We start from the raw sequence: 55,009 nt of genomic DNA, 5'->3' as shown, positions 1-55,009 counted from the left end.
TAGATCGGGTTGAAGGAGCACACCGCGTCGCCGGCGACCAGCAGGCCCGCGGGGAACGCGTCCAGGCGCTCGTAGTAGCGGCGACGGTTCGCGGGGAACCGGTAGTTCGCCGCCTCGTCCAACGCCTCGCCCTCGCGGATGGCCTCCCCGATGTCGCCGATCGGCAGGTCGCGCGCGAACTGCTCGAAGCCCGCGACGTCGGTGGGGACGCGCTCGCCGGCCATCGTGAACAGCGTGAGGATCCAGCTGCCGTCCTCCACGTGGGTCATCGCCGCGCCGCGGGGCCCGTCGGCCATCGGGCCGACGAGCACGTGCTGATCGCCGTCGAGTGCACCCTCGGGGAGCCGAAAGCGCCGGGTCACGTACCGCAGCTCGATAGGGAGCTCGCCCACCTCCGGCTCGGCGTAGCCGTGAGCGGCCAGCCAGTCCGGCACGGGGGAGCGCCGTCCGGAACAGTCCACGACGAGCTCGGCGCGCAGCAACTCCGGATCGTCCCCGCCGGGGGTGCCGATGTGCACGCCGACCACACGCGCGCTCGCATCATCGAGGGCCAGGTCGACGACCCGGCAACCCTCCCGGAGGGTGACCGTCGGTACCTCGCGCACACGCCGACGCACGTGCGCCTCGACGAACGGTCGGCTGGCGAACAGCGCGCGGTGGCCGGTCCGAGCCGGCGCCAACCGGTGACCGTTGAGGCACATCCGGATCCGGTCGGTCTCCCCGGTCGCGGCCCCGTCGTCGACCAGCTCGTCGCCGAGAGCCGGGAAGAGGCTCTCGAGCGCGGCCGCCCCCGAGGGCAGCAGCAGATGCAGGTGCCGATCCTGGGGCACGCCCTTGCGGTGGGCGACGTCCGGGGGGATCCGGTCACGGTCGAGGACGGTCACCCGTCCGAACCGTTCGGCGAGCGCCTTAGCGATCGCCAGCCCGGCCATGCCCGCGCCGATCACGAGCGCGTGCCCGGCCCCAGTATCCGGGGCTTGCGGCCCCGCTGCTCCTGGACGCTGCCGCGCGGCCTCCTCGCTCATGACGCCCGACTCCCTCCCGCGGAGTGACGGCCTCCGATGCCTGCCGCCCGCCGATCCCGCCGGTCCGGTCGCTCCCTCGAGGCCGCGGGACGCTACGCGTCGCCGTCGGACGAGACCAGCCCGAATCTCCACCGGATGTGCCGGTACGCCGGTGCGGTCCGCACCGGTCACCCGCGCAGGGCGTCGAGGGCTTCGGCCAACCCTGCGGGACCCCGGCAGGGACGGCCGTCCGAATCGGTGATCGCATTGCGCACCCAGGCGGTCGCGAGCGTCCGGGCCCCACGCGAGATGGTCTGTTCCCAGCGAGCCGAGGCGGCCCGCAGTTCGGTGAGCACGGAGGTCACCGTCAGTCGATCGCCCAGGACCGCCGGCTGCTCGAAGCGTACGAGCACCTCGACGATGGGGACGTGAAAGCCGTCGCGCTGCATCCGATCGAGCGGCATGCCGACCGCTTCGAGCGCGGCGACGCGACCGATCTCACAGTAGGTGAGGTACACCGCGTGGTTGACGTGCCCGTACGGGTCGAGGTCCGAGAACCGGACATCCAGTTCGGTCGCATGCATTGGCTTCCTCGGAGGACGGACCGGGGGGCGGGGCGGGCGGCAACGCCCAGGCCAGCAGGTGACCGATCGAGGCCGCGATGATGACCGTGGCAAGCCCCGCGGGACCTCCGGCGAGCCATCCCACCGCGCTCGCGGTCGCCTCGAGCCCGGTGCGCGCCCACCGCATCGGCACCCCGCGTGCGCGCAGGCCCTGGGTCAGCACCTCCACGGCGCCTCCCCCCAATCGCGCACTGACGATGAGCGAAACCGCCGCGACGATCGCGACCAGCGCAAGAGCGAGCATCGCGGTGCCCGCGAAGGCGTTGGCAGCAGCCGGCACCACGGCGCGGGCCGCGTCGACGGTGGGCCCCACGACCGCGACGGTGACCAGCGTCCCGGGTCCGACGGCCCGGCGTCCGCCCATCGCGACCCCGAGACCGATCGCGAGCGCCCCGGCAGCCACCGCCGCGGCCCCGTGACTGGCACCGAGTTGTGCCGCGATGCCGCCGATCAGCACGTCCCAGGGGCCGGCACCCAGTTCGGCCTGCAACAGCAGCGCGATCGCGAAGCCCAGCAGGGTGGAGCCCGCGAGCAGGGCGCCGCCACGAGCGACCGTCGGCGCGGCACCGACCCGGCCGAGTGCGTGGTGAGTGCGCGTGTGCACGGCCTGCTCGACGCGGCGGGCGGCCGCAGCGTCCCGCTCGGCGTGTTCGCACAACACGGTCAGCGGCCGACGCCGGGGGACCGACGGCAGTTCGGCTCCGAGCTCGGCGAGGCGCAGGGTGGCGGGGCTGGCGGCGGGGTGGATGGTCGGGATGGCAGGCAAGGGAGCGCTTCTTCTCGTGGAGGGTCGGGACGTGCGGCGGCGTGCGGGCCCACGGCCCCCATCGGCGCGCACTTCCGCCGGTAAACGCCCACGCAGGGTGGGACGCACTGCGATGGGTGACCGTCGGGGAGCCGCTTTGCCCCTCCCGGGGCCGTCCGGACAGGTGCGCACCGCAGGCCCGCACGCCGCCGTGTGGGCCAACGCGTCCGCGCCGGACGGCATTCCCGAGCCCGGCTTGTCTTTCAGCGGGGGGTGGCCGCGCGAGCGACCGAGGGCAGGTCGACGTGCACCCGCACGACGGTGCGGTGCGCGTGGCTGCGGATCTGGACCAGGTCGGCGAGCTGGCGGGTGCGCCACAGCCCTCCGCCGGGACGCTCGGCGGTCGGCGGGGTGTATCCGGTCAGGGGGTCCAGGGAGCCGTCGGCATCGATCGGGCCGTAGTCGCTCACCTCGCAGACCAGCCGTGCCTCACCCCACCAGAAGCGGCCCCGGTCGGGAAGGGCGTGCACCCATGCGTTGGTGGCGACCTCCCCGACCGCCTCCACGAAGGCCTCGAGGCGGTGATCGGGCAGTCCCGCGCCCCGACCCAGCTCACGCGCGGCTGAGCACGCCTCGTCGGGCGCGGGGCAGATCAGCTCCTGCACCGCCCCCGAGGGCCAGGGCAGGGGCCCGAGGTGCTCGTCGGCCAAAAGCTCCCGAGGTCCGACGTAGGCCTCGCTGGGCCGGCGTCCGTCCCGTTCGACCAACTCGGCATGGCTCCGGCGCGCTTGCGCGATCCACCGCGAGGGGACCGCCTCGAGGTCGTAGAGACAGACCGCCGCCACACCCGCCAGGCCGGCGACCTCGTTGAACGCGGCATCGATCAGGGACAGTTCCCGGGCGTCCTCGTGCGAGGCCGAGGCCAGCGGCGGCTCGCTCAACAGGCGCACCCGCTGCCCCCGAGCGAGCTCGGCCTCGCACCATCGCAGCGTCTCGCCCAGGAGCGGCGACGGACGGGCGTAGCGCTCGTCGTTGCGCTGCCATTGCACGGCCTCGATCTCGGCCTCCTGCAGCCCCGCACGGATCGCAGCCAGCTTCGCCGGCGTGGCGCCGACCAGGACGGCCTCACCCTCGCGCACCCCCTCGCGCACGAAGGGCACAACCGAGTCGACGAGGCCATCGTGACCGGCGTGAAACAGCGCCTCGTGACGCAATTCGTTAGTGGGCTGCTGCAGCAGGGCCCTCACCTTCTTCCACACGCAGACGCCCCGACCACCCCCCGCCGTGGCGGCACCCTTGGGACGGCAGGGGTCACTGGCGGGCGCACGACTCCGCACCGTCGCGGTAGTCCGCCCACGAGGCGGAGTGCCAACCGGCGCCCGAGCTTCCGACACCGCTGACGCTTAGCGCGCTCCACTGTGACCAGGCTGCCGAACTCGAAACCTCCGCTACCGACCCGCGGGCTGCCACGCGGACGGCCGCGCCCCTGCGGTCATCTGCCCACCAGCGCATGCATGAGTCCGCGCCGCGCCTGCAAGACTGCTCGCATGAGCGCACACGACATCGACGTCCAACCCACGGGCACACCCGACACGTTCGACGTGACGGTGAGCAGCGACAGCGGCACGACCCGTCACCGGGTGACCGTGCCCGATCGCGCGCAGGCCGGCCTCCCCCAGGGGGTCGAGGCCGACCGGCTCGTCCGCACGTCGTTCGTCTTCCTGCTCGAGCGCGAGCCCGCCAGCGCCATCCTGCCGGAGTTCTCGCTCGACACGATCACCCGGTACTTCCACGAGTACCCCGATGAGATGACCAAGCGCCACCCCTGATCCGCCCCCGCGGCTCGGTCCCCGGCGTGGGTGAATCCACCCATCCGCCCGCAAGCCATGTTGCGCATTCCGCCCGATGAGGCGCGCGGCACCACGCCCGTAGTGTCCTCCCGTAGCGGCCTGACCGACGGCCGCCGGGAGAAAGGGGAGGCGATGACCACCGACCTCGAACACCGCGGGAGCACAGCCGAGCCCTCACCCGACCCCGCCGCCGTGGAAGCCTTCGCGGAGCGGGTGTTCGGCTACTACACCGGCGGCATGGTCACCTACATGATCGATGTCGGCCATCGCACGGGCCTGCTGGACCGGCTCGCGGAGGCCCCAGCCTCGAGCGACGAGCTCGCCGCTCGTGGCGGAGCGAGCGAACGCTACGTCCGGGAGTGGCTCGCGGCCCTGACCGCTGCCGGCGTCGTCAGCTACGACCCACGGACCGTCCGCTACGAGCTGCCAACCGAGCACGCGGTCTGCCTCACCGGCGGCGGTGCCCTCAACCTCGCGCCGCAGAGCCAGATCACCTCGCTGCTGGCCACCTACGTCCCCGACGTCGCCCGAGCGTTCACCGAGGGCGGCGGGGTCCCGTTCGAGGCCTATCGACCCGCCTTCACCAATGTCATGGACGGCCTCTCACGCGGCGTCCTGGACAGCACCCTCATGGAGGGCATCCTGCCGTGCGCGAGCCCGTTGCCCGAGCGCATGCTTCACGGCATCCGTGTCGCCGACGTGGGCTGTGGCACCGGACACTCCACCAACCTCATGGCCCGCCACTACCCGGCCTCGAGGTTCGTGGGCTACGACATCGCCACCCACGCGCTCGATCGGGCGCGCGAGGAAGCGGCCGGCTGGGCGCTGGGCAACGTCTCGTTCGACGCGCGCGACGCGCGCGAACTGCCCGTGGACCCCCCGTTCGACGCCGTGTTCGCGTTCGATGTCATCCACGATCTGGTGGATCCCGCGGGCGTGCTCCGACGGATCCACGACGCCCTGGCACCCGGCGGCGTGTTCGTGATGTACGACGTCGACGCGGCCAGCTCCCTGGAGGACAACCTCGACCATCCGCTGGCCCCGTTCATCTACTCGGTGAGCACCCTGCACTGCCTGACCGTCTCGCTGTCCGAGGACGGCGCGGGTCTGGGAACCGCGTGGGGGCGCGACCGGGCCACCGGCCTGTTGGGCGACGCCGGCTTCGCCGAGATCGGGGTGCACGACCTGCCCGACGACCCGCTGAACTGCCTCTACGTCGCGTCCAAGGCGACGCGCTGACCGAGCGCGCGCAGCCCGTCGGCCGTCCTCGCACACCGTCAGTTCAACGTGGTGCGCACGAGCGCGTCGCCCTCGGCGTCGAGGTACGGATGCGCGGTGATCGTCAACGCGTCGTAGTCCTCCAGCGCGCCGCCGCAGGTCAGCGACGCGTCGACCTCGCCGTCCTCGTCGGGCAGCACGGTGCCGGCGCTGACCCGGTCCCCGGAGGGCAGCTCCAGCCAGACGTGGTAGTAGGCCACGTCCGGGTCCGGCTGCAGGCCCCGCGCCTCGAGCTGCAGCTGCACGCCGGAGGGGGAGTCGCGCAGCCGCGCCTCGCCGTCGATGGCCCTCTCGAGGCCCTCGTCCGGTCCGCTGTCGCCGAGTGCCACCACATCGTCCGCGGGGGGATCGCCGGCCACCGTCGCGACGGTCGCGGCCGCTCCGAGCGCGACCCCGATCAGCACGGCGGCCGCGACGGTGAGCACGAGCCGAGCCCAGGAGGATGGCCGGTCGGGCTCGGCAGGCTCCAGCGCAGCGCTGGTGACCACGCGGTCGCGCAGGTCCGGCGGCACGCGGGGCGGGGTCTCCGCGGCCAGTTCCAACAGGTCCGGCAGACCGGACAGCTCGTCGAGCTCGGCGCGGCACGCCGGGCAGCTGGCGAGGTGCACGTCGACGACGGCGACCTCGCGCTCCTCGAGGCCCCCGAGCACGTACCCGCCGAGCTCCTCGCGGATGCCCTCGCAGGCTTCGTCGCCGTGTCGATCGTCCCGGGTGCTCACGGTGCCTCCCCCAGCTCCTCGAGAGCCAGCCGGAACGCCTTGAGCGCGTAGTAGGTGCGTGACTTGACGGTGCCCAACGGCAGGCCCAGCTGCTCGGCGGCCTCGGCCTGACTGCACCCGCGGAAGTAGACGAGCTCCAGCACACGACGGTGCTCGTGGGACAGCCGCTCCAGCGCCGCTCGGACCATCTCTGCCTGCAGCAGGTGCTCCAGCTCGTCGTTCTCATCGGGCACGGCGCGGTCCGGCAGCGGCCACGTGGGCCGGTCGGCGGGCCGGCGCCGGTGCAGGTCGACGGTGGCGTTCCGCGCGATCGCCATGATCCAGGTCCGCACCGAGCCCCGCTGGGGGTCGTAGCGGCCCGCGTGCCGCCACACCTGCAGGAGCACCTGTTGCACGAGTTCCTCCGCTAGGGCCGCGTCGCCGAGGCGCCGCAGCGCGAAGCCGTACAGCGGGCCCGCATAGGCGTCGTAGAGCGCGGCGAGAGCCCCCCGGTCGCCCTCGGCCACGCCCGCGACCAGACGCGCCTGCTCGGACCGCTCGCGCTGGACGGCGTCCACCTCCCCGGCCTCAGTAGCCGGTGTCCATCTCGCCCTCGCCGTCCCCGTCGTCCTCGTCGGCGTCATCGGCGGAGCCGGTGATCTCCTCGCCGTCGGGGCTCACGAGGTACCAGACATCCTCGACGCCTTGGCCGTCGGTGTCACCCGGTTCCTCGTCCGCGATCCAGTAGTACAGGGGCCAGTCGCCGTAGGTCACCTGCTCCTCGCCGTCGTCGCGGGTCGTCGTGCTGACGAGGTCCTCGTCGACCCCCTCGCCCGCCTCGACGTCGTCGTCGACGAGCAACGGTGGCCAGTTCTCCGCGCACTCGTCGTAGCAGACACTCTCGCCGCCCTCGTCCTGGGTGAACAGGTAGAGCGTCATGCCCTCCCCGTCGACGAGGAACTCGCCGAGGTCGCCGTCCTCGATCCGGAGCCCCACGTCGGCCTCCGCGGCGTCGTCTTCCTCGGCCGGTTCGTCGTCGGGCTCGTCGACGTCGGGTTCGTCGTCGGCCGGTTCGTCGGGCTCGTCGTCGTCCGGATCGCCGTCGGGTTCCTCGTCAGCGGGGTCGCCATCGGTGTCGGCCGCCGGCTCGTCGACGTCGTCCGCGCACCCCGCCACCAGCAGCAACGCCCCCAGCACGATCAGCAGTCTGCGCAACGGTCCCAGTACCATCACGAGCCTCCGTGTCGACGGGTTCCTCGCGAGGGGATACGCAGCGCACGTCGCGGAAGTTCACCGGCGCGGCCACGGTCCGAACCGGGGGCCACGGCGCGGATGCCCGGTGCGTCGCGAGCGGGCGTCCACGCTGTCACCGGTCACGGCCTAATGCCCGTTCCGTTGAGGACGACGCGGAGGACGTGGCGTTCTCATCCCGGCATCGCATTGCCCGAAAGGGAGTGGATGGTCGTCACCGGAAGGTCACCGAACCCGCTAGTATCAACGCTTCCACAGACGGGAGGTACGTGATGAGGTTGCTTGTCTTCGCATTTACCGCGGGCTTGATGCTACTACTCACGGCATGCGGGTCAGGCGCGCAGGAGGATCCTCGGGGGGCGCTGGACGAGGCGCTAGAGAATTTGGCGGGCAGCGGCGGGACAACCATCGACACGTCAGTACTGGCCGATCAGGACTCGCTGATTGCCCTCTTCCAGGATGACGGACTCGAACCCGAGCATGCCGAGACGTGGCTCAACTCCTCGCTGCGCACGTCGTTCGGGTTCGACGACGACGCGTTCGAGTTCGCTGCGGTCGTGGATGGCGGGGACGCGTTCGAGATGCGTGCCGAGGGTCAGGACGAGATCTTCGTGCGCGTGGACGTCGACCACCTGGTCGAGGTGTTCGACGGCAGCGAGTCCGAGGTCCAGGAGATGGAGATGGCCCTGGGCATGTTCGGCGGGATGTTGCAGTTCCCCACGAGCGCGCTCTTCGACGGCGAGTGGATCGCGATCGTGGGCGTGGAGGAGGCCCTCGAACAGCTCGAGGAGCTCGACGACGGCCAGATGGGCGACGAGTCCTTCTCCGATCTCGAGGAGGCCTTCGAGGAGGCCGAGGAGGAGATCCTCGAGGACCTCGAGCGGCTCTACGAGGAGGACGTCGCGGTCGAGTACGTCGACTCCGACGACGTCGGGGAGCACCTCGCGGTCAGCGCGCCCCTGCCCGCGGTGGCCCGGTTCGTCGAGGACACCGGGAACCTCGTCTTCGACGCACCGGCCGGCCCCGGTGCCGAGGACCTCGACATGGGCGACGTCCCCGACGAGGAGTTCACGACCGACGTCTGGGTCGACGGCGGTGAGCTGACCCGCATCGAGGCGGACTTCACCCAGTTCGCGGACTGGGACGTGGCCGACGCCGACGAGATGCCCGACGACGTCGAGTCGTTCGGTGTGCGGCTCGACTTCGAGGAGTTCAGCGGTGCCATCGACGTGCCCGAGGACGCGGCCGAGTGGGACGTGGTCGGCGTCGTCGAGGGCTTCCAGAGCATGTTCGGCGACATGCTCGATCCCGCCGACGACCCCCTTCTGAACGACGAGGAGCTCTTCGACGACGAGCTCGAACTCGACGAGGACGACCTGTTCGATGACGAGTTCGACGACGAGTTCGACGACGAGTTCAGCGGGCCGGAGGGCGGCTACGCCGTAATGTTCGCCGAGGGCCTGGCCTACCAGCAGGCGCCCGGCAGCGTGCACGAACCGGACTTCGGCTTCGACGAGGGCGACGCGGTCGACGACGTCGACGCGTGGGAGGACCTCGCCGAGCAGGCGCCGGAGCTCGACCCCGACGTGAGCGTGGAGCTGTTCACCGAGGGCGGTGGCGTCACGGCCGTCGGTGTGCACGACCAGTTCGACGACTCCGAGGCCTGCGTGCTGGTGGAGGGCGCGAACGACTTCGACGAGCTCACGGTCGAACCCGAACCCTGCCCCTGAGCCGGACATCCGTGCGAGTCGCGTCATGTCGGCCGCGCTCATTGTTGAAGGTCGTGCCCCAACCGGCCGATGCCCTCACCAATGGGCGCGGGGCAGCGGACACGAGGCCTGACCGGCCGCGAGATCGGCGGCCTGGTCCTGCTCGTGGTCTCGCTCGGGGTCGCGGCGGCGCTCCTGCCCGTCGACGACCCCGAGCCCCCGTCGGCAGCCGAGTCCCGCGACATCGGGTGGCAGGACCCCGCCGACGCGGACGAGCTCGCGCACGACATCCTCGAACGGGTCAACGACGAGCGTGCCGAACGCGGGGGGACCCCCCTCGACTGGGATCCGGACCTCGCGGAGCTGGCGCGCGGGTGGTCCGAGGAGATGATCGCGTTCGGCCGGTTCGAGCACTCCCCCGACGACTACCGTGAGCACCACCGCTTCGTCGCCACCGGCGAGAACATCGCCATCGACTCTCGGACCACCGCGGAGGCCCACGTGGGGCTGATGCGCTCGGAGGGGCACCGCCACGCGATCCTCGAGCACCGGTTCGACGCGGTCGGCATCGGTGTCGTCTGCCGCGACGACGGGGTGCTGTGGGTCACCCAGATCTTCGGGCAGCAGCGGTCGGAGCGGCCGGGACCCGCGATGGACCGCGCCGAGGACCCGATCGACCGCGACGACCGAGGTGTCGCCTGCCCGTCCTCGGACGCGTTGCCCACCGATCCCTGAGCCACGGTTCCGTGCTCGCGCCCAGAGGTCAGCCGGGTGGTTCCGCGCCCCGCTCGGGGGGTTCGGATCCCGGCACGAGGCGTTCGGCACCGACGACGTCGGCGACGAGGTCGGGGTCGAGCTGCTCGTCGTCGCGGGAGTGCAACACCGAGACCTCCCCGGTGGTCTCCAGGATGACCGCCCGCACGTCCTCGTACCGGAAGACGTTCGCCTCTCGCAGCTTGTAGCGCACGTCGTCCTTGGTCAGTTGGCTGCGGCGCAGGTGCTCCTCGACGAACTCCGGTCCGGCCATCAGCAGCAGCGACCGATTGTTGACCCAATCCGTCCCGAACCCGTAGCGCCGGATCTTCGCGATCAGGACTTGCACCACGAACAGCACCGCCACTGCCACCGCCCCATCGGCCAGGCTCACGTCCGCGTTCACCGCGGTGGCGGCGATCATCGAACCCAGGGCGATGTTCACGGCGAAATCGAAGCCCGACATCTGGCTGAACGAGCGCAGTCCCACGATCCGCGTCGAAACGAGCACCACGAGATAGACGCCGACGGTGGACGCCACGACCGTGGCCAGGACCGGCCAACTGCTTGCGAACCACTCCATGGGCGCACACTCCTCAGGGGACAGGGCCACAGCGTGCCCGGGTGCCCGGTCGGCCCACACGGCACACGGCCAACACGCCCCCCGGTCACCGCGGGCCCTTCCCCTACGCCCTCGCGCGCCAGCGGAACGCACGGCTGGCGCCTCGGGTTGTACACCTGCCCGTGGGGCTACCGCGACGCCGTGCACTTGGCCGAGGCCCCGACGAACAGCCGTTGAGTGGCGTGTTCCGATCCAGGAGGTGCCGATGTCGACCACGACGCTGACCATCCCGTCCCGGTTCAACGGTCCGCCCGACTCGGGACACGGCGGGTACTCCTGCGGCACCATCGCCGCGCTGCTCGACACCCCCGCGGCGGTGGACCTGCACGCGCCACCACCGCTCGACACGCCCCTGACCGCGGTGGCGACGGCCGAGGGCCTCGAGGTGTGGGATCGCGACGTGCTCGTGGCCCGCGCCCGGCCGTCGACGCCCCCCGACGTGGTTCCTCCCACGTCCCTCACTCCCGAGGAGGCAAGTGCTGCCGAAGCCAACTTCGTCGGCTTCGAGCACCACGCGTTCCCGACCTGTTTCGTCTGCGGCCCCCAGCGGGAACCGGGGGACGGATTGCGGATCTTCCCTGGCCGCATGGATCCGTCGGAACCGGCTGACACCGCGACGGTCGCCTCCCGGTGGACGCCGGACGCGACGCTCGCGGGTGACGACGGCGCGGTCGCTCCCGTGTTCGTGTGGTCCGCGCTCGACTGCCCCTCGGGCTACATGGTGTTCGAGGGCCGCCGAACGGTGCTCGCCAGCCTGCGCATCCGCCAGGACGCGCCCGTGCCCACGGGAGAGGAGCTCATCGTGCTCGGCTGGGGGCGGGGCTCCGAGCGGCGCAAGTTCTACGCCGCGTCGGCACTGCAGGACGCCCGCGGCGAGGTCCTCGCGGTGGCGGACACGCTGTGGATCGAACTCCAAGCCCGCGTAGGAGCGTGATCGCTGCACCGCCGACTGACGGATGTCACGCGCGGAGTGTGGCGATGGCGGGTCGACGCCCGCCTCGAGACGGGCACCCAGGAACCGGCCGATCGGGTCGGCGAGCACCTCACACGCGCGTGTGTTCGTGGAGGAAGCTGCGGACCTCCTCGTTGAACACGTCCGGCGCCTCGAGGTTGCTGACGTGTCCGATGTCGGGAATGACGACGAGGCGCGACGTCGGGATGCGGGCGTGGAGGTCCTCGGCGACGCTCAGCGGGGACCGCTGGTCCTCGGCGCCGTACAACAGCAGGGTCGGCACGTCGATCGTGGGAAGCACGTCGCGCAGGTCCGCCTCGGCGAACCCCTGCAGCATCGCCCGGATGCCGGCGAGACGGGCGTCCAGCATCATCGTGCGGTATTCCTCGACAGCCCCCGGCGGTGCACCGGCGGCGAACATCCCGGGCAGGTACCCGTCGGCCCACTGCTCGGGAGGCAGCTCGGCCTCCCGCAACGCGCGAGCCAACCGCTGCTCCACGACGTCGGGCGGCAGCGACCCCGCCCAGCCGGCGTAGGCCGCCGCCAGCACCAGCGTGCGCACGATGGCCGGGTGACGGCGATAGACCTCCAGCGCGAGTCCGCCGCCGAAGGACAGGCCCAGCATGTGGGGGCGAGCCAGCCCGAGTGCGTCCACGAGCCCGGCGACACAGTCCGCGTAGTCGGGCAGGCGGAAGTCCGCCGGCGGATCCGCGGAGCGACCGCATCCTGGTGCGGCCCACGCGATCACGGTGAACTCGTCCGCCAGTTCCTCGAGCTGGGGGCGCCAGGCACGGTGGTCGCTCCATCCCCCGTGGAGCAGGAGCAGGGGAGGCCCGGTCCCGGCCCGCTCGAACGCGATCTCGAGCCCCGCAACCGTGACCCTTGCCATCTCCCCACCGAGCTGGCCCTCGCGGACGAGCGCCGTCGCCGAGCACCGTCGTGCGGATGGGAGGAGGTTGCCCTCCGCCCCGGCCCCGCGTCCAGACCCGACCGGCTGCCCGGCATGGCGACCACCTGCCCGCCACGGGCGATCACCTGCGCGCCACGGGCGATCACGGCTCGCTGGGCCGATGACCGACCCTCGCCCCGTATCTCCACAAGCCGCCGAGCGTGACGTGTGCTCATCGGCCCGACCAGCCCGCACACTGCGTCCATGACACGCACACGCGCCAGCCAGGACCCCGACACGCTGCTCGACGCGGCCGCGTGGTGGTGGTCGGTCGACCGCGAACACCACGACGAGTTGCTCGCCCAGCTCGCGCGAGGCGGCACCCGCGCCCGGACGGTCGTCCACGCTCGCCTCGCCGCCGAGGTGGGCGCGCTGTGGTCGCGGGGCTGGAACCCGGCCGCGCTGGTCCACGTGACACAGCGCGAGCTCACCGAGCGGCACGCCGCCGTGGTGGCGCGGCACGCGATCCGGGACGGTCGAGCGCACACGGAAGCCGGCCGCACGCTCGACCCACGGTGGGCGGCCGAGCTGGAGGTACTCGGGCCACGAGCGGACCTGAGCCCCGACGAACCCGGCGAGCTGATCACGCTCGGGGCCGCCGCCTGGTGTGTACTGACCCGGCTCCCCGAGGTGCCGCGGACACTCCCCCCTCCCGGCGCGGCCAACGCGTCGACCACCGCCACCGGCCGCATCGACGACCGGGTGCTCGCGCGCGTGCGCGGCCTGCTCGCCAAGGCCGAGTCCACCGAGTTCGACGAGGAGGCCGAGGCGCTGACGGCCAAGGCCCAGGAGCTGCTCGCCCGGCACGCGATCGATCACGCCCTCCTCGACGCCCAGGCGCGGGAGGCGGGGGCTCCATCGCTGCGGCGGCACCTGGTCGACGACCCGTACGCCAGCGCGAAGTGCCACCTCGTCGCCGCCGTCGCCGAGGCGAACCGCTGCCGGGCGGTGATGACGCCGGGGTTCGGGTGGGTGACGATCGCCGGCGATGATCGCGACCTCGACGCGGTCGAGCTGCTGGCGACGTCGCTGCTCACGCAGGCCACGAGCGCGATGCACCGGCAGGGCACGCGCCGCGACGCGGCGGGACGGTCGCGCACCCGGTCGTTCCGGCGCTCGTTCCTGCTCGGGTTCGCCCACCGCATCGGCCAGCGGCTGCGCGAGGCCGACGAGGCCGAGGTCGCGGCCGCGGCCGCGAGCGACGAGCGCGTCCTGCCGGTCCTGGCCGCCCGCAGCGAGCGCGTCGAGGAGGCGATCCACGACGCCTTCCCCCACCTGCAGCGGCGGTCGACGGAGGTCAGCAACGCCGGTGGCTGGCGCGCCGGTCAGGCCGCCGCCGACCTCGCCGAGCTCGACGCCGCCGCACGCCGCCTGCCGGACACGTGATTCGGACCCGGGCGACGTCGGACGCCTATCGTTGGCGCTGATGGAGTCCACGGCGCCGACCGACGAACCGACCCCTGAGACCGAACCCGATTCGGGGCTCGGGGACCACCTGCGCATCCCACTGGGCATCATCGCCGTCGGCGCCGTGCTGCTCGGCGTCGCGCTGTTCGCCCAAACGCCCGAGGCCGAGGTGGAGATCACCCGGGTGGCGGGCCAGGACCGCTTCGACACCGCGGCTCGCCTGGCCCTGGCCGCCTACCCCGACGGCAGCGACGAGGTGGTCGTGGCCGCCGGCCACGGCTTCGCGGACGCCCTGCCCGCCTCCGGTCTCGCGGGCCGGCAGAACGCTCCCGTGCTCCTCGTCGACGACGAGGCCGACGAGGTCCCCGACGTCGTGGCCGACGCGATCGAGGAACTCGCCCCGACCCGGATCCACCTCATCGGCGGGCAGGGCGTGATCAGCGCCGAGGCCGCAGAGGATCTGACCGGACCCACCGACGCCGACCTCGAGCGGTACGCAGGCGACGACCGGTTCGAGACGGCCGCGCTCGTCGCCGAGGGGTTCGCTGCCGAGGAGGTCGGCTCGTTCGGCGGCGCCACGACCGTGCTGCTCGTCAGCGGGCGCGACTTCGCCGACGCGCTGGCCGCGGGACCGCTGGCCTCCGCCGGCCCGCACCCGGTTCTGCTGACCGAGCCCGACAGCTTGCCGACCGCCGCGGCGGAGGCGATCGACGAACTCCGCGCCGAACGCGTCGTGCTGATCGGCGGGCAGGCCGCCATCGACAACCCGGTCAGCGGGGCGCTCGCCGGCCTCGACGGCGTCGAGCACCTCGAGCGCATCTCGGGCGACGACCGGTTCGAGACGGCCGCGTCGGTGGCCCGTGTGCTCGACGGCGTGCCGCCCTACCGCGACGCCGAGCGGCTGATCCTCACGTCGGGCACCGACTTCGCGGATGCGCTGGCGACCGGACCGTTCGCGGCGGACGCCGGCGCACCGCTCGTGACGGTGCCCGGCGAGCTGGGCAACGCGGCGCGCGACGTGCTCGTGGCGCGTGCCGACCGACTGGAGGAGGTCGTGCTCGTCGGTGGCACGGCCTCGGTGCCCCACGAGCTCGAGGACGAGATCGAGGCGCTGATCCTGGGCGCGCGCGAGTGACTCGCGCCTCCGACCGCGCGCGCCGCCACCGAGCGCGCCGTCACTGAGCGCGCCGTCACATCGGTTGGTCGCCGCCGCCGCTGGAGCCGCGGGCCATGTTCGCGAAGCGGGAGTGGTTGCCGATGAAGGTCAACCGGATCGTGCGCAGTGGCCCGTTGCGGTTCTTCGCGACGATCAGTTCGGCCTCGCCCTTCGCGGCCGTGTCCGGGTCGTAGACCTCGTCGCGGTAGATGAACGCGACGAGGTCGGCGTCCTGCTCGATCGAGCCGGACTCGCGCAGGTCGGCCAGTTGCGGTCGGCGGTCGTGGCGGTCCTCGGGACGGCGCGAGAGCTGCGACAGCGCCACCACGGGGATGTCGAGCTCCTTGGCGAGGATCTTCATCCCGCGGCTGAGCTCGCTGACCTCCTGCACGCGGCTCTCGGTCCGCTTGTGCGGCTGCATGAGCTGCAGGTAGTCGAGGACCACCAGGTCGAGGCCGTGCTGCTGCTTCAGCCGCCGACACTTCGACCGCAGCTCCATCATGTTCACGCCGGGCGTGTCGTCGATGTAGATCGGGGCCTCGGCCAGCCGCCCCATCGCCTGGCTGAGCTTGGGCCAGTCGGACTCGGCGAGCCGCCCCGTGCGCAGACGCTCGCTGTCGACGCGGGCTTCCGCGGCGAGCACGCGCTGCACGAGCTCCATCTTCGACATCTCGAGGCTGAAGATCACGACCGGCCGGCGCTGCTCGACCGCCACGTTGGTCGCGAGGTTGGTCACGAGCGTCGACTTCCCCATGCCGGGACGGGCGGCGAGGATGATGAGGTTCTGGTCCTGTAACCCGGCGGTGAGGTCGTCGAGGTCGTAGAAGCCGGTCGACAGGCCCGTGAGCGAGGAGTCGTTCTCGTGCAGCTGCTCGATCAGCTCGAAGGACTCGGCGAGGAGATCCTTCATGGGCGCGAACTCGCTGTGGCGGTCGCGTTGGCTGACCGCGTACATCAGCGCCTCGGCCTTGTCGATCGTCTCCTCGGCGCCGTCCTCGCCCTGGTAGCCGAGCTGGGCGATCTGCGTGCCGGTGTCGATCAGGCGGCGCCGCAGCGCCTGCTCGGCCACGATGCGCGCGTAGTAGCCGGCGTTCGCGGCGGTCGGCACGCGGCTGATGAGGTCGCTGATCGCGACGACGCCGCCGACGCTCTCGAGCAGCCCCCGACGGTCGAGCTCGTCGCCGAGCACGACGGAGTCGACCGGCTCGCCGCGGTCGTAGAGGTCGACGATCGTCTCGTAGATCGTCCGGTGCGCGCCGCGGTAGAAGTCCTCGGCGCGCAGGATCTCGTTGACTTCGGCGATCGCGTCCTTGGACAGCAGCATGCTGCCGAGGACGCTGACCTCGGCCTCGAGGTTGTGCGGGGGGACGCGGTCGTGCGCGTTGCCGCCGCGACCGGGGGAAGGGGTCCCGAGCTCACGCGGCTCGGTGGCCAATTGCCGGATCCTTCCTAGGCCGGGGCGATCTCCACTCGCACGGTCGCCACGACGTCGGCATGCAGCTGCACGGGGACGTCGTGGACGCCGGTCTCCTTGATCGGCCGGTCGAGGCGGATGCGCTTCTTCTCGACCTTCGCGCCGAGCTGCTCCGAGATGCCCTTGGCGACCTGGGTCACCCCGACCGACCCGTAGAGGGTGCCCTCGTCGTCCGCGTTGGCGGTCAGAACGACCGGGGCGCGCTCGAGCTCGGCCTGCTGCTCCTCGGCAGCCGCGCGCGAGCGTTCGGCACGTCGCTGGCGCGAGCGCTGCATCGCCTCGGCATCGGCGAGCGCGCCCTTGGTCGCGCGCATCGCGAGGCCCCGTGGCACGAGGTAGTTGTTGCCGTACCCGTTGGCGACGTCCACGACGTCCCCGGCCTCGCCGAGGTTGTCCACGTCGCGCTTCAAGATCACCTTCATCGTCTGCGTGCTCCTCCCGGGCTGCTCCGCGAGCGGGCGGGGGACGGACGCGCCGTCCCTAGCGGTAGTGGTACGGCAGCAGCGCCATCTCGCGGGCGTTCTTGATCGCCTCGGCGAGCAGCTTCTGGTACTGCGGGCTCGTGCCCGTCACCCGCGCCGACCGGATCTTGCCGCGGTCGCTGACGAACTTCTTCAGCAGCGCGACGTCCTTGTAGTCGATGTAGCTGATCTTGTGCTTGGTGAAGTAGCACTCCTTGGGCTTGCCACCACCACGCGGTCCTGTTTGCTGCGCCATCGTGTCGCTCCTCCTGGACTGGCTCCTAGAACGGGACGTCGTCGGTGTCCGGCGCCTCGGGCGGCGGCGCGCTCGCTTGCTGCCCGTCGCCGTCGCCGCTGCGGGCAGCGCCGCCCCCGCGCGGGTTGCGGGTCACCTGGGCCCGCGCGAAGCGCAGGGACGGGCAGATCTCGTCGGCCTCGATCTCGGTGACCCAGCGGGTCTGGCCTTCCTTGTCCTCGAACGACCGGCTGCGCAGCCGCCCGATCACGACGACCCGCGAGCCCTTCTCGAGGCTGTCGGCGATGTTCTCGGCCATGTCGCGCCACACGTTGCACGTGAAGAACCCGTCGAGGCGCTCGTCCCACTCGCCGGTCTCCGAGTTGCGGATCCGGCGGTTCACCGCGACGCGCACGTTCGCCACCGCGACCCCGTTCGGCGTGAAACGCAGTTCGGGGTCGTCGGCGAGGTTGCCGATGATGCTGATCTGGTTCTCGACCGCCACGGATGCTCCTGTCGTCGGTCCGGGCCGCGAGCTGCGGCGTCGGGTCAGCCGACCTTCTTCGTCCGGAGGTCCGGGCGGATGGCCTTGTGGCGCACGACTTCGTCGGCGATGTGCAGCTGGCGCTCGAGCTCGGCGAGCTGGTCGCCGGGGAGCTGGATGTCGAGGACGGTGTAGTAGCCCTCGCGCATGTGGTCGATCTCGTAGGCGAACTCGCGTTTGCCCCAGTGATCGACCCGATCGACGCTCCCGCCGAGGTCGCCGACCAGCTTCTGGAAGCGATCGATGACGCTCTGCACGGTGTCCTCGGCGAGGCTGCCGTGCGAGATGATCATGAGCTCATAGGTGTGCATCAGCCCATCCTGTGGTCGGAGTGGCCCCCGGACCGTTGGCGCGGCGCGCCGCCGGGAGCAGGACGGTCAACCCGTGTAGCGTAGCGCCGTCCCAGCCCGGCAGCACCCGCCGCCGGCCCTGCAGGGAACCTCCGCGCACCGGGCCCCGGACGGTGACCCGATGGCGGCAGCCTACGGGCTGGCTGCGACATGCGAAGCGATCGATTCCTCGAGTCTGCGGAAAACGCCCGCTCCTCGGGCTGTTAGCTCGGGGCGTCGGGCCACTAGCTCGGGGCGTCGGGCCACCGGCCCGGGGCATCGGGCTACCGGCTCGGGGCATCGGGCAGGGGCGGCAGCGTGAGCTCGACACCCGGGTACACGAGGTCGGGGTTGCCCGGATCCGGAAGGGCCGAGCGGTTCTCCTCGAGCAGGCACTGCCAGTACGCGTGGACGTCCCCGTCCGACGGCGGGCTGTCCCAGGCATCGGCGAGCGCGGCCTCGGCGATGGCCCACAGGTGCTCGCCGGGCTCCACCCGCCAGACCGCGTCCCCCTCCTCGCCGCCGTCGGTTCCGGGTTGCCCGCCCGGCTCGCCATCTCCGCCTTCTCGGTCGTTACCGTCGTTCGACTCGTCGGCCTCACCCGCCTCCGGCCGCTCGCCCACCTCACCCGCCTCCGGCCGCTCATCCCCGTCCTCCGAGGCCTTGCCCCCGTTGCCCGAGCCCGGGCTGCCCGTGGCCTCGTGCTCGCCCGACTCGACCTCGAAGGTCCCGCCGGTCCCCGCCTCGGGCAGGACACCGGGGTCTTCCCCGGGAAGGGGTGGTGACCCGATATCCGAGCTGGTGCCGGGAGCCGAGCCGGGGCCGGGAGCCGAGCCGGCATCGGGGTCCTCGTCCGCGGCATCATCACGCGGGCCGTCCACCACCACGCCGGCGACGTCCTGCGCGGCGACGAGCACCGCCGCCTCACCACGCTCCTGAGGCGCCGGGGAGGCTCCCGGCACGGTGACACCTGCCACCGCGGCCGTGGCGAGTCCCAGCCCGAGGGCGCCCTGCAGGAGCCGTCGAACGGGCGGCACCGTCAGCGCGTCCGCGCAGCGCACCAGCCGCACCATCCGTGCGAGCCGTGCGACCACGCCGACGGTCGTGACGCCGAGCAAGTACCACGCGAGCGCGAGCACGAGCAGCCGCAGTACCGCCATGAGCGCTTCGGCCGGACCACGCGTCGCGAACCACTGGGCGAGCCCCTCAGGATCCGCCAGCGGCGGCGCCCCCAAGGGTCCACGTCCCAGGCCGTGGAACAGGAGCAGGGCACCGAGGAGCACTGCGACCCAGATACCCAGGGCCAAGAGCCCACGAGCCCGTTCGGTGGACACCCGATGCCCCGCGCCGGCGCCGCCCGTCATTCCCCGGCTCCGCTGGCCACCGTGCACATCGTCGCCCCCTACGTCAGTCGAACTCAGTCGAATCGCATCGTAGAGTCTTACGTATCGGGACAACCGCGTCCATCGGGTGTCCCCAACAGGCCACGGGCGGCGATCCGAGGCGGCGATGAACGAGCAACCCCCCGAGCGGACCTCGAGCGGCGATGGCCCGACCGACTGTTCCCACGGCCCACGGGCTAACCAGCAACGGCCCGACGTCCCGGGCTACGAGCTGCTGGATCGACTCGGGAACGGCGACGCCGGCAGCGTCTGGCGAGCCCGCCGGCACGACGCGTCGGGGCCGTTCGTCGGCATCAAGTACGTGCCCGGCCCGAGCGAGGAGCTCCACCGCGAGACGGCCCTTCTCAGAGGGCTGGACCACCCGCACATCATCGGCATCCTCGACACCGCCGATACAGGGAACGGCGTCGCGCTCGTCATGCGGTTCGCGGAGGGTGGGAGCCTCGCGGACCGGCTCGGATCGCACGGACCGCTCTCGTGGCCGGAGGCGATCGAGGTCATCGCCCCGGTCGCTGAGGCGCTCTCCGCAGCTCACCGCCGTGGGGTCCTGCACGGGCACGTGAAACCGGCCAACGTCCTGCTGACCGAGCGCGATGAGCCCCTGCTGGCCGACTTCGGGAGGGCGGGCACGGATGAGGCCGCCGACTCGGCCGGAACTCCCGGTCCCTCCGACCCGGCGGTGGAGGCCGGTACGGCGCCGAGCCGTGCCAGCGACGTCCGGTCCCTCGGGGCCCTGGCGTACGAGACGATCGCTGGCCAACGTCCGCTGCCGGGGCCCGGCGGCGTTCCCCGGCTGGACATGGTGGTCCAGGACGTCCCACCGGCGATCGCCGACACGATCGACGAAGCCCTGACGGTCGGCCCCGACGACTGCCTCGACCCTGCCGCTCTCGCCGCACGCCTGCGGGCAGCCCGTCCGGGCGCGACGGCCGTCGGACGCGTACCGACAGCCCCCACGACGGAGGGGCCCGGCACCACGGCTGCACCCCCGCTACGTCGCGGGTCGGCCGCAGCGGTCGTACGCGACGCTCGCGCCCCCGGCCCGGGCGCCCTCGACCGCGCCCGTGCGTTCCGCCCGCGGCCGCTCGTCGCGCGGGGGCGCGCCCGTCGGGGGCCGCGGGTCCGGTGGTCCGTCGTGATCGCCCTGGCCGCGGCCCTGCTCGTCGGGCCCGTCGCGGTCGCGGTCTCCTGGCCGACCGACGAGCGAGCGCCCACGGGCGTCGAGGGCGGCGGCGCGGACGAGCGCGAGGGGAGCGTCGAGCCCGACGAGCCCGCTGACGAGGCGGGGAGCCTCGAGCCCGACGCCGCTGGCGGGATCGACGAGGATCCGGGCCCCGCGGGTCCGGGCGCCGGGCACGGGACATGCCCACGGCCACCCACGGGCGAGGCGTCGACGTCGCTCGCCGCCGACGTCACCGGCGACGGCTGTGACGAACGCGTGCTGTGGGACGGCGAACGCCTCGAGGTCCGCAGCGCCGAGGACGCATGGACCTTCGAGCTCTCCGCTCCCGACCAGGATCTCCTGGTGGGCGACTGGAACTGCGACGGCTCCGCCACCCCGGGGCTCTACGCACCTGCGACCGGCCGGATCCTGCTGTTCGACCGTTGGCCGGCGGCGGACGAGCAGGCGCAACCCGCGCGGACCCGCGAGGCGGGCGTGATCCACGGCGCGCCGCGAGTGAGCACCGATTCACAGGGGTGCGACCGCATCGAGGTCAGCCGACGTCGCCCCTCGTGACCGCTCACCGGCCGCAGGTCGCGCTGAACGGCCCGAGGTCGGAGGGATCGGCCACCGCGGTGCTCGACGCGTGGGTCTCGTGGGTCGGCCGCTCGCCGAGCGCGGGCGTGAAGACGAGTTCGACGGTTCCGGCGACCTCCACCGTCACGGCGATGCGGTCGTCCACCACACCCTCGGTGCACCCCGTCCCCTCGTCCACGAGGACGGCTTCGACCGGCCCTGCGTCGCCGACCGCCTGTGCAGCGATCGCACGAACGTCCTCGTCGTCGATGCGCAACGTCCCGTCCTCGCGGTAGAACGCCTCGGACTGCAGCGCCGCGATGACGGCCTCGTTCGCCGCCCCACTCGCGATGGAGGCCACCTCCCGACGCGCCATGTACGCGATGGCAGCGTCGACCGCGAGGCCCGCCAGCACGACCAGGATGAGCAGCCCCGCCGGAACGAGCAGCAACGCGCTGCCCGTGTCGGGAACGAGCGCCCCGCGCAGCGGCCATCTCATGAGCACAACGACCCGCCCTCACCGGGTGCCGGCAGCTCAGGGCCCTCGAGCCCTCCGCGCAGCGGGTTGACGAGCTCGGTGTGGCGGCCCGTGGCCGTGAAGCCGTCCGTCCAGCCGACCTGCGGCAGCAGGATCGGGTCCACCCGCAGCGTGACGGTCGCGGTGGCCTCCGCGCAACGTTCATGGCGTCGGGGCAGGGACGAGGCCCCGGCCACGAGGGTCTCCCGGGCCCATCCCTGGCTCTCGAGTGTGCGCTCGCGCGCCGCGTTCGCCGCTGCGAGCGCCTCGCCCGAGTCCGCCGTGGCGAATGCGCGCGCCGCCTCCCGTGCCGCGGCCGTCGCCGCCAGCCGAGCATCCACGACCGCCCACACGTTCACGACCAGCAGGGCGCCAACGACGAACAGGAGCACGGCGAACGGCAGGACCTCCGCACCGGCAAGCCCGTCCTCCCGGCCCCACCACCGCGCCGGCCCTCGACACCGACCCCGCGAAGACGAGACGGCGCAGACCGGACCGCGCGATCGCGTCGGGTCAGGCGTCACTGCGGGCCCTCGAGGCGCATCCGCACCTCCCGCTCGAACGAGGTGAGGAACCCTTGCGAGGTCGCGGCCGGGGCGAGCCCGAGCGCCTCGGCCTCGACCCGCACGACCACTTCCCCCGACTCGACGCGGGGGGGGTCGAGCTCGACCCGGTCGGCGTAGCCCCCCAGGGCTCCTTCCGCGTCGGCGTACACCGGCCCGTACACCGTGGGGTCGGTGGGGTCACCGCCCAACTCACCACCGGTTCGGACTGCCGCGGAGAGCTGAAGCGCCACTTCGTACGTCACCCCCTCGACGACACTCTGCGCGTAGAGGTAGGTCAGCGTGTGAACCGCGGTGAACAGCAGGACCAGGAACACCAGCACGCCGATGCTCATCCCGAGAAGGCCGGACCCGCGGTCGCCGTGCGCCGTCCGCCGTGCATCCGGGATCAGTCGCCGATCTCCTCGATCTGGGTCTCGATGTCGTCGCCGACGTCGTCGACGAGCGCGTCGAAGATCAACCACAGCGCCACGCCGAGGAACGCGATGATCAGCACCGCGATGGCGACCGATACGACGCCCTCCCCGCGCTCCTCGTGCCGACGTGCCGCCACCTTCCCGACCGCGCCGACCCGTCCTCGGGATCGTGTGATCATACATACCACCGCCACCGGCTCCGCCGATTCAGAACCTTCTCGCTGATAAGACGAAATCGTGTCGCATGTGGATGCTCTCCGCAAGGGTCGTTTCCGCAGTCGTTCATCCCGCGAACAGCTCGACCGCTGCCAGGAACGGGATGAGCATGAAGATCATCCCGGGTACGAGGGTCGCGACCGTCACCGGGATCCACACCTGTTGACCCTTGCGCTCCATGCGTTCGATGCTCTCCCGCTGCACGGCTTTGCGGATGGCCCGGGCCTCGTCGGCGAGCAGGCGCCCCAGGTCGCTGGCCTCCCGGTTCATCGCGAGGACCGGCATGAGGCGGTCGACGGCCTCGACCTGCGCGATCGCCGCCCACTCCCGCAGGGCCTCGACCTCGGAGAGGCCTTGCCGCATGCGCGCCGCGACCCGTCGAAGGTCGGTCGCGACGGCCCCGTTGCCACGCACCGCGACGCGGTGGACGGCGGCGCCGAGCGAGTACCCGCTCGACAACAGCATCGCCAGCTGTTCGGCAACGACGGGTAGTTCGAGGTAGATCCGGCGCTGCCAACGCGAGCTCGCCGTCGCCACCCGCTGCTCCATCACCAGGAAGGCCAGTAGGGGGCCGGCGAGCAATGGGACCCCCGCCAACGGCCCCCGAAGGGGCTCGAGCGCGATGACGAGCAGGACCGCCACACCGACGGCGGCCACGGCCGCCCCGATCTGCCGGACCCGAAAGGCGGTCGGATCGAGCGGCGAGTGGATGCGTTGCAGGCGCAGCGCCAGGTCCTCGGTGACGCCCATCACGCGCGCGAGGCGTTCACCAACGGTCCGCGACAGCGGGGCGATGATCTCGCGGAACGACTCGAAGGACAGGAGGCCCGCCCTGGGTTCCCTTCCCGCGCCGAGAGCCGAATAGGGACGGAGACGCGCGTCCAGGGGCGACCGCGCGAACCACCGACAGTGGCTGAGTAGGAGCGTCGCGCCCGCCCACATGGCGAGACCCGCGGCGACCAGGAGCTCGATCATGCGTGGAACACCCGCCCTTCCGCCGGGAGGCGCATGATCCGGCCCGCCCACAGCCAGCACACCGCGATGAGCGCGATCCCCGCCAGGACCCACAGCTGACCGGTCGGGGTTGCGTAGGCCTCGCGACCCTCCCCGATCGACAAACCCGCGAGGGCCATGCCGACCGGCACGACCAGCACGAACCAACGCGCGAACCGTGCACCCGCCTGCTTGGCCCGTGCGTCCTTGCGTCCCTGGAGGTCCTGCGTGCGATCCTCGGCGAGGGCGGTGAGCCGCGCATCCAGATCGGTCCCGCCGACCTCGTGCGCGACGAGCAGCGTCTCGCAGACGACGTCCGCCGTGGGATCGGCGAGCCGCGCCTTCAGGACCGCGACGGTGCGCGGGAAGTCCGTGGAGATCAGCCACTCCCGGTGGGCCGCCTCGAACGAGGGCCGCAGCTGCTCGGGACCGGAGAGGCCCACGGTGAGCAGGGCGTTCGGGATCGACTTGCCCATCGTGGTGGCCTGCAGGCGGATCTCCTCGATCAGCCGCGGCCACGCGTCCCGGGCCGCCTCGAGCCGCGCCTCCCGTCGTGCCCGCGCGGACAGCACCGGCACGACGCTGGCGAGAAGGGCAACGGCGACGGGGACCAGGTAGCCGGGGAACAGCAGGAAGCCGATCAGTCCTCCGAGGACCGCCAGAACGGCCATGACGGCGCCGAGCTCGATCGGTCGCACCCCCTCCAGCCCGGCCTGCACCAGGTAGTCGTGCACGTGTCGCCGGCGTGGAACGCGGGTGGCCACGCCCGGGCCGAGTCCGACGCCCCGCCACCCGAACGCGACGGCGGTGAAGAGCAGGAACACCCCGTAGGCCCCCAGCAGAGCAAGCCCAAGACCGATCATGGCGCGGGTCCCCGGCCTGCCACCCGTGCGCCGTGTTCGAGCAGCTCACGAGGGTCGTGACCGGCCTCCTCGAGCGCGAACACCGCCCGCGACGGCAGTTCGCCGCTCCACACGAGCGCCCCGTCCCATCGTTCGCGTGTGAAGAGCGGCGTCACGGTGAAGTTCGTCGCCTGGGCTCCCGCCTGCAGGTCCTCCACGGCCAGGATCTCGGTCACCTTCACCTCCCCGCGACGCCGGGCGGAATGGACGACGATGTCGATCGCCTCGCTCACGAGGCTGTTCAATGCGGAGAGCGGCAGCTCGCTCGAGGTGTCGGCGAGCTGGGCGATGAACCGCAGCCGCGTGAGCGCCTGTCGAGCCGAGCCCGCGTGGATGGTCGTGAAGCCCTTGACCCCCGACGACAGCGTGAGCAGCAGGGGCAGTGCCTCCCGATCCCTCACCTCCCCGACGATCGCGACATCGGGGGCCATGCGGAGGAACCCGGCAACGAGACGCCGCAGGTCGACCTCGGCCCGGTCCGGACGCGCCGCGCGCGTCTGCATGGAGGCCACGTTGGGCAGGGGAACGTCGGCTTCGAAGACCTCCTCGGCGACCACGACCCGCAGGCTCGGATCCAGCTCCGCGGCCGTGCACGACAGCAAGGTCGTCTTGCCGGCGCCCGGCGCTCCGGCGAACACCGTCGAAAGCCGGGCCCGAGCGCACGCGCGCAGGAACCGTGCCGCGGCCGAGGAGAGCATGTCGCGGTCCACGAGCTCGCCGAGATGCCGGAACGCGACCCCGGTGAACTTGCGGATGTTGACGAGCAGGTGCCCGTCCCGTCCCACATCGCGGTGCACGATGTGCAGCCGTGCGCCGGTGTCGAGCTGGGCGTCCTGCAGCCCCTCGGCAGGGTCGAGCTTTCGGTGGGACTGGGTCGCGTCGTCGAGGATCTTTGTCAGGGTTCGCACCACGTGCTCGTCGTCGTGGAACACCTCCTCGTGATAGCCCGAGACCCCACGGTGGCGCTTCACGAAGACCTGGTCGGGCGCGTTGATCATCACCTCCCACACGTCCTCGTCGGCCAGCAGCGGCTCCAAAGGGCCGTAGCCCGCGAGGTTGCGCCATGCCCGCTCACGCACCAGCTCGGCATCGGCGAGGTCGTACGGACGCAGCCCCCGCTTGTAGTCGTCGCTCCAGCGAGCGACCTCCTCGTCGATCAGCCGCGCGAGCTGGCGCTCGGCGGTGTCACCGGCCAGGTCGAGGTCGAGCTCCTTCGCGCGGTCCTGCACGCGCCGCTCGACCTCCGCCAGCGGCGATTGCGACGGTGCCGAGGTCATCGGAGCCCCCTCGCGACGACATCCTCCGGGGCGTGGTTGGCCGACGGTCGGGTCACGGCGTCGCTTCCTCGCCGGGGATCGCGACATCGGCCGCGAACGCCCCCAGCGAGCCGGGCACGACCGGCTCGGGACCAGCGGCCTCTCGGGCACCTGCTCCAGCGCGCTCGAGGGTCGCCCGGAACGCCCCTCGCAGGTGGTCGGGCAGCGGCCCGGGCAGCGGCACGCCGTCACGCAAGGCCTCGTCGACCCGCCGCCGCGGCAACAGCACCGGCGCCGACCGCACATCGGAAGGGACGAGTTCCTGTAGCGCTCCCGCGAGGGCCGCGCGCCTCCGGCCTTGCCGGGGGGCCCGGTTGATCACCGGCACGACCCGTTCGTCGTCGGCACCCGCCTCGCGCAGCTCGGCGAGCAGGCGCGCGAGCCCGTGCAGGCCCTTCATGTCGGGGCCGCCGACCGCCAGGACCACAGACGCCTCCCCCAAGGCGGTACGGCTCATCAGGTTGCGCTCCTCGACGTCCATGGAACCGCCATCGGCCTCGCCCTCGAAGTCCGCGGTGACGTCGCACACGACGGTGCCGAACGCCTGGCGCAAGGAAGCGAAGGCCGCCGAGAACGAGCGTGGACGCAGCGCCGACCAGTACCGCGGTCGCCGCAACCCCAGGAGCAGGTGGTAGCCGCGCTCCACGACGCGGAACGTTTGCGCGTGGACCTCGCCGGGGGTGGGCCGGTTACCGCGATGCACCTCGACCAGCTCCTGGACGCCGGGCACCACGTCCCGGGCGTCATGCAGCATCGCCTGCTCGGCGCGCAAGCACAGGTCCGCCAGCAGCACCGGCCGCCGCGCATCCTGCTCGGAGGCGAGCCCTTGGGCGAGCGCGATCGCCGCCGTCGATGCGCCGGTGCCGCCCGGTCCACAGACGGTGACGACCGGAGCGGGCTCCTCGCGGGGCGGCCCGTCGTCGGCGCTGGGCTCACGCGGCAGGGCCTCGCCCGTGCTGACGCGCGGCGCGTGGGCGCCGAGGGTGTCGAGCAGGTCCTCACGCTCGAGCTGTGCCGGTAGGACCGCGACCGCCCCGAGCGCCGACCAGTCACGTTGGACCCCGGGGGCCTCGACCACGATCGGCACCGCGCCCGCATCGCGCACCGCGCCGATCAGCTCGCGGTCGGTGGCCGGCAGCCCGGCATCGAGCAGGGCGGCGCTGAAGATCCGGCTGCTCGACAGGTGCGCGCGCAGCTCCTCGGCCGAGACGCACTTGAGGAACTCCGCGGGCAGCGCGCCGGAGGTGGCCCACGCCGCCACCGTGCGGAACCATTCCGCGCGGGGCTGCCCGAGACCCAGCAGGACGAACCGCTCGCCCATCTAGCCCTCCTCCCCGTCCGGGCCCTCGTCCGGGCCCTCGTCCAGCTCGGGTTGTGACCGCGCATCCGGCAGGAAGCCACCCTCGTCGGGGGCGAACCGCGCGGGCACCTCGTCGGGCAGCTCCCGCGCCGTCGCGCGCACGAGGGTGATGTCGCCCGTGCCCGCCGCGTGCGTCACCGCGAGCGTCTCGGCGGGTGTGTCGAGCGCGACCGTCACGACGAGTTCGTCGCCCACGCCCGCCACGGCTCCCTCCGCCCCGCCGACCCCCGTCAACAGGACATCGCGCACGACGGCTTCGGTCTCGTCATCGGAGGTCACGAGGACGTCGATGCGCTCCCCCGGCTCCAGCGACCCGGCGACCGCCCGATCCGCGGCGACCGGGAACGAGAGCTCATCCCGTCCCACGAGCTCGTCGGCCGGCACCACGTGGCTGGCCTGGACGAGCTCGCCCTCGGACAACGGTGCGCTCGCGATCGTGCCCACGAGCGCCTCGGCGTCGCTGAAGGACCGGGATCGCAGCACCTCGGGCAAGTCGATCGGGACGGTCCCGAGATCCTGGGTGGTGAGCTCCTGGCCGGGCGCGACGTCTCGGGCGGCCACCGCCCACTGCGTCACGGGACCGCGGGTGGCATCCAGATACGCGGCGAACAGCCCGACCGCCGACCCGGCGACGAGGAACCCGCCGACGACGGCGCGGCCACCGGGCAGGCCACGTCGCCGCCGCAGTGGGCGGGCCGCCTTTGTGCCCGCCCGTGAGACCTCGTCCGCCGTGGACTGCCGGTCGAGCCCTGTGGTGACACTTCCCACGGCACCTGCTCCTCGATCCCACCGATGGTGTCGGGATACCGCGGTGAAACGTGTGGTCCCGTCCGCACCATCATTGATGGCCGGGCAGTGTGCCGTGACATCGGAAACACGCAAGCCCTCCGTTCGCAGCCACGACACACGTCACCGGCAGGGGTATACTCCTTAGCTGTCCAAACTTTGTGCCGTGCCGTATGATTCGGAGGTGAACTCATCGGTTTACGCCGATGGTCGACACGGGAAGGCTGATGCCGTAGGATAACGGCATGCAGTGAGGTACCGTGCGAGGGTGCTCGACCGCGTAGTGTGATGCGTGGGGCGGGAGTCACGAGGGCCCTGACCGTGCCGACCGGGGTCCCGCCAGGGCGCCCCAGTGCTGCAGCAGGGACACCGTTCCCTGGAAGCGTCCGGGACGAACCGGGGGGACAACGTTCCGGCGACAACGACCCCCACAGAAGGGAAATACGGATGTCAGAAGAGATCCGCTGGATGAGTACCGCCGAAGCGGCCCGCAGTCTCGGGATCACCCCGCGGACGCTGTATCGGCTCATCGACGAAGGGCAGATCCCCGCCTACAAGTTCGGGCGAGTGATCCGCCTCAAGGAACACGACGTGAACGAGTTCATCGAGGCCAGCCGGATCCAGCCCGGTTCCCTCGAGCACCTCTACCCGGACGCGAAGACCCCCGCCGGGAGCTAGCCGGGAGCCGCGAGCCGGCGGCGTCCGACCAGGCGCCGCCCCCCGCGGTCATCCGAACCGCACCGTCGCTTCCGTCAGAGCGGACAGCGCGACGTAGCAGTTCGTGCCCGCCTCCCGGTCGAGGCGCACGGTGAGGACGTCGACGCCGGCGGCGCACAGGGAGCCGGTGACCGGTTCCGCCGTGCCTGCGCAGCGCAACGACACCCAGGGGCTGTCCGGCGCCAGCCGGCCCAGGACCTCGGCGAGCGTCAGGTCTTCGCCGGCGGCGCTCGCCCCCGCGGTGCCACTGACCGGCGGCGCGTCGGTCCCCGGGGCCGGTTCGACCACCCCAAGGGCCGCGATCGTGATGAACATGTCGCGGTCCTCGGTGACCCGCAGTCGGCAGAAGTCGCGTCCGAGACCCGCGAGCACGCCGTTGTGGGCACGGCCCGCGGTCGTCTGCAGACGCACGACCACCGCACCCTCCACGAGTGAGGCGAGCGCACCGCGCAAGGTGGCCTCTTCGCGGTCCTGCTGCCGCAGCCACCGCTCCCGCGCACGCCCACGGGCCGCGTCCGCCGCGCGCTGCTCGTCGGCCAGACGCCGGAGTTCCTCGTCGGACATGCGTCCCCCCGCACCGATGCCCAAGGGTCGGCGACAGGCTACCGCCCTCCTCGCGACCCATTAGGCTGCCCCCGCACACGCGTCCAGCGTCCAGCGAGGGAGATCATGGCAGGAGTCGAAGGTCGCGTCGTTGTCGTCACCGGTGCGGGCGGCGGGGTCGGTCGCGCGCACGCCCTCCTGTTCGCCGAGGAAGGCGCTCGCGTCGTCGTCAACGACCTGGGCGCCGATCGCGACGGCACGGGCCGGTCGAGCGAGATGGCCGAGAGCGTCGTCGCCGAGATCCGCGACGCCGGCGGTGAAGCGGTCGCCAACGCCGACAACGTCGCGGAGCCGGAGGGTGGCCAGCGCATCGTCGACGCCGCGGTCGAGGCCTTCGGACGCATCGACGTCGTCGTGAACAACGCGGGCATCCTGCGCGACGTCACCTTTCACAAGATGACCGACGAGCAATGGGACGCGATCCAGAAGGTCCACCTCTACGGGACCTACCACGTCACGCGCGCGGCGTGGCCCCGGTTCCGCGAGCAGGCCTACGGCCGCGTCATCGTCACGACCTCGACGAGCGGGTTGTTCGGCAACTTCGGCCAGTCGAACTACGGCGCGGCGAAGATGGGCCTCGTCGGGCTGATCAACACGCTCGCTCTCGAGGGTGCGAAGTACAACGTCAGCGCCAACGCGGTCGCCCCGGTCGCGGCGACCCGCATGACCGAGGACATCTTCAGCGAGGAGATGCTCGAACGCCTCGACCCGCGCTGGGTCTCGCCCGCGGTCGTGCACCTCGCCAGCGAGGACTGCACCGACACCGGCATCGCCGTCGTCGCGGGCGGGGGCAACTACTCACGGGTCGCGGTCATGCAGGCCCCGGGCGCGAACTTCGACGCCATCCCCACCGTGGACGCGCTCGCGGCGTCATGGGACCAGGTCACCGACCTCACGGGCGCGACCGTCGGCCGCAACCCGCCGGACTGATGGCCGGCACCCGGGGCCGAGGCGCCCGTGCGGGCGGCGTGCCACGCACCCCCCAGCGGCCACGCAACGACCCGCGCCAGTACGACGACCTCGCCGACGAGTGGTGGCGCCCCGACGGCGCGTTCGCCGCGCTGCACTGGCTGGCCGCCGCCCGCGCCGCCGCCGTGCCCCGCCCACGCGAACCGGGCGCCCTGCTCGTCGACGTCGGCTGCGGCGCCGGGCTGCTCGCCCCACACCTGAGCGGGCGCGGGTTCCGCCACGTCGGCGTCGACCTCACCGCCTCCGCGCTCACCCGTGCCCGCGACGCGGGGGTCGAGGTCGTCCAGGGCGACGCCGCCCGTCTGCCCCTCGGCGACGCAGCTGCCGAGGTGGTCGTCGCCGGCGAGATCCTCGAGCACGTCGGCGACCTCGCCTCGACCGTGGCGGAGTGCTGCCGGATCCTCGCGCCGGGTGGGACGCTCGTCGTGGACACCATCGCGGGGAACCCGCTCGCCCGCCTCGTCGTGGGTCGGGTGCAGGAGCGCCTCCCCGGCGGACCTCCCCCACGAATCCATGACCCCGCGCTGTTCGTGTCCCCCCGCCGACTGCGTGTGTTGTGCAACGCCCACGGGGTGCGGCTGCGCACCCACGCGCTGACGGTCCACCCCCTCGACTACCTGCGGTTCCTCGTCGACCGGCGGCGGCCGGTACGGATGCGCCCGGGCGGTGCACCCCTCACCGTCTACCAGGCGATCGGCTGGCGCCCGGCCGAGTCCCACTCATACGGTTGATCCGGGTCGCACCAAACGCACGGCCCGTTCACGCCTGTTCGGTCAGGCTCGACCTGGGTACAGGTCACCGAAAGCCGCGCAACTCACGCGACACACGGGGGCGCCCGGGCACCGCCGCGGGCCGACGGACGACAGGATCCGGCGACGATGACGGCTGCCATCACGGGCCTGGCCAACGCACTTCCGCCCCAGCACGATCAGGGCGCGCTCTGGCGCGACTTCTTCGCCGACCACTTCGGCCAGCGGCGCGCGGCGGAGCGGGCGTGGGCCCAGTCGGGGATCGCCCGCCGCCATGGCGTGGTGGATCCACGCATCGAGGACGTCTCCACGTGGGGCACCCGGGCGCGCATGCAGCGCTTCCTCGCCGAGGCGATGCCGCTCGGCAAGGACGCGTTGTCGGCGGCGCTGGACGATGCGGGTCTCGCGGCCGAAGAGCTCGACCAGCTCGTCGTGGTCAGCTGCACCGGCTACGCGACGCCCGGACTCGACATCCTCCTCGCGCGCGACCTGGGCCTTGCCCCACACGCGCAACGCCTGCACATCGGGCACATGGGCTGCTACGCCGCGATCCCCGCGCTCGCCGCGGCGAGCGATGCCGCGCGGGCTCGGGCGCAGCGCGTCGCGGTCCTCTCGGTGGAGCTCACCAGCCTGCATGTGCAGCCCCCCGACCCCGACATCGAGCAGGTGGTCGCTCACGCGTTGTTCGCGGACGCCGCAGCCGCGGCCGTGCTCACCCCCGGGCCCGGACTCGAGATCCGCGACTTCGAAGCGCGCACCGCCACCGCGCACGCCGACCTCATGGCGTGGGACGTCACCGACCGCGGCTTCCGCATGCGCTTGTCGCCACGCGTCCCGACGGTGCTGCGCGAGCACGTCGCCGACGCGGTTGACACGCTGCTGGCCCGGCACGACCTCGATCGCGCTGACGTGGCCGCCTGGGCCGTCCACCCCGGCGGCCCCCGCATCATCGACGTCGCCGCCGACCGGTTGGGTCTCGACGAGGGGCAGGTCGCGGCCTCGCGGCACGTGCTCGCCGAGCGGGGCAACTGCTCCAGCGCGACCGTGCTGCTCATCCTCGAGGAGCTACGCGACCGCGGCGAGCTCACGCACGACGGCCCGGTGGTGGCGCTGGCCTTCGGGCCCGGACTCACCCTCTACGCCGCGCTGCTGCACGCCGGCGGCGCCTGAGCGCGGCCACCGCACCCACTGCGCTCACAACCGCAGCTCGTACCCCTGAGCGTGGACGCCGGGCGCGGGGGTGTGGTCGAGCGAGGATTCGCGCTCGAAGCCGAGCGAGGTGACGAGGTCGCGCGCGGTGGTCATCTCCGGCGGGACCGTCATCACCACGCGGTCCTTGCCCTCGGCGCGGCTCAGCTCGATGGCACGCAGCATCAGCGCCCGCCCAACGCCCTGCCCGCGTTCGTGCGGGGGGACCGCGAGCATGCGCAGCGACGACGAGCCCTCCTGTGCGCCGCGCCAGTTCGGGTAGCGCGTCAGCGAGCCGACCAGGTCGCCGGCGCGCTCGGCCACGAGGACCTCCCCGTCGGACATGCGCCCGGCCACGTTGGCGATGTCGTGCGCGAACGCCGACCAGGCGTCGGGCGACATGTGCGCGGCGTACTCGGCGTACGCATCGACGGTCAGCGACGCGACGATCTCGAGCTCGTCGACGTCGGGGTGGCGGATCACCAGATCACTCAACAGCGCACTCCCCCTCGGGGCGCGGTCCGGTTCCCGGTACGTCGGCTGCAGGGTGGCAGCATTACCCAGCGATGCGAAGCGAACAACTCGGGCCTCGCCGAGCCCCTTTCAGCAGGGTCGGTCAACCATCGGCGGGGGGCTCGCCCTCGCCTTCCGGGGGGTCGGGGGCCCCGGGGGTCGTCGCGGGTGTCCCGTCGGGCGCGCGCGAGGGCTCGGTCGCGTCATCCGAGGGCGCGGGCGGACCCGACGGCCCTCCGTCCGGCGCCTCGTTCGACACACCATCCGACGCACCATCCGTCGACGCGTCCCCCGGGGCATCGGTCGCGGCCTCCCCGTCGGCGTCCGGTCCGACCGGCGGTCCGGGCGTGGCCGGCTCATCGCACGCCGGGTCGCCGGGCTCGCAGAGCGCGTCGGCGAGGTCCTCCGCCAGGGGCAGGTCGTCGGGTGGCGGGGGGAACTCGCTCGGCGCGACATCGGCCAGCGCCTCGGCCACGAAGTCCGCCCAGAGGGCTGCCGGCGCCCCGCCGCCGGTCGGAGCGCCGTGGATCGGCTCGTTGTCGTCGCGATGCCCGAACCAGGCGACCGCCGCGAGGTCGGGCGTGTAGCCGGCGAACCACGCGTCCGCGTGCGAGCTGGTCGTACCGGTCTTGCCGGCGGCGGGACGGCCGATGGCGGCGGCGGTTCCGGTGCCACTGGTGATCACGCCCCGCAGCACATCGGTCACGGCGTGGGCCACCTCGGGCTCGAACGCCCGGTCGCCGTCGGTGTTCGCACGGTACTGCCGCTCACCCTCGTGATCGACGACCTCGAGCACCGCGGTCGGCGCCCGGCGCGTGCCCTCGGCCGCGAACGTGCTGTACGCACCCGCGAGCTCCAGCGGCGTCACCGCACCGGTGCCGAGTACCAGCGAGGGATCGGGCCGCAGCTTCCCGGGTGCGTCGACCCCGGCCCTCCGCGCCGCGTTGAGGACCCGCTCCGGGCCGAGATCCATGGCCAGCTGGGCGTATGCGGTATTGGACGACCGCCAGGTCGCCTCGCGCAGCGTCACGCTCCCGAGCTCCTGCCCCTCGTAGTTCCCGACCGTCCAGTCGCTGTCCAGCCGGGCATCCTCGGCGGCGAACGTCGCCGTGGCCGGGGCGTCGACCATGCTGTCCGGCGAGTTGCCGTCCTCGACGAAGGCGGCCAGCGCGAACGGCTTGAACGTCGAGCCCGGCTGGCGACCGAGACCCTCGGGCCCGCCCGTGACGAGGTCGTACTGGTCCGTGCCGAAGTCGGCCCCGGCGACGTGCGCACGGATCCCTCCCGTCGCCGGGTCGATCGCAACGAGCGCGGCCACCGGTGCCGTCTCGCCCTCCGGGATGTCCAGGGACCCGAGCGCATCCGCGTGCGCGCGCTCGGCGGCGTCCTGGGCGCGGAGATCGAGGGAGGTGCGCACCTCGAGACCCCGGTGCACGGCGGCCGGGCCGACGAGGTCAGCCAGCCGCTGCTCGACCATGGCGAGGAAGTGGGGGGCGCGCTGCGCGGCGAGACCCTGCCCTCCGGGCCGCACCAGCGGCGGCACCTCGCGCAGCTCCGAGGCCTCCTCCCTGTCGAGCATGCCCTCCGCGTGCATGCGATCGATCACCGAGGCATAGCGCTGCGAGGACGCCACGGGCTCGCGCTCGGGGTCGAGCGCGCTCGGAGCCGGGACCACGGCGGCGAGCTGTGCGGCCTCGTCCACCGTGAGGTCGCGCGCGTCCACGTCGAAGTAGGCACGGGCCGCGGCCTGGATGCCGTAGGCGCCGCGACCGAAGTAGATCGAGTTCAGGTAACCCTCGAGGATCTCGTCCTTCGACCGATCGCGCTCGAGGCGCACGGCGAGCACCGCCTCACGGAGCTTGCGCGCGAGCGTCTCCTCCTGGTCGCCCGTGAGGTTCTTCACGTACTGCTGCGTGATCGTCGACCCGCCCTGGCGGACCTCCCCGTGGCGCAGGTTCGACCACGTCGCCCGCGCGATCCCCGACACGCTCACGCCGGCGTGGTCACGGAACCCCGCGTCCTCCGCGGCGATGACCGCGTCGACCACGTGCGGGGGCAGCTCGTCGATCCCGAGGTCCTCGCGGCCGGGGTGCTCCTGAAGCTCGCCGATGTGGTCGCCGTTGACGTCGGTCACGACGGTCGGTTCGATGTCGAACTCCACGGACAGCTCGGGGGTCGTCACCCAGAGCACGGCCGCCGCCGTCGTGGCGGCCCCCAACCCGACGAGGGCGAGCCCCACCAGCGAGCCGAGGGTCCACGCGAGGCGGCGACGCCACCGGCCCCGCCGCGGCGCGCCGGGACGCCGCGGTCGACCCGCGGTGCGGGCCGGCCCGGGAGCAGGCGCGCGACGACCACCTCGATTCTGGGGCATACACCAAGTATGCCGGATGCCACGTTCTGTGGTGGCTGGCCGGTCGGCCCGCCGGCCTGTCCTGCGCGGCCCGCGGACGCGCTCTCGCCCGGCGGGTCACCCGGCGTCGACGGAGCCGGCGTGCGCGCGGCCGAGCAGATAGCTCTCGACCAGATGGTTCCACCCGCACACGAGGCAGCACTCCACCGTGTAGGCCACCAGCGAGCGGTAGCGCACGGCGAGATCGGCCAGTTCGGCGCGATCCCACACCACCGCGCCGGACGGGCGTCGGAGATCGTCGCCGAAGACGTACGTGACCGTGCGCACCGGCGCGCTGTCGTCGGCGGGGACCGCCGCACGCTCGTCGGCGAGATCGCAGATCGGGCAGGAGCGGTCGACGACCGTGCCGATGTTGCGCGCCGCCCGCAACAGCTCCGGGTGCGCGTCGCACACGTCCCGCACCGGCACGGTGCCGTGCGTGACCTGGCGCACCAGCGCGCGCTTGGCCATCCGGTAGTCGGTGAACCCTTGCACGCGCCCGAGTGTAAGCAGCCACCGGACGAGGAGCGACGGCACCGTCCACCGTCGGCGACGAGGCCCCGGACTCGCATGGCATATCGAGGCGATATATCGTGCCGATGGGCGGCGAAGGTGCCGGCAGATGCCCGCTGCCGACCGACCCGCCGGGTGCGGGCCAGTGACCGCGAGACGGGACGAGGAGTCGACGTGCTGGAGCTCGCCGTCCTCGGGCTGCTCCTGGAGCGGCCCCTGCACGGCTACGAGCTGCGCAAGCAGCTCAGCCAACGGCTGGGGCTGTTCTGGAGCGTCTCGTTCGGCAGCCTCTACCCGACCCTCGCGCGGCTCGAGCGGCGAGGCGACGTCGAGAAACTGGCCCCCGCAGACCGCGGATCTCGCCGCAAGCAGGCCTACCAGGTCACCGAGCAGGGGCGGGCCCGCTTCCTGGAACTGCTGGAGGAGGGCTCCCGCGGCACCGACGACGAGCGATTCCGGCTCCGTCTCGCGTTCTTCCGCCACCTCGGGCCCGAGTCGCGGCTGCGCCACCTCGAGCGGCGCCGCGAGGTGCTCGCCGAGCGACTCGACGAGCGCGAGCGCTCCCTCGCCCACGCCGAGTCGACGGGCACCGACGCCTACACCCTCTCGTTGCTCCGTCACGGCGTGCGCACCACCGCGCACGATCTCGCCTGGCTCGACGATCTCCTCGCCGCCGAGCGCACCGGATTCACGCCCACCGACCCGCACCCCTGATCGCGCACCTCACCGATTCATCACCACCGCACCCGTTCAAGGAGACCAGATGGACCGCCCCCCTCAGCCCGACGCACGACCGAGCCCCGTCCGCGTGGCGGTCGTTGGAGTCGGCAACTGCGCGAGCGCGCTCGTCCAGGGCGTGACCTACTACGCGGACGCCGATCCCGACACGGTCGTGCCCGGGCTCATGCACGTCGAGCTCGGTGGCTGGCACGTGCGTGACCTCGAGTTCGTCGCCGCCTTCGACGTCGAGGCGAAGAAGGTCGGCCGCGACCTCTCCGAGGCCCTGGTCGCCGCACCGAACAACACGGTGCGGTTCGCCGAGGTCGCGCCGCTGGGGATCGAGGTCCAGCGAGGCCCCACGCTGGACGGCTTCGGGCAGTACTACCGGGAGGTCGGCGAGGAGAGCGACGCCGCCCCGGTGGACGTCGCCGAGGAGCTGCGACGGGTCGAGGCGGACGTGCTCGTCTGCTACCTCCCGGTCGGTTCGGAGGAGGCGACCGCGCACTACGCGGAGGCCGCGCTCGAGGCGGGCGTCGCGTTCGTCAACTGCCTACCCGTGTTCCTCGCCAGCGATCCCGCCTGGGCCGAGCGGTTCCGGTCAGCCGGCGTGCCGATCATCGGGGACGACATCAAGTCGCAGGTCGGCGCCACGATCGCGCACCGCGTGCTCGCGCGACTCTTCGAGGACCGCGGGGTGCACATCGACCGCACCTACCAGCTGAACTTCGGCGGGAACATGGACTTCATGAACATGCTCGAGCGTGAGCGCCTCTCGTCGAAGAAGCAGTCGAAAACCCAATCGGTCACGAGCCAGCTGTCCGAGCCGATGTCGAACGACTCGATCCACGTGGGCCCGAGCGATCACGTGCCGTGGCTCGAGGACCGCAAGTGGGCCTACATCCGCCTCGAGGGGCGGAACTTCGGGGACGTGCCGCTGAACCTGGAGCTCAAGCTCGAGGTTCATGATTCACCCAACTCCGCGGGGGTGGTGATCGACGCGATCCGGTGCGCGGCCCTCGGCCGCGCGCGCGGCGTCGGCGGTCCGCTGTTGGGCCCGTCGAGCTACTTCATGAAATCGCCCCCGGAGCAGTACCACGACGACGTCTGCCGCGAGATGGTGGACGAGTTCATCAGCGGCGACGGGTCGGCGTGAGCCGGCCCGCCCGTTCCCGCGGGTGGTAGATGCTGCGCGCGACCCCGCGGATGGCGCCCCGGGGTAGCGGACCGAGTTGACGGCTGTCGGTGCTCGCCGCAGACGCGTCGCCGGCGACGGCCACCTCGCCGGCTCCCAGCCGCGTCGCGCGACCCGTGAGCTCGACGGTGTCCCCGGCGACGCCGACGACCCGCTTCACGGCCTCCCCCCGCCCGGGCAGGCGCACGACCACGAGATCGCCGGTGACGGCCCGCACCCCCCGGCGGACGAGCAGCCGATCGCCGTGCTCGAGCGTTGGACGCATGCTCCCGCCCCGCACGACGACTCGGCGATGGGCGCACGCCAGCGCCGCGACCACGAGACCGCCCAGTATCGCGGCGAGGCGGGCGAAGGAGGCCCCGACGTTGGCCGCGGAGAGCCGGTGCGACGACATCGGCCCGGTTGATCCACGTCGCATGTGGTTAGGCTACGGGCTCGGAAGCCACGTCCGCGCCATCGATGAGGAACAAGGAGGACCCATGCTCGCAGCGCGTCTCGCAGGGCTCGCAGACCGTCTCCGCGATCCCGCTCCGGTCAACGCCCACTGCGACCTCATGTGCGGCGTGTACGACCCCGCCCAGGCACGGATCGAGGCCCAGTCGGTGGTCAAGTCCGCCGAGAAGTACCAGGACTCCGACGACCCGGTGTTCCGGGACCGCGCCATCATGATCAAGGAACAGCGCGCGGAGCTCGTCAAGCACCACGTCATGGTGCTCTGGGCCGACTACTTCAAGCCGCCACACGTCGAGCAGTTCCCGCACCTGCACGACCTCGTGTGGCGGACGCTGAAGCAGGCCGGCGACGCGAAGAAGTCGATGGACCCCGAGGTCGGGCGGAAGCTGCTGGAGCTCATCGACGAGATCGACGACATCTTCCAGAAGACCCAACAGGGCTAGTTGGGCGACACGGGACGGCAGCCGGCCGGCACCAACCCCGAGCTCGGACGACTCGCGCACGCCCACGGGGTCGCCACCGCCTACCGCGACAGCGACGAACGCGAGCGGCCCGTACCGGAGGACACGGTGCGGGCCGCCTTGCGCGTGCTGGGGGTGCCGTGCGAGGACCAGACCTCGATCCGGGCCGCCCTCACGCAGGCGAACGAGGCGCCCTGGCGCCGTTCCGCACCCGCCACCCACGTGGTCACCGGCGACCGTCCCGTCCCCGTGCCCCTCGCGCTCGACGACGATGCACGCCTGACCGCGGACCTCACCGGGCCCGGGGGCAGGCGCCGGCTCGCCGAGGCGGCGGGACCCGACCAATGGGGACAGGCCGCGACCGCGACGATCGACGGGCGGCGGCATCGGGCCGGCGCGCTCGCGCTGCCGACCGACCTCCCGCTGGGCGACCACGCGCTCACCCTCGAGATCGCCGGTCGTGAAGGCACCGTGACCCACCACAGCACGCTCGTCGTCACCCCCCCGCGCGCTCCCCGACCCGATGACGTCGGCCTCGGATGGGGCTGGATGGTGCAGTTGTACGCCCTGCGGTCGGAAAGCAGCTGGGGGCACGGCGACCTCGCCGACCTGGCGGCACTCGCGCGCTGGACCGGCGGGGCCGGCGGCGACTTCGTCGTGGTGAACCCGCTGCACGCGGCGAACCCGAGCGTGCCGGTGGAGGAGTCGCCGTACTACCCCTCGAGTCGGCGGTTCGCGAACCCGATGTACCTGCGGGTCGACGCGCTGCCCGAGTTCGAACTGCTCGACGCGGCGGACCGCGAGCGAGTGGTCGCACTCGCACGACGTGCTCGCCGCGACAACACGGCCGACCGTATCGAGCGTGACGCCGTCCACGCCCGCCAGCAGGCGGCCCTCGAACGGCTCTTCGCCGCGGGTCGATCCCCGGGGCGCGAACAGGCCCTCGCATCGTTCGTCGCTCGTGAGGGGCGCGACCTGACCGACTTCGCGACCTTCTGCGCGATCGCCGAGCGCTACGGGACGCCGTTCTCGCAGTGGCCCGCGGAGCTGCGCCACCCCCACCGTGCCGAGGTCGCGGCCTTCCGGGCCGCGCACGCCGAGCGGGTGCGCTACCACCAGTGGCTGCAGCTGTGCTGCGACGAGCAGCTCGCCGACTCGCAGCGCGCCGCCGTTGACGCCGGGCTCGGCCTTGGGATCGTCCACGACCTCGCCGTCGGGGTCGACAAGGGTGGGGCCGACGCCTGGGCGCTCCAGGACGAGCTGGGCCTCGGTGTGACCGTCGGCGCGCCGCCCGACGCCTTCAACCAGCAGGGTCAGGACTGGCAGCAGCCCCCGCTCCTACCGAATCGGCTGCCCGAGTCCGGCTACGCACCGTTCCGGTCGATGCTGCGTGCGGTGCTGCGCCACGCGGGCGGGATCCGCGTGGACCACATCCTCGGCCTGTTCCGATTGTTCTGGATCCCCGAGGGCGCCGACGCCGCCGACGGGACGTACGTGGACTACCCGTCGGACGAGATGCTCGGGATCCTCGCACTGGAAGCCCACGAGGCCGGAGCGGTCCTCGTGGGCGAGGACCTCGGCACCGTGCCGGAGGGCGTTCGCGACGCGCTCGCGGACCGCCACGTCCTCTCCTCGTCGGTGCTCTACTTCGAGCGCGACGACGAGGGCGAGCTCCGCTCCGCCGACGACTACCCGCGCGAGGCGCTCGCGAGCGTGACGACCCACGACCTGCCGAGCGCGGCGGGATGGTGGGAGCTCGCCGACGTCGACCTCCGCGACGAGCTCGGGCTGCACGGCGAGGGCCACGATCCCGTCGACGCCCGCGCGGCGCGGCAGGCCGAGCGCGACGAAATGGCACAGCTGCTCGTCGACGACCTCGAACGCGTCGGGGACGTCCCGAACGAGCCCCCCGGACTCCCGGCCGAAGTCCAACAGCAGGTGCTGGCGATGCACGCGTTCCTCGGCCGTTCGCCCGCCCGGCTGGTGGCCGCGAGCCTCCACGACGCGGTCGGGGATCTGCGCCAGCCCAACCTGCCGGGCACCGTGGACGACTATCCGAACTGGCGGCGCCCGATCGCGGCACCCGAACCGGGCGGCGCCCGCCCGATCACGCTCGACGAGCTGACCAGCCACCCGTTCGCCTCGCGGTTGATCGAGACGGTGGCGGCCGCTCGGAGGCAGGCCGCCGAGGCCGGTCAGCGGCCATAGGCGTCCAGGACCCGTCGCGCCCGGAGCGTCTCGATGCCGCGCCACTCCAGGATCGACGCCTCGCTCGGCGGGTCCCACTGGATCGGCCAGCCGCCATCGTCCTGCTGATCGGCCTCCAGCCGATCGAGGTGGGCGGCGATGAGCTCGTCGGAGAACAACTCCCGCCACGGCGATGCCGCGGTGGGGGCCAGGTACAGGGGCGTGACGCCGTACTCCTCGCTGTCGGGATCCCCCCGGTAGAAGCTCGCCTCGGCCAGGGCGTCCGCGACGCCGGCGGCGACCTTCTCAGCGCGGGGCCGGTCGGGTACGTGCTCGAGGAAGCAGAGGCAGTCCGCGATGGCGTGCGCCTCCCGGGGGATCTCCGCCTCCATGGTCGTCCAGCACCACGCCTCGGCGCGGTCGCGCCACGGGTGCACGACACCGAGCCGGTGCAGCAGCCCCACCAGCCCGGCGGTGGGAAAGAGGCTCAGTTCATAGGTCCACTCGGCCCAGTGGTCGGCGCGCGGGTAGCCCTCGATCACCGGGAACCCGAGCGGCACCGCCCCGGAAGGGTCAGCGATCGACACGAGCCAGTCGCACGCGCGGCTGACCATCGGTTCGTCGACCGTTCCGGCGGCGGCCAGCGTCCCGAGCGCGACCTCGACGTCGGCGGGGATGCTGTGCGGGCAGCGCTTGTCGGGCTCGAGCCCGTGGCCGAAGCCACCGTCGGGATTCTGGTAGCCGCGGAGGGCCTCGACGACCCCGGCCGGGTCGGCGCCCTCGAACAGCGCCGCGAACAGGCGCCGCTCGAGCACGCGGCCGTTGCGATACAGGAAGGTGCGGGCGGCGGTGCGTCGTGTGTCATCCATGGCCGGCAGGCTGCCCGGGGGTCCACGCGCCCGTCTTGAACGATTCGGACACCGGCGAGGCGACGACGGGATCGGGGGAGCCCACCAGCACGGTGGGTGCCGCACCCCCCAGCGCGCGTGCCTCGCGGGTGAGGTGCGCCTGGTCCGCATAGCCGGCGGCCAGGGCGAGCTCGGCGAGACCGGCCCCGGGACACCGCTCCGCGAGGTGCAGGAAGCGGCGGAAGCGGACCACACGCTGGAGGGTCTTGGGGCCGTACCCGACCGCTGCCTCACAGTGGCGGCGCAGCCGACGCTCCCCGACCCCGAGGTCGCCCGCCAGCTCCCCCACTCGGCGCTGCGGCGCGCGGAGCAGCTCACCGACCAGCCCCTGGGTCAGGGCCGCATCGACCGAGCCGCGCGCGGACGTCGCGTCCCGGTCGAGCCGAGCGGCGACGAACGCCTCGATCAGCTGCACCTGCGCGACTGCGGTCCCGGCCTCGCCGAGCCGCTGGGTGAGCCGCTGCGCGGGCGCGCCCCAGACGTCCGCTGCCGGTACCCGTCGGTCGCGGAGCACCGACGATGGCACGCCGAGCACGTCCGGCGCACGACCGGTGCGGAAGCGGAGCCCCACGAAGCCGCTGCCCGGGCCGGCCACGACCGGTGCGGGTCGCGTGTCGGGGCCTGCCACGAGCAGGGTCCGCCCGGTCCAGACCACGTCCATGCAGGCGTCGGGTACCACCGCCGCGCCGGCGTCGGACCCGTCCGGGAAGTGCCTGGCCCACGCGCACAGCACGTGCTCGCGCAGACGCTCCCCGGGAGCCCACTCGCGGTAGCTCATGGACGCAGCCTACGCCGTCCTGCGCCGGGCGGAGGCGCCATCGGCCGAGGGGAGATCGAGCGTTCCGGTCGAGGGTGGGGGAGCGCCGCTAGCGCAGCCCGCGCTCCTGCGCCCACTGGTCGAGGAGCGCGTAGGCCTCCTCCTCGCTCATCGGGCCCTGGTCGAGACGGGCATCGAGCAGCATCTCGCGTGCCTCACCGACGAGCGGCCCGGGCTGGAGGTCGAGGTAGCGCATGATCTCGTTCCCGTCGAGCGCCGGACGGATCCTCGAGAGCTCCTCCTCCTCCTTGAGCTGCTCGATCCGCGCCTCGAGATGGTCGACCGACCTCTCCAGCCACCGCGCCTTCTTCTTGTTCTGGGTTGTGATGTCGGCACGGGTGAGCTGGTTGAGGCGCCACAGCTGCTCGTCGCTGCCGCAGTCGCGGACGTAGCGGCGCACCCCCGAGTCGCTCCACGGCTGGTCCGCGTACCCGTGGAAGCGCAGGTGCATCGCGATCAGCTGGCAGATCTTCTCGACCTCGTCGCCGGGATAGCGCAGTTCCTTCAACCGCTGCCGCGCCATTCGCGCGCCCACGACCTCGTGGTGGTGGAACGTGACCTTGCCGCCGGCATGGAACTCGCGGGTGGGCGGCTTGCCGATGTCGTGCAGCAGCGCGGCGAGGCGCAGGATGCGATCGTCGCGCGGGCAGCGCTCCATCACCGCGAGGCTGTGGGTGTACACGTCCTTGTGGTGATGAATGGGATCCCGCTCCATCCGCAGGTCGCTGACCTCGGGAACGAAACGGTCGGCGAGCCCGGTGTCGCAGAGCACGTCGATGCCCTTCGCCGCGGCCGGGGTCACGACCAGCTTGTCCAGCTCGTCGCGCAAGCGCTCGCGGCTGACCGTGTCGAGCTCGACGGCCATCCGCTCGGCCGCCGCGCGGGCGGGCTCGTCGGGCTCGGCGTCCAGCACGCCGACGAAGCGGGCGAGCCGCACCATGCGCAGCGGATCGTCCCCGAAGCTCACCTCGGGAACCTGCGGAGTCCGCAACCGGGAATCCCGCAGGTCCTGCAGCCCCCCGAACGGGTCGACGAATCGCGGTTCGGGGACCTGCACCGCCATCGCGTTGATCGTGAAGTCGCGCCGGGCGAGGTCCTCCTCGATGCGCTCGCCGTACACGACCTCGGGGTGACGCGAGCCCGGCTCGTAGCGGTCGGCGCGGAACGTGGTGATCTCGACGACCGTGTCGTCGCGCCACGCGCTGATCGTCCCGAACCGCGCGCCGGTGGTCCACACGTGGTCCGCCCAACCGTTCAGCAGCCGCTCGGTCTCCTCCGGGCGCGCGCTCGTCGCGAAGTCGAGGTCCTGCGCCCCCGGCCCGTGGAGCAGCGTGTCGCGCACGGTGCCGCCCACGAGGTAGAGCTCGTGACCGGCGGCGGCGAACCATTCGCCGAGCTCGTCGGCGAGCGGGTACACCGCGACCATGGTCGCGAGCTGACGTTGCTGGGAGTCGGCCACTTCGGCGGTCATCGCCGCGCCATGCTAGTGCGTCCACTCACCCGCACGGCGCCTCGGAGCCCGTCCCGTCCGCCCCGTCGACGCGCGCGGCGCGCAGCGGGCCCGCAGCGGCAGGCGAGGTCGTCCGAGCCGGTTCAGGCGGTGGCGAGGCCGGCCGCCCGCACCGCCACCCGGAAGTCGTGCGGGCTCGTCGCCGTTCCCAGCGCGTCGCGCAACGTGACCACCCCGTCGCGGTAGAGGGCCAAGAGGTGCTGGTCGAAGGTCTGCATCCCGTAGTACTCGCCCTCGGCGATGGCGTCCTCGAGCATCTCCGACTTGTCCGGATCCACGACGAAGTCGTACAGGCGCGTGGTCATCACGAGCACCTCGATCGCCGCGATGCGACCACCCTGGACGCGCGGCAGGAGCCGCTGGCTCACGATCCCCTTCAGGGTGTTCGCCAGCGCCAGCCGCGTCTGTTGCTGCTGGTGCGGGGGAAAGAGGTCGATGACGCGATTGATCGTTTCGGCCGCGCTCTGGGTGTGCAGCGTGGAGAGCACGAGATGCCCGGTCTCCGCCGCCTGCAGCGCCGCGCGCACGGTCTCGAGGTCACGCATCTCGCCGACGAAGATCACGTCGGGATCCATGCGGGCCACCGAGCGCAGCGCGGTGGTGAAGTCCCGCGTGTCGATCCCGACCTCCCGTTGATCGACGATCGCCCGCTCGTCGCGGTGCAGGATCTCGATCGGGTCCTCGACGCTGACGATGTGGCAACGACGGTTCTTGTTGATGTGGCTGATCATCGCCGCGCTCGTCGTCGTCTTCCCGGAACCGGTCGGCCCGGTCACGAGGACGAGGCCCCGCTGCTCCTCGGCGAGCTTGCGCACCGCCGCGGGCAGCCCGAGGGCATCGAAGTCCTGCGCCCCTTGCAGGACCCGGCGGAAGACCAGCCCGACGGAACCACGCTGGGTGAAGACCGCCACGCGGAACCGTCCGACGCCCGGCATCGAGTAGGCGAGGTCGATCTCCTCACCACGCTCGAGCCGCGCCGCGGTGTGCTCGTCGAGCAACTGGCGCGCGAAGTCAGCGGTGTCCTGCGGCGACAGCTCGGGCAGCTCGCCGACCTCGGACAGGTCTCCGTCGATGCGGATGTGCGCGGGCCCGGCGGCCTTCACGTGCAGGTCGCTGCCGTCCTTCTCGGCGAGCAAGCGGAGATAGTCGTGGACGTCCGGCACTGCAGCCTCCTGCGATCGGGCACGCGCCTGTGACCGTCCGCGCGCGCCGCTCCACCCGTAAGGGCCCTCATCACCTCCCTCGGCGTCTCGGCGGCCCGACTTGACTCGTCAACGGTGACCGCACCGAGCCGAGAACGGGCTCGACCGTCTATGCTCCGCGGCATGCCCCGCTATCCCACCAAGCGTGCGGTGTCCGCCGGCGGGATCGTCGTGGACCCACGTGCCGATGGCTGGTGGGTGTTGCTGATCGCCCGCCGGAACGCCGCTGGCGAGTTGCAGTGGACGCTGCCGAAGGGCGGCCTCGAACCCGACGAGGACCACGAGACGGCTGCGCTGCGCGAGGTCGCCGAGGAGACCGGCATCGAGTGCCGTATCGAGGAGAAGCTCGGCGTCATCGACTACTGGTTCGTCTGGCGCGACGACCGTGTGCGGTACCACAAGTTCGTGCACTACTACCGCATGGCTGCGGTGGGTGGGGACCCGAGCGCGCGCGACGACGAGGCCGAGGAGGTGCGGTGGCTGCCCATCGACGACGCGCTCGCGTGCATGGCGCACCCGAACGAGCGGGACCTCGTCCGCAAGGCCGTCCCGGAGCACGGCCGCGCCGACGCTACGTGAGCGCGCACGCGCGCGTCCCCGGCGACGGTGGGACCGAGCGTCGATGAGCGATCCAGCGCCCGATCCGGAGGGCGGTGACCCCGCCCGCGAGGGCTCCTCCCAACGCAGTTCCTACCTCGTCGCCGCGGGGATCGGGCTCTCCCGCATCGCGGGTCTCGCCCGTGAGGCCGCGGTGGCGTCGTTCCTGGGCACCGGGCCCCAGGCCGACGCGTTCCGAGCGGCCTTCCGTATCCCGAACCTCCTGCAGAACCTGCTCGGAGAAGGCGTCCTCTCGGCGTCGTTCATCCCGGGTTTCAGCCAGCTGCTCGCCGAGGGGCGCGAGCGCGACGCGGCTCACATGGCGCGGGTCGTCGGCACGCTCCTCGCGCTCCTGACCGGGGGCTTCGCCCTCATCGGCCTGTTGCTGGCCGAGCCCCTGGCGCGCCTCATCGCGTTCGGGTGGATCGGGACCCCACAGTTCGACCTCACGGTGACGTTCATGCGGATCCTGTTCCCGGGGATCGGCCTGCTCGTCCTCTCCGCGTGGTGCCTCGGGATCCTCAACAGCCACCGGCGCTTCTTCCTCTCCTACGTCGCGCCGGTGCTCTGGAGCGCCGCCCAGATCGCTGCGGTCGTAGCGGCCGGTCTGGCCGGCCTCGGGCTCGCCAACATCGCACAGGCGCTCGCGTGGGGCGTCCTGGTCGGCAGCGCCGCGCAGCTGGCCGTGCAGCTCCCCCGGGTCGTCCGCCTGCTCGGCGGGATCCCACGCCCCAGCCTCGACCTGGGGTTCCCCCCGGTGCGGCAAGCGATTCGCGCCTTCGGGCCGATCGTGGCCGGCCGCGGGGTGGTCCAGCTGATGACCTACGTGGAGCTCGCACTCGCCACCCTGCTCGCCACCGGCGCCGTCTCGGCCATGATGCTCGCACAACCGCTCTACATGCTCCCCATCGCGTTGTTCGGCATGAGCGTCGCGGCCGCGGAGCTGCCCGAACTCGCCCGTGGGCGCGCCGCGGCCGACGCCGACACGCAGGCGGCACGGGATGCACTGGCCACGCGCCTGCGCGACGGACTCGCGCGGATCGCGTTCTTCGTCGCTCCGAGCATCCTCGGGTTCGTCGTGCTCGGCGAGTTCATCATCAGGTTGCTCTACGAGCGGCTCGCGTTCGACGCGAGCGACACACGGCTCGTGTGGTTCATCCTCATCGGGTTCTGCGTCGGTCTGCTCGCGACGACGTCGTCGCGCCTCCTCCAGAACACGCTCTACGCGGCCGGGGATACACGGCGGCCCGCGGTCTATGCCGCGCTCCGGATGCTCCTCGCCGCCACGCTCGGCGCGGTGCTCATGCTCCAGTTCGACCGGGTGGCCTTGATGCCCGACGGCGACCTCGCGCTCGTGGGTGAGCTGCCCGCTCTGGGCCCCCTCGACGCCGGTCTGCGCGAGGATCCCGCGCTGCCGCGCCTCGGCGCGCTCGGCCTCGCGATCGCCGCGGGCGTCTCGGCGTGGCTCGAGTTCGGGTTGCTGCGGCGCGCCGTCCGCCGCCGTCTCGGTGTCCACGTGCGGGTCGGTGGGGGGCGCCTGGCCCGCACCTGGGCAGCGGTGGCGGTCGCGGGCGTCGTCGCCGTCGCCGCCGTGCTGCTCCTCGGCGACCTGCCCGCGCTCGTGGGCACCCCGCTCGCGATCGTTACGACGGGCGTGACCTACCTGGCCGCCGCGGCGACCCTGCGCATCGACGACCCCCTGCCCCTCCGATCGCTCTGGCGGCGTGCGCGCGGCTGACCGCCCACGGGCTCAAGGCCGCCCGCATCGGGGCCGATACCTCGCCTGCGGACCGACCGGTGGCCGATTCGCGACCGGGAGTCGGCAACGGGTCAGGGAGGTGGTCCACGTGGAACGCGGCGACGTGATCGTCGACGGACTGCTCAAGCTGATCGTGGCGCTCGCCGTCGTTGGCCTCCTGTTGTTCGAGACGGGCGCGGTCGTCGTCAACACGATGCAGGCCGAGACCACCGCACGGTCCGTCGCGCAGGCGGGCGCGGCCGCCGTCGACGGCGGCACCAGCGACGAGAGCCTCCGGGAGCTGCTTCGAGACACCGCGGACGAGAACGGCGCCGTCGTCACAAGGTTCCGGCGCCACACCGACGAGGTGGAGGCAACCGTCCGCCGGCCGCCGGACACGGTCGTGCTGCACCGGATCGACGCCCTGCTGTCGCTCGCTTCCCCCGAGCGGGCGGCCACCGCCGACATCGGTGACTGAGGTCACGGACGCCCCACCGCCCGGACGGCGGTAACGCTCGACTACACTGCCGGCAGGTGTCGACCACCGCGATCCGTCGGCCCACATGGATGACTCAGGAAGATCGAACCTCAGCGCTGCCAGCGGGAGCGACGCCGACCCCCACGTCGGGGCCGCCGGTCCCGCAGGTTCTCGCGCGCCGATACGTACTCGAAGAGCGGATCGCCGTGGGCGGCATGGCGGAGGTGTGGCGGGCCCACGATCGGACGCTGGCGCGCACGGTGGCCGTCAAGATCCTCCACGAACACCTCTCGGCAGACGACGCCTTCCGCGAGCGCTTCCGACGCGAGGCGGTCGCAGCCGCCAAGCTCGGGCACCCCGGGGTCGTGGCCATCTTCGACACCGGGGACGACGCGGGCTGGACCTACCTCGTCATGGAGTACGTGGAGGGTGTGACCCTCAAGGAGCGCGTGGCCGAGGAGGGTCCCCTTCCCCTGGAGGACGTTGCGAGCCTGGCCGAGCAGGTCGCGGCGGCCCTGGCCGACGCGCACTTGCACGGACTGGTGCACCGGGACGTCAAGCCGGCGAACATCCTCTGGGCCCCCGACGGGATCGTGAAGGTCGCCGACTTCGGCATCGCCAAGGCCGCGCAGTCCAGCCGTGACCTCACACAAACCGGGACGCTGCTGGGCACCGCGACCTACATCGCGCCCGAACAGGTCCGGGGTGAGCCGCTCGACGGCCGTGCCGACCAGTACGCCTTCGCGTGCGTGCTCTACGAGGCGCTCACGGGAACGCCGCCCTTCTTGGGGAACTCGACCATGGAGACGGCCACGATGCGGCTCCAGGAGGACCCGCTGCCGGCACGATCCCTGCGACCCGACGTCCCGGAGGCCATCGAGGCGGCATTGGCGACCGCCCTCACCGTCGACCCGGCCGACCGGCACCGCTCGGTCCTCGAGCTCGGATGGACGTTCCACCCGTGGGCGCAGCGCATCGCCGAGTCCTCCGACGACAGCACCGAGGCCTCGCCGCCGGCCGAGCCCCCCGAGGGGGTGCCCCCTCCCTCGACGACGAACGACACGGCCGAGTCGGCCGACGCGCAGGCGAGCCCCCGACGCTTCCGGCGTGTCGAGGGTGCATGGCTCGCCTCGGTCCTGGCCTCGCTCGCGGTGGTTGCGACATTGGCGGCCGTGGGCCTCGCCAGCGGGCTCGTCGACGTCGATCGCATCCCCCGGCTCGTGGCGGAGGTCGTCGAGGGCGACGACGAGGCCGACGAGGAAACGCCCGTCGAGATCGGGGCCGGCGATCTCACCGCCTTCGACCCTCCCGAGGTGGAGGACTACCCCGGTGGCAACAACGTGGAGCGGGACGAGCAGCTGCCGAATCTCCTCGACGCGGACGCGTCCACGTTCTGGCGCACCGAGCTGTACGAAGACGCGGAGTTCGAGGGCCAGAAGCCCGGTGTCGGCTTCACCGCGGACCTCGGGGAGGCGCACGAGCTCGCGGAGATCACCCTGCACACCCCGAGCGACGGCATCTCGTTCGAGGTGCGAGTCGCCGACGAACCCAGCGACGACGTCGACGACTGGGAAACGCTCGACGAGGTCAGCGGCGCCGACTCCGTCGAGGTCATCGAGGGCGACGGCGTCGAAGCGCGGTACGTGCTGGTCTACGTCGTGCCCCCGCTGGTGGAACCGGACTTCGACGGCGACGACGGGCAGTACGCCGCGGCCTTCAGCGTCCTCGACATCCGGGGGGAGCCCCCCTGATGGGCGCCGGCGACCCCAGGGCCGCGACCGACGAGGAACTGGTCGCGGGTGTCACCGCAGGCGACCGCGGAGCGTTCGACGAGCTGGTCGACCGCTACGCCGATCGCGTCTACGGCATCTGCTACCGCTACTTCAGGGACGCCGACGACGCCGAGGACGCGGCCCAGGAGACCTTCGTCGTGGTCATGCGCCGCGCGGACACGTTCCGCGGCCAGGCCAAGTTCTCGACGTGGCTGTACCGCGTCGCGACCAACGTCTGCAACGACCTGGCCCGCAAGCGGAGCCGGCGGCCGGCCACCGTGCCGCTCGAGGACCGCCACGCCGGCCCGGACCCCGAGGTCGAGGACGCGCTGTCGCGCCGGGAACTCAACGACGAGCTGCGCCGCGCCCTCGCCGAGCTGGACGACGAGCAGCGCGAGGCCGTCGTCCTGCACGACGTGCTCGGATGGCCGCAGCGCGACATCGCCGAGCGTGCGGGCGTCGCGGTGGGCACCGTGAAATCACGCGTGCATCGTGGGCACGCACGGCTCGCGCAGCTTCTGACCGACCGATCCGCCGACGAGGTGGAACCCTCCACCGATTCCCGACCTCCAACGGGACGATGACCGACCACCGCGACCCCCACCATGCCGGAGCCGAGGCCGACGGGCCCGGCGACGAGGAGCTGGCCGCCTACCTGGAGGGCGAGCTCGACGAGCGGGACGTGGCACGGCTGGAAGCACGGATCGCAACGGATCCCGAGATCGCCCGTCGCCTCGACACGCTCGCCGCGGCGCGCGTCGAGCTGCGCGACATCGACGCCGTGACGCCGCCGGCCGGGTACCGCGAGCGCCTCGCCGGCCACCTGGACGCGGCCTGGGACCGGACACGGGGATCCGCCGCAGCGATCGCCACGCCGACCGGTGACACGTCGGCGGCCAGTGACGCCTCGGCCGGCGAGGTCACACCGGCGGCGGTGGGTCGGTCGCGACGTGCGTGGAAGGGGCCGCTGGGCATCGCCGCCGCGATCGCGCTCGCGGCGGTCGCTCTGCCCACCCTGTTGAACATCGGGCCGACCGACGACGCCACGACCGACGACGCCGATGTCGCCGAGGAGGCGGCGCCCGACGAGGAGGCACTCGACGAGGGCGCGCCCGCCGAGGACGCGCCCGACGAGGACGCGCTCGACGCCGAGTCCCGGGACGTGGAACCGATGGAGGAGCCCGACGCGGACGCGCCGGCGGACGACGCACCGGCCGATGACGGGACCGGGCTGGCCCCTCTACGCATCCAGGAGAGCGCCGGACCGCTGGACGACGCCCCGACCCACGAGGAGGCGCTCGCCGAGCGCTACCGGGACGATGCGGGCCCGCAGACGGGTCCTGCGGACCCCGCGGCCATCGACGCTCGATGGCGCGAGGTTCACGCGGCGCTGGAGGAGCTGGGCGCCGAGGAGTGCGCCGGGACGATCGAGGACGAGCTCGGGCCCGACGCCGCGGTACTGGAGATCGCCGAGGGCACCCTCGACGGCAGCCCAGGGATCGCCGTGCTCGCATTGACCGGAGACGGCGAACGCGTGGCACTGCTCGTGACCATCGATGGGTGCGAGGTCACCGCGCGTACCGACCCCACGTCCTGAACCCGGCAACGAGCGATCTCGCGGCCTCGGGCACCGCCGCACCCCTCGCGCCGGCCCGGTCGGGGGCACGCCTCACATCTGCAGCCCCCGCCAAGCGAAGTACCCGGCAGCGGGGTACGCCAGAACGCCGAAGGCCTGTGGTGGGACGAGGCTCGCGTTCACGATCAACGAGCCGACCATCAACCCGCCCAGCGCGATGCCCACGGCGAGATACGGGAACGGCGGGTCGGTCCGCCCGTCGCTGCCCCACGCGGTCAGCTTGCCGATACCGAACCCCACGATCGCCCCCAGGATGATCGAGCCGAACCCGATCTGGGCCACGAGGATCCCGCCCCCGAGCGCGAGGAGAGCGCTGGGGCCGGCGGCGCGGATCATGCGGCCGGCATTGCTGGGACCCTGGGCGCCCGGCGGGGGGCCCGAGCAATCCGGGCACCGTTGACCGACGCTGCTGCGACGGACGCACTGCGGGCAGATCGGCCGTTCGCAGGCTGAACACGCCAACCGCGTGGTGGTCTCCGGGTGATTCACGCAGGGCTCGGGTTCCATCGCTCGGCAGTGTACGGTCGGGGGCGCGCTTGCCGCTCCCGACTCTCGGCGGTCCCGACTCGCCCCGCGCCGATCTCGGGAAGGGTACGTCCCGGCGCTGCGTTGCATCGCGGGAACGCCCCCGGATGGTGGGACAGACAGAAGGAACCCGTACCATGACAGACCGCATCGAGAACGTCGTCATCGTCGGCTCCGGGCCGGCGGGCTACACCGCCGCGCTCTATGCCGCCCGCGCGGAGCTCGAGCCGCTCGTCATCGAGGGCAGCGAGGCCGGCGGCCAGCTGATGCTGACCACGGACGTCGAGAACTATCCCGGCTTCCCCGACGGGATCCTCGGCCCCACCCTCATGGCCGACATGCGCAAGCAGGCCGAGCGCTTCGGCGCCCGTATGCTCACCTCGGACGTCCAATCGATGGACCTCGAGCACGGGTCGCCGTTCGTGGTCCGGGTGGGGACCGACGAGATCCGCGCCCACGCCGTGATCGTCTCGACCGGCGCGAGCGCTCGGTGGCTCGAGCTCCCGAGCGAGCAGCGCCTGATCGGCAAGGGCGTGTCCAGCTGCGCGACCTGCGACGGCTTCTTCTTCCGGGACCGTGAGCTCGTGGTGGTCGGTGGCGGCGACTCCGCCATGGAGGAGGCCACGTTCCTCACGAAGTTCGCCTCCCGGGTCGTCGTGGCACACCGCCGGGACGAGCTGCGGGCCTCGAAGATCATGCAGGAGCGGGCGTTCAAGAACGACAAGATCGACTTCGCGTGGAACACTCGCGTGGCCGACGTGCTCGGCGAGGAGTTGGTCACCGGGGTCGTGCTCGAGGACACCCGAACGGGCGAGCAGTGGGAGCACCGCACCGACGGCCTGTTCCTCGCGATAGGCCACGACCCCGCCACGCAGCTGCTGCAGGGCCAGCTCGAGCTCGACGAGGAGGGCTACGTGCTCGTCGACGAGCCGACGACCGCCACCAGTGCCGAGGGGGTCTTCGCGGCGGGTGACGTCGTCGACAAGACGTATCGCCAAGCGGTCACCGCCGCCGGTATGGGCTGTAAGGCGGCGATCGACGTGGAGCGGTGGCTCGCGGCCCGCGGGCTCGTCCAGTGACTGGAGCGGGGACTGGTGGTCCGCGGGCCCTTCCGGCGACCGGCGGGAGATGGTCCGCGCCTGACCGATCCCCGGGCCCGCTCCAGTAGACACAAGGGCCCGAATACTTGGGTAAGGCGAGAGATTGCGGGTAGACTCCCCGAACACGCGATGTCGGTTCCCGGTCTGCCGCAGGCGCGGCAATCGGACGCGGTTCGGCTGTCCCCCCGTCATCCGAGCCGCTGGCGAGGGGCGCTCCGGCGCCCCTCGCCTCATTTTCCGCCAGCGGCCCACGCAGGATGTACCGACAGGGCCGAGTGTTGCCGGACCCTCGCAGCGGTACGGTCCCACCGACCGCCCGCGTCGCTTCCCCGCGGCCGGAATAGCCGTCGATCGCGGGGCGTTTACCGCCCAGTATCCGCGCGGTGAACGAGCGACCGCGATCCGATCAGACCACCATTTCGGAGGCGCAAGACGATGAGCGCACAACCCGTGACGGACCAGGAGTGGAAGGCGGAGGTCGAGGGGGCCGAGAAGCCGGTCCTCGTCGACTTCTGGGCGGAATGGTGCGGCCCGTGCCGCATCGTGAGCCCGATCGTCGACGAGATCGCGAGCGAACGCAGCGACGACCTGAAGGTCCTCAAGCTGAACGTGGACGAGAACCCTGACGTCGCGCGCCGGTACCGCGTCATGTCGATCCCGACGCTTCTGCTCCTCAAGGAGGGCGAGGAGGCCAAGCGCATCGTCGGTGCGAAGGGCAAGAACGAACTCCTCGCCGACGTGGACGAGGTCGTTGGCTAGCCACGGCCCGGCGATCGGCTAAGCTATCGCCCGGCGAAGGGACAGCGGCTTCGATGGTCAGGGACGAGCAGGCCCCGCCCCGCATCGTCGCGGGTGACGAAGGGCCCGCCGTGCGCGACGTCCAGGAGCGACTCGCGCGCATCGTCGACCCATCCCTTCCCCTCGACGGGCACTTCGGCGCCGCGACGCTCGCGGCCGTCCGGGCGTTCCAGCGGCGACGCGGCCTGCCCGCGAACGGCGTCATCGGCCAGGAGACCTGGGAGGCGCTGGTCGAGGCCAGCTACACCCTGGGCGACCGGCTCCTGTGGCACTCGCGCACACCGATGCGCGGCGACGACGTGCTCGAGCTACAACGCCGACTCGGGCAGTTGGGCTTCGACGCCGGCCCGGAGGACGCCATCTTCGGGCGGCTGACGCGCGCCGCCGTCGAGGAGTTCCAGCGCAACACGGGGTTGGCCGTCGACGGTGTCGCTGGCGACGCGACGATCCGAGCCCTCATGCGCTTGCAACGCGACCACCAGTCGCCCGGTGTCAGCACACGAGTCCGCGAACGTGAGGCGCTGCGGCGCCTCGCCGGCCGCGGGCTACCCGGCACCCGTATCCTCGTCGATCCGGGGTTCGGCGTCGGCCACTCGGGGCCGACGAGCCCGGACGGTGCGCCTGGCCATGTCGTCACCTGGGAGGTCGCCACACGCCTCGTCGGGCGCCTGGCCGCGCTCGGCGCCGAGGCCACCTTGAGCCGCGGACCGGACACGGACCCGCCCCCGAGCGAGCGCGCGCGTCTCGCCAACGAACTGGGTAGCGACGTCGTCCTCGGAATCGGGGTCAACGCCCACCACAACCCCCGCGCCGCCGGTACGGCGAGCTACTACTTCGGTTCTCTGCACGCCACTTCGGAAGCCGGGAGGCGTCTGGCCGAGCACATCCATGCGGGAGTCGCCAGCGCCGGATGGCTGCCCGATTGCCGGGTGCACCCCGTCACCTGGACCCTCCTGCGCGAGACGCGCATGCCGGCTGTCATCACCGAGCCGGGCTTCTTGACGTCGCCGCGTGACGCGGCTCG

The 55,009-nt window shown here is 72.3% G+C and carries 59 protein-coding genes (2 of these 59 only partly in view); 25 read left to right on the top strand and 34 right to left on the bottom strand.

Features of this window, described 5'->3' with window-relative positions:
- The 4 genes from ER308_RS11155 to ER308_RS11140 form a co-directional block, all read right to left on the bottom strand.
- Positions 1–1,025: the 5' portion of an NAD(P)/FAD-dependent oxidoreductase gene (locus tag ER308_RS11155; RefSeq protein WP_131155061.1), read on the bottom strand. The gene continues 379 nt to the left of window position 1, outside the view; 1,025 of the gene's 1,404 nt are visible here — the first part of the coding sequence; the start codon lies at positions 1,023–1,025; the stop codon falls past the left edge of the window.
- A 167-nt stretch (positions 1,026–1,192) separates the two neighbouring features.
- The gene (locus ER308_RS11150) at positions 1,193–1,588 is read right to left on the bottom strand and encodes an acyl-CoA thioesterase (RefSeq protein WP_131155060.1); all 396 of its coding nucleotides are present in this window, start codon (positions 1,586–1,588) and stop codon (positions 1,193–1,195) included.
- The gene (locus ER308_RS11145) at positions 1,503–2,393 is read right to left on the bottom strand and encodes a DUF6198 family protein (protein WP_131155059.1); all 891 of its coding nucleotides are present in this window, start codon (positions 2,391–2,393) and stop codon (positions 1,503–1,505) included. The genes ER308_RS11150 and ER308_RS11145 overlap by 86 nt, the downstream gene beginning before the upstream one ends.
- Positions 2,394–2,635: 242 nt before the next feature.
- Positions 2,636–3,631 carry a sensor histidine kinase gene (locus ER308_RS11140; RefSeq protein ID WP_165492012.1) on the bottom strand — a complete coding sequence of 332 codons (996 nt, stop codon included), beginning with the start codon at positions 3,629–3,631 and terminating at the stop codon, positions 2,636–2,638.
- Between the two features lie 288 nt (positions 3,632–3,919).
- Between ER308_RS11140 and ER308_RS11135 the strand changes: the two genes are divergently transcribed.
- Entirely contained in the window at positions 3,920–4,201 is a 282-nt protein-coding gene (locus ER308_RS11135) for a hypothetical protein (RefSeq protein WP_131155057.1), read from the top strand.
- A gap of 153 nt (positions 4,202–4,354) precedes the next feature.
- Positions 4,355–5,461: a class I SAM-dependent methyltransferase gene (locus tag ER308_RS11130; RefSeq protein WP_131155056.1), complete on the top strand. Its 1,107-nt coding sequence runs from the start codon at positions 4,355–4,357 to the stop codon at positions 5,459–5,461.
- A gap of 38 nt (positions 5,462–5,499) precedes the next feature.
- Here ER308_RS11130 and ER308_RS11125 read toward each other — a convergent pair whose 3' ends face one another.
- From ER308_RS11125 to ER308_RS11115, 3 genes are read right to left on the bottom strand one after another with little or no spacing between them, the layout of a single operon-like run.
- On the bottom strand, positions 5,500–6,219 hold the full coding sequence (locus tag ER308_RS11125) for an anti-sigma factor domain-containing protein (RefSeq protein ID WP_165492011.1): 720 nt from the start codon (positions 6,217–6,219) through the stop codon (positions 5,500–5,502).
- The gene (locus ER308_RS11120; RefSeq protein ID WP_205745572.1) at positions 6,216–6,776 is read right to left on the bottom strand and encodes a sigma-70 family RNA polymerase sigma factor; all 561 of its coding nucleotides are present in this window, start codon (positions 6,774–6,776) and stop codon (positions 6,216–6,218) included. The genes ER308_RS11125 and ER308_RS11120 overlap by 4 nt, the downstream gene beginning before the upstream one ends.
- A gap of 10 nt (positions 6,777–6,786) precedes the next feature.
- Positions 6,787–7,428, bottom strand: a complete 642-nt coding sequence (locus ER308_RS11115) for a COG4315 family predicted lipoprotein (RefSeq protein ID WP_131155053.1) — start codon at positions 7,426–7,428, stop codon at positions 6,787–6,789.
- A 329-nt stretch (positions 7,429–7,757) separates the two neighbouring features.
- On the opposite strand from ER308_RS11115, the gene ER308_RS11110 reads away from it, so the two are divergent.
- Together ER308_RS11110 and ER308_RS11105 are read left to right on the top strand one after the other, a co-directional pair.
- Entirely contained in the window at positions 7,758–9,179 is a 1,422-nt protein-coding gene (locus ER308_RS11110) for a hypothetical protein (protein ID WP_131155052.1), read from the top strand.
- A gap of 81 nt (positions 9,180–9,260) precedes the next feature.
- Positions 9,261–9,893 (top strand): CAP domain-containing protein, encoded by a 633-nt coding sequence (locus ER308_RS11105; protein WP_131155051.1) that lies wholly within the window; start codon positions 9,261–9,263, stop codon positions 9,891–9,893.
- Between the two features lie 28 nt (positions 9,894–9,921).
- Here the strand turns inward: ER308_RS11105 and ER308_RS21590 are convergent, their stop codons facing one another.
- A complete protein-coding gene (locus tag ER308_RS21590; protein WP_165492010.1) occupies positions 9,922–10,494 on the bottom strand; it encodes a DUF421 domain-containing protein in 573 nt (190 codons plus the stop codon).
- A gap of 244 nt (positions 10,495–10,738) precedes the next feature.
- Here ER308_RS21590 and ER308_RS21585 point away from each other — a divergent pair, with 244 nt between their 5' ends.
- Positions 10,739–11,467: a hypothetical protein gene (locus ER308_RS21585; RefSeq protein WP_165492009.1), complete on the top strand. Its 729-nt coding sequence runs from the start codon at positions 10,739–10,741 to the stop codon at positions 11,465–11,467.
- 109 nt (positions 11,468–11,576) lie between these two features.
- Here the strand turns inward: ER308_RS21585 and ER308_RS11090 are convergent, their stop codons facing one another.
- The gene (locus tag ER308_RS11090) at positions 11,577–12,374 is read right to left on the bottom strand and encodes an alpha/beta fold hydrolase (RefSeq protein WP_131155048.1); all 798 of its coding nucleotides are present in this window, start codon (positions 12,372–12,374) and stop codon (positions 11,577–11,579) included.
- Between the two features lie 264 nt (positions 12,375–12,638).
- Here ER308_RS11090 and ER308_RS11085 point away from each other — a divergent pair, with 264 nt between their 5' ends.
- Positions 12,639–13,820 carry a DUF2786 domain-containing protein gene (locus ER308_RS11085; protein ID WP_131155047.1) on the top strand — a complete coding sequence of 394 codons (1,182 nt, stop codon included), beginning with the start codon at positions 12,639–12,641 and terminating at the stop codon, positions 13,818–13,820.
- A 40-nt stretch (positions 13,821–13,860) separates the two neighbouring features.
- The gene (locus ER308_RS11080; protein WP_165492008.1) at positions 13,861–14,976 is read left to right on the top strand and encodes a cell wall-binding repeat-containing protein; all 1,116 of its coding nucleotides are present in this window, start codon (positions 13,861–13,863) and stop codon (positions 14,974–14,976) included.
- Between the two features lie 55 nt (positions 14,977–15,031).
- Here ER308_RS11080 and dnaB read toward each other — a convergent pair whose 3' ends face one another.
- The 6 genes from dnaB to ER308_RS11050 all read right to left on the bottom strand — a co-directional run bounded on the left by dnaB (position 15,032) and on the right by ER308_RS11050 (position 19,404).
- Positions 15,032–16,432 carry a replicative DNA helicase gene (gene dnaB, locus ER308_RS11075; protein WP_131155045.1) on the bottom strand — a complete coding sequence of 467 codons (1,401 nt, stop codon included), beginning with the start codon at positions 16,430–16,432 and terminating at the stop codon, positions 15,032–15,034.
- Positions 16,433–16,446: 14 nt separating this feature from the next.
- Entirely contained in the window at positions 16,447–16,893 is a 447-nt protein-coding gene (gene rplI, locus ER308_RS11070; RefSeq protein WP_131155044.1) for a 50S ribosomal protein L9, read from the bottom strand.
- Positions 16,894–16,951: 58 nt separating this feature from the next.
- Complete coding sequence (gene rpsR / locus ER308_RS11065; RefSeq protein ID WP_131155043.1) at positions 16,952–17,188, bottom strand: 30S ribosomal protein S18; 237 nt, start codon at positions 17,186–17,188, stop codon at positions 16,952–16,954.
- 25 nt (positions 17,189–17,213) lie between these two features.
- Positions 17,214–17,672: a single-stranded DNA-binding protein gene (ssb, locus tag ER308_RS11060; protein WP_165492007.1), complete on the bottom strand. Its 459-nt coding sequence runs from the start codon at positions 17,670–17,672 to the stop codon at positions 17,214–17,216.
- Positions 17,673–17,716: 44 nt separating this feature from the next.
- Positions 17,717–18,022, bottom strand: coding sequence for a 30S ribosomal protein S6 (gene rpsF, locus ER308_RS11055; RefSeq protein ID WP_131155041.1), 306 nt, complete (start codon positions 18,020–18,022; stop codon positions 17,717–17,719).
- Between the two features lie 302 nt (positions 18,023–18,324).
- Positions 18,325–19,404: a hypothetical protein gene (locus ER308_RS11050; protein ID WP_131155040.1), complete on the bottom strand. Its 1,080-nt coding sequence runs from the start codon at positions 19,402–19,404 to the stop codon at positions 18,325–18,327.
- Between the two features lie 145 nt (positions 19,405–19,549).
- On the opposite strand from ER308_RS11050, the gene ER308_RS11045 reads away from it, so the two are divergent.
- Positions 19,550–21,181, top strand: coding sequence for a serine/threonine-protein kinase (locus tag ER308_RS11045; RefSeq protein WP_131155039.1), 1,632 nt, complete (start codon positions 19,550–19,552; stop codon positions 21,179–21,181).
- Between the two features lie 4 nt (positions 21,182–21,185).
- Here the strand turns inward: ER308_RS11045 and ER308_RS21580 are convergent, their stop codons facing one another.
- The 9 genes from ER308_RS21580 to ER308_RS11005 form a co-directional block, all read right to left on the bottom strand.
- The gene (locus ER308_RS21580) at positions 21,186–21,680 is read right to left on the bottom strand and encodes a Tad domain-containing protein (RefSeq protein ID WP_165492006.1); all 495 of its coding nucleotides are present in this window, start codon (positions 21,678–21,680) and stop codon (positions 21,186–21,188) included.
- Positions 21,677–22,090, bottom strand: a complete 414-nt coding sequence (locus ER308_RS11035; protein ID WP_131155038.1) for a hypothetical protein — start codon at positions 22,088–22,090, stop codon at positions 21,677–21,679. Before ER308_RS11035 ends, ER308_RS21580 begins: the two co-directional genes overlap by 4 nt.
- A 128-nt stretch (positions 22,091–22,218) precedes the next feature.
- On the bottom strand, positions 22,219–22,596 hold the full coding sequence (locus tag ER308_RS11030) for a hypothetical protein (protein ID WP_131155037.1): 378 nt from the start codon (positions 22,594–22,596) through the stop codon (positions 22,219–22,221).
- Between the two features lie 53 nt (positions 22,597–22,649).
- Complete coding sequence (locus ER308_RS11025; RefSeq protein WP_131155036.1) at positions 22,650–22,856, bottom strand: hypothetical protein; 207 nt, start codon at positions 22,854–22,856, stop codon at positions 22,650–22,652.
- A 103-nt stretch (positions 22,857–22,959) separates the two neighbouring features.
- The gene (locus tag ER308_RS11020) at positions 22,960–23,868 is read right to left on the bottom strand and encodes a type II secretion system F family protein (protein ID WP_131155035.1); all 909 of its coding nucleotides are present in this window, start codon (positions 23,866–23,868) and stop codon (positions 22,960–22,962) included.
- Complete coding sequence (locus ER308_RS11015; protein ID WP_131155034.1) at positions 23,865–24,749, bottom strand: type II secretion system F family protein; 885 nt, start codon at positions 24,747–24,749, stop codon at positions 23,865–23,867. The genes ER308_RS11020 and ER308_RS11015 overlap by 4 nt, the downstream gene beginning before the upstream one ends.
- Complete coding sequence (locus tag ER308_RS11010; RefSeq protein WP_165492005.1) at positions 24,746–26,065, bottom strand: TadA family conjugal transfer-associated ATPase; 1,320 nt, start codon at positions 26,063–26,065, stop codon at positions 24,746–24,748. The genes ER308_RS11015 and ER308_RS11010 overlap by 4 nt, the downstream gene beginning before the upstream one ends.
- A gap of 52 nt (positions 26,066–26,117) precedes the next feature.
- Positions 26,118–27,425, bottom strand: coding sequence for a CpaE/TadZ family protein (locus tag ER308_RS21575; protein WP_165492004.1), 1,308 nt, complete (start codon positions 27,423–27,425; stop codon positions 26,118–26,120).
- The gene (locus tag ER308_RS11005) at positions 27,426–28,232 is read right to left on the bottom strand and encodes an SAF domain-containing protein (RefSeq protein WP_165492003.1); all 807 of its coding nucleotides are present in this window, start codon (positions 28,230–28,232) and stop codon (positions 27,426–27,428) included.
- A 465-nt stretch (positions 28,233–28,697) separates the two neighbouring features.
- Here ER308_RS11005 and ER308_RS21570 point away from each other — a divergent pair, with 465 nt between their 5' ends.
- On the top strand, positions 28,698–28,928 hold the full coding sequence (locus ER308_RS21570) for a helix-turn-helix domain-containing protein (RefSeq protein WP_165492002.1): 231 nt from the start codon (positions 28,698–28,700) through the stop codon (positions 28,926–28,928).
- Between the two features lie 48 nt (positions 28,929–28,976).
- Here ER308_RS21570 and ER308_RS10995 read toward each other — a convergent pair whose 3' ends face one another.
- Positions 28,977–29,531 (bottom strand): hypothetical protein, encoded by a 555-nt coding sequence (locus ER308_RS10995; RefSeq protein WP_131155030.1) that lies wholly within the window; start codon positions 29,529–29,531, stop codon positions 28,977–28,979.
- Positions 29,532–29,636: 105 nt separating this feature from the next.
- Between ER308_RS10995 and ER308_RS10990 the strand changes: the two genes are divergently transcribed.
- The 3 genes from ER308_RS10990 to ER308_RS10980 all read left to right on the top strand — a co-directional run bounded on the left by ER308_RS10990 (position 29,637) and on the right by ER308_RS10980 (position 32,458).
- A complete protein-coding gene (locus tag ER308_RS10990) occupies positions 29,637–30,500 on the top strand; it encodes an SDR family NAD(P)-dependent oxidoreductase (RefSeq protein WP_131155029.1) in 864 nt (287 codons plus the stop codon).
- Positions 30,500–31,270: a class I SAM-dependent methyltransferase gene (locus ER308_RS10985; protein WP_131155028.1), complete on the top strand. Its 771-nt coding sequence runs from the start codon at positions 30,500–30,502 to the stop codon at positions 31,268–31,270. Before ER308_RS10990 ends, ER308_RS10985 begins: the two co-directional genes overlap by 1 nt.
- A 147-nt stretch (positions 31,271–31,417) precedes the next feature.
- Positions 31,418–32,458 (top strand): type III polyketide synthase, encoded by a 1,041-nt coding sequence (locus ER308_RS10980; RefSeq protein ID WP_131155027.1) that lies wholly within the window; start codon positions 31,418–31,420, stop codon positions 32,456–32,458.
- A 24-nt stretch (positions 32,459–32,482) separates the two neighbouring features.
- On the opposite strand, the gene ER308_RS10975 is transcribed toward ER308_RS10980, so the two are convergent.
- The 3 genes from ER308_RS10975 to ER308_RS10965 all read right to left on the bottom strand — a co-directional run bounded on the left by ER308_RS10975 (position 32,483) and on the right by ER308_RS10965 (position 35,873).
- Complete coding sequence (locus ER308_RS10975; RefSeq protein ID WP_165492001.1) at positions 32,483–32,971, bottom strand: GNAT family N-acetyltransferase; 489 nt, start codon at positions 32,969–32,971, stop codon at positions 32,483–32,485.
- Between the two features lie 121 nt (positions 32,972–33,092).
- The gene (locus ER308_RS10970) at positions 33,093–35,360 is read right to left on the bottom strand and encodes a transglycosylase domain-containing protein (protein WP_131155025.1); all 2,268 of its coding nucleotides are present in this window, start codon (positions 35,358–35,360) and stop codon (positions 33,093–33,095) included.
- 96 nt (positions 35,361–35,456) lie between these two features.
- Positions 35,457–35,873: a DUF5318 family protein gene (locus ER308_RS10965; RefSeq protein WP_205745570.1), complete on the bottom strand. Its 417-nt coding sequence runs from the start codon at positions 35,871–35,873 to the stop codon at positions 35,457–35,459.
- A 192-nt stretch (positions 35,874–36,065) separates the two neighbouring features.
- Here ER308_RS10965 and ER308_RS10960 point away from each other — a divergent pair, with 192 nt between their 5' ends.
- Positions 36,066–36,605, top strand: coding sequence for a PadR family transcriptional regulator (locus ER308_RS10960; protein WP_165492000.1), 540 nt, complete (start codon positions 36,066–36,068; stop codon positions 36,603–36,605).
- Between the two features lie 49 nt (positions 36,606–36,654).
- A complete protein-coding gene (locus ER308_RS10955) occupies positions 36,655–37,764 on the top strand; it encodes an inositol-3-phosphate synthase (protein ID WP_131155023.1) in 1,110 nt (369 codons plus the stop codon).
- Here the strand turns inward: ER308_RS10955 and lepB are convergent.
- The gene (lepB, locus tag ER308_RS21565; protein ID WP_165491999.1) at positions 37,742–38,221 is read right to left on the bottom strand and encodes a signal peptidase I; all 480 of its coding nucleotides are present in this window, start codon (positions 38,219–38,221) and stop codon (positions 37,742–37,744) included. The two genes, ER308_RS10955 and lepB, sit on opposite strands and share 23 nt — an antisense overlap.
- Positions 38,222–38,282: 61 nt before the next feature.
- Between lepB and sodN the strand changes: the two genes are divergently transcribed.
- Complete coding sequence (gene sodN, locus ER308_RS10945; protein ID WP_131155022.1) at positions 38,283–38,699, top strand: superoxide dismutase, Ni; 417 nt, start codon at positions 38,283–38,285, stop codon at positions 38,697–38,699.
- A complete protein-coding gene (gene malQ / locus ER308_RS10940) occupies positions 38,700–40,925 on the top strand; it encodes a 4-alpha-glucanotransferase (protein ID WP_131155021.1) in 2,226 nt (741 codons plus the stop codon). It abuts the gene before it with no gap.
- Here malQ and ER308_RS10935 read toward each other — a convergent pair.
- From ER308_RS10935 to ER308_RS10920, 4 genes are all read right to left on the bottom strand, one after another.
- A complete protein-coding gene (locus ER308_RS10935) occupies positions 40,913–41,773 on the bottom strand; it encodes a prenyltransferase/squalene oxidase repeat-containing protein (protein ID WP_131155020.1) in 861 nt (286 codons plus the stop codon). The genes malQ and ER308_RS10935 overlap by 13 nt on opposite strands.
- Entirely contained in the window at positions 41,766–42,590 is an 825-nt protein-coding gene (locus ER308_RS10930) for a helix-turn-helix domain-containing protein (protein ID WP_131155019.1), read from the bottom strand. Before ER308_RS10930 ends, ER308_RS10935 begins: the two co-directional genes overlap by 8 nt.
- Positions 42,591–42,678: 88 nt before the next feature.
- Entirely contained in the window at positions 42,679–44,100 is a 1,422-nt protein-coding gene (locus ER308_RS10925; RefSeq protein WP_131155018.1) for a CCA tRNA nucleotidyltransferase, read from the bottom strand.
- Between the two features lie 122 nt (positions 44,101–44,222).
- Positions 44,223–45,302 (bottom strand): type IV pilus twitching motility protein PilT, encoded by a 1,080-nt coding sequence (locus tag ER308_RS10920; RefSeq protein WP_131155017.1) that lies wholly within the window; start codon positions 45,300–45,302, stop codon positions 44,223–44,225.
- A 162-nt stretch (positions 45,303–45,464) separates the two neighbouring features.
- Between ER308_RS10920 and ER308_RS10915 the strand changes: the two genes are divergently transcribed.
- From ER308_RS10915 to ER308_RS10890, 6 genes are all read left to right on the top strand, one after another.
- Positions 45,465–45,920: an NUDIX hydrolase gene (locus ER308_RS10915; RefSeq protein ID WP_205745569.1), complete on the top strand. Its 456-nt coding sequence runs from the start codon at positions 45,465–45,467 to the stop codon at positions 45,918–45,920.
- A 43-nt stretch (positions 45,921–45,963) separates the two neighbouring features.
- The gene (gene murJ, locus ER308_RS10910) at positions 45,964–47,676 is read left to right on the top strand and encodes a murein biosynthesis integral membrane protein MurJ (protein WP_131155015.1); all 1,713 of its coding nucleotides are present in this window, start codon (positions 45,964–45,966) and stop codon (positions 47,674–47,676) included.
- A 109-nt stretch (positions 47,677–47,785) separates the two neighbouring features.
- Complete coding sequence (locus ER308_RS10905; protein WP_131155014.1) at positions 47,786–48,154, top strand: hypothetical protein; 369 nt, start codon at positions 47,786–47,788, stop codon at positions 48,152–48,154.
- An 89-nt stretch (positions 48,155–48,243) separates the two neighbouring features.
- Entirely contained in the window at positions 48,244–49,905 is a 1,662-nt protein-coding gene (locus ER308_RS10900) for a protein kinase domain-containing protein (RefSeq protein WP_276319894.1), read from the top strand.
- Entirely contained in the window at positions 49,905–50,510 is a 606-nt protein-coding gene (locus ER308_RS21560; protein WP_165491997.1) for an RNA polymerase sigma factor, read from the top strand. Before ER308_RS10900 ends, ER308_RS21560 begins: the two co-directional genes overlap by 1 nt.
- A complete protein-coding gene (locus ER308_RS10890) occupies positions 50,507–51,523 on the top strand; it encodes an anti-sigma factor family protein (RefSeq protein ID WP_131155012.1) in 1,017 nt (338 codons plus the stop codon). Before ER308_RS21560 ends, ER308_RS10890 begins: the two co-directional genes overlap by 4 nt.
- A 72-nt stretch (positions 51,524–51,595) precedes the next feature.
- Here ER308_RS10890 and ER308_RS10885 read toward each other — a convergent pair whose 3' ends face one another.
- Positions 51,596–51,898, bottom strand: coding sequence for a hypothetical protein (locus tag ER308_RS10885; protein ID WP_131155011.1), 303 nt, complete (start codon positions 51,896–51,898; stop codon positions 51,596–51,598).
- Between the two features lie 326 nt (positions 51,899–52,224).
- Here ER308_RS10885 and trxB point away from each other — a divergent pair, with 326 nt between their 5' ends.
- The 3 genes from trxB to ER308_RS10870 all read left to right on the top strand — a co-directional run.
- Positions 52,225–53,166, top strand: a complete 942-nt coding sequence (gene trxB, locus ER308_RS10880; protein ID WP_131155010.1) for a thioredoxin-disulfide reductase — start codon at positions 52,225–52,227, stop codon at positions 53,164–53,166.
- Between the two features lie 456 nt (positions 53,167–53,622).
- Positions 53,623–53,946, top strand: coding sequence for a thioredoxin (gene trxA / locus ER308_RS10875; protein WP_131155009.1), 324 nt, complete (start codon positions 53,623–53,625; stop codon positions 53,944–53,946).
- Between the two features lie 53 nt (positions 53,947–53,999).
- Positions 54,000–55,009, top strand: partial view of an N-acetylmuramoyl-L-alanine amidase gene (locus ER308_RS10870; RefSeq protein ID WP_131155008.1) — the 5' portion only. It continues 136 nt past the right edge of the window; the window shows 1,010 of its 1,146 coding nt (coding positions 1–1,010); it begins with the start codon at positions 54,000–54,002; the stop codon falls past the right edge of the window.

The sequence above is a fragment of the Egibacter rhizosphaerae genome (assembly GCF_004322855.1).
GTDB classification, from domain to species: domain Bacteria; phylum Actinomycetota; class Nitriliruptoria; order Euzebyales; family Egibacteraceae; genus Egibacter; species Egibacter rhizosphaerae.
Note: the sequence above shows the minus strand (reverse complement) of the source record. Positions and strands in the feature narration are given on the sequence as shown.

Bases quoted from the DNA above. Each gene is read 5' to 3' on its own strand.
- ER308_RS10970 (WP_131155025.1), bottom strand. From the start codon at position 35,360: ATGCCCCAGAATCGAGGTGGTCGTCGCGCGCCTGCTCCCGGGCCGGCC.
- trxB (WP_131155010.1), top strand. From the start codon at position 52,225: ATGACAGACCGCATCGAGAACGTCGTCATCGTCGGCTCCGGGCCGGCG.
- ER308_RS11135 (WP_131155057.1), top strand. From the start codon at position 3,920: ATGAGCGCACACGACATCGACGTCCAACCCACGGGCACACCCGACACG.
- rpsF (WP_131155041.1), bottom strand. From the start codon at position 18,022: ATGCACACCTATGAGCTCATGATCATCTCGCACGGCAGCCTCGCCGAG.
- ER308_RS21560 (WP_165491997.1), top strand. From the start codon at position 49,905: ATGGGCGCCGGCGACCCCAGGGCCGCGACCGACGAGGAACTGGTCGCG.
- ER308_RS11050 (WP_131155040.1), bottom strand. From the start codon at position 19,404: ATGACGGGCGGCGCCGGCGCGGGGCATCGGGTGTCCACCGAACGGGCT.
- rplI (WP_131155044.1), bottom strand. From the start codon at position 16,893: ATGAAGGTGATCTTGAAGCGCGACGTGGACAACCTCGGCGAGGCCGGG.
- ER308_RS10955 (WP_131155023.1), top strand. From the start codon at position 36,655: ATGGACCGCCCCCCTCAGCCCGACGCACGACCGAGCCCCGTCCGCGTG.
- ER308_RS11030 (WP_131155037.1), bottom strand. From the start codon at position 22,596: ATGAGCATCGGCGTGCTGGTGTTCCTGGTCCTGCTGTTCACCGCGGTT.
- ER308_RS10985 (WP_131155028.1), top strand. From the start codon at position 30,500: ATGGCCGGCACCCGGGGCCGAGGCGCCCGTGCGGGCGGCGTGCCACGC.
- ER308_RS10980 (WP_131155027.1), top strand. From the start codon at position 31,418: ATGACGGCTGCCATCACGGGCCTGGCCAACGCACTTCCGCCCCAGCAC.
- ER308_RS11090 (WP_131155048.1), bottom strand. From the start codon at position 12,374: ATGGCAAGGGTCACGGTTGCGGGGCTCGAGATCGCGTTCGAGCGGGCC.
- ER308_RS21585 (WP_165492009.1), top strand. From the start codon at position 10,739: ATGTCGACCACGACGCTGACCATCCCGTCCCGGTTCAACGGTCCGCCC.
- ER308_RS21575 (WP_165492004.1), bottom strand. From the start codon at position 27,425: ATGGGCGAGCGGTTCGTCCTGCTGGGTCTCGGGCAGCCCCGCGCGGAA.
- ER308_RS11130 (WP_131155056.1), top strand. From the start codon at position 4,355: ATGACCACCGACCTCGAACACCGCGGGAGCACAGCCGAGCCCTCACCC.
- ER308_RS10885 (WP_131155011.1), bottom strand. From the start codon at position 51,898: ATGATCCGCGCCGCCGGCCCCAGCGCTCTCCTCGCGCTCGGGGGCGGG.
- ER308_RS11150 (WP_131155060.1), bottom strand. From the start codon at position 1,588: ATGCATGCGACCGAACTGGATGTCCGGTTCTCGGACCTCGACCCGTAC.
- trxA (WP_131155009.1), top strand. From the start codon at position 53,623: ATGAGCGCACAACCCGTGACGGACCAGGAGTGGAAGGCGGAGGTCGAG.
- ER308_RS10925 (WP_131155018.1), bottom strand. From the start codon at position 44,100: ATGACCGCCGAAGTGGCCGACTCCCAGCAACGTCAGCTCGCGACCATG.
- ER308_RS11085 (WP_131155047.1), top strand. From the start codon at position 12,639: ATGACACGCACACGCGCCAGCCAGGACCCCGACACGCTGCTCGACGCG.
- ER308_RS10995 (WP_131155030.1), bottom strand. From the start codon at position 29,531: ATGTCCGACGAGGAACTCCGGCGTCTGGCCGACGAGCAGCGCGCGGCG.
- ER308_RS11025 (WP_131155036.1), bottom strand. From the start codon at position 22,856: ATGATCACACGATCCCGAGGACGGGTCGGCGCGGTCGGGAAGGTGGCG.
- lepB (WP_165491999.1), bottom strand. From the start codon at position 38,221: ATGCGACGTGGATCAACCGGGCCGATGTCGTCGCACCGGCTCTCCGCG.
- rpsR (WP_131155043.1), bottom strand. From the start codon at position 17,188: ATGGCGCAGCAAACAGGACCGCGTGGTGGTGGCAAGCCCAAGGAGTGC.
- ER308_RS11115 (WP_131155053.1), bottom strand. From the start codon at position 7,428: ATGGTACTGGGACCGTTGCGCAGACTGCTGATCGTGCTGGGGGCGTTG.
- ER308_RS10900 (WP_276319894.1), top strand. From the start codon at position 48,244: ATGACTCAGGAAGATCGAACCTCAGCGCTGCCAGCGGGAGCGACGCCG.
- ER308_RS10930 (WP_131155019.1), bottom strand. From the start codon at position 42,590: ATGAGCTACCGCGAGTGGGCTCCCGGGGAGCGTCTGCGCGAGCACGTG.
- ER308_RS10990 (WP_131155029.1), top strand. From the start codon at position 29,637: ATGGCAGGAGTCGAAGGTCGCGTCGTTGTCGTCACCGGTGCGGGCGGC.
- ER308_RS11045 (WP_131155039.1), top strand. From the start codon at position 19,550: ATGAACGAGCAACCCCCCGAGCGGACCTCGAGCGGCGATGGCCCGACC.
- ER308_RS11020 (WP_131155035.1), bottom strand. From the start codon at position 23,868: ATGATCGAGCTCCTGGTCGCCGCGGGTCTCGCCATGTGGGCGGGCGCG.
- ER308_RS10935 (WP_131155020.1), bottom strand. From the start codon at position 41,773: ATGGATGACACACGACGCACCGCCGCCCGCACCTTCCTGTATCGCAAC.
- ER308_RS11105 (WP_131155051.1), top strand. From the start codon at position 9,261: ATGGGCGCGGGGCAGCGGACACGAGGCCTGACCGGCCGCGAGATCGGC.
- ER308_RS21570 (WP_165492002.1), top strand. From the start codon at position 28,698: ATGTCAGAAGAGATCCGCTGGATGAGTACCGCCGAAGCGGCCCGCAGT.
- ER308_RS11080 (WP_165492008.1), top strand. From the start codon at position 13,861: ATGGAGTCCACGGCGCCGACCGACGAACCGACCCCTGAGACCGAACCC.
- sodN (WP_131155022.1), top strand. From the start codon at position 38,283: ATGCTCGCAGCGCGTCTCGCAGGGCTCGCAGACCGTCTCCGCGATCCC.
- ER308_RS10890 (WP_131155012.1), top strand. From the start codon at position 50,507: ATGACCGACCACCGCGACCCCCACCATGCCGGAGCCGAGGCCGACGGG.
- ER308_RS11010 (WP_165492005.1), bottom strand. From the start codon at position 26,065: ATGACCTCGGCACCGTCGCAATCGCCGCTGGCGGAGGTCGAGCGGCGC.
- ER308_RS21590 (WP_165492010.1), bottom strand. From the start codon at position 10,494: ATGGAGTGGTTCGCAAGCAGTTGGCCGGTCCTGGCCACGGTCGTGGCG.
- ER308_RS21580 (WP_165492006.1), bottom strand. From the start codon at position 21,680: ATGAGATGGCCGCTGCGCGGGGCGCTCGTTCCCGACACGGGCAGCGCG.
- ER308_RS11110 (WP_131155052.1), top strand. From the start codon at position 7,758: ATGCTACTACTCACGGCATGCGGGTCAGGCGCGCAGGAGGATCCTCGG.
- ER308_RS10915 (WP_205745569.1), top strand. From the start codon at position 45,465: ATGCCCCGCTATCCCACCAAGCGTGCGGTGTCCGCCGGCGGGATCGTC.
- ER308_RS11015 (WP_131155034.1), bottom strand. From the start codon at position 24,749: ATGATCGGTCTTGGGCTTGCTCTGCTGGGGGCCTACGGGGTGTTCCTG.
- murJ (WP_131155015.1), top strand. From the start codon at position 45,964: ATGAGCGATCCAGCGCCCGATCCGGAGGGCGGTGACCCCGCCCGCGAG.